Origin of the sequence: Halorubrum sp. Ea1, from assembly GCF_002252965.1 — an archaeon.
GTDB lineage: Archaea > Halobacteriota > Halobacteria > Halobacteriales > Haloferacaceae > Halorubrum.
This window is the reverse complement of sequence record NZ_NHPG01000014.1, coordinates 1-43,092: the sequence shown is the minus strand read 5'-3', so window position 1 is coordinate 43,092 and position 43,092 is coordinate 1. Positions and strand designations below refer to the sequence as shown.

Annotated in this window: 43 protein-coding genes and 2 pseudogenes; 29 read left to right on the top strand and 16 right to left on the bottom strand. The window is 60.8% G+C overall.

Features of this window, described 5'->3' with window-relative positions:
• The first annotated feature begins 451 nt into the window (after positions 1 to 451).
• The gene (locus tag DJ73_RS19590) at positions 452 to 1,978 is read left to right on the top strand and encodes a hypothetical protein (protein ID WP_141212889.1); all 1,527 of its coding nucleotides are present in this window, start codon (positions 452 to 454) and stop codon (positions 1,976 to 1,978) included.
• Positions 1,979 to 2,055: 77 nt separating this feature from the next.
• Here the strand turns inward: DJ73_RS19590 and DJ73_RS19585 are convergent, their stop codons facing one another.
• The gene (locus DJ73_RS19585; RefSeq protein ID WP_141212888.1) at positions 2,056 to 2,682 is read right to left on the bottom strand and encodes a rhomboid family intramembrane serine protease; all 627 of its coding nucleotides are present in this window, start codon (positions 2,680 to 2,682) and stop codon (positions 2,056 to 2,058) included.
• A 192-nt stretch (positions 2,683 to 2,874) separates the two neighbouring features.
• On the opposite strand from DJ73_RS19585, the gene DJ73_RS02225 reads away from it, so the two are divergent.
• Positions 2,875 to 3,441, top strand: a complete 567-nt coding sequence (locus DJ73_RS02225) for a hypothetical protein (protein ID WP_094557189.1) — start codon at positions 2,875 to 2,877, stop codon at positions 3,439 to 3,441.
• Between the two features lie 284 nt (positions 3,442 to 3,725).
• Here DJ73_RS02225 and DJ73_RS02220 read toward each other — a convergent pair whose 3' ends face one another.
• Positions 3,726 to 4,394 carry a site-specific integrase gene (locus DJ73_RS02220; RefSeq protein ID WP_094557188.1) on the bottom strand — a complete coding sequence of 223 codons (669 nt, stop codon included), beginning with the start codon at positions 4,392 to 4,394 and terminating at the stop codon, positions 3,726 to 3,728.
• Positions 4,395 to 4,652: 258 nt separating this feature from the next.
• On the opposite strand from DJ73_RS02220, the gene DJ73_RS21210 reads away from it, so the two are divergent.
• Positions 4,653 to 6,929, top strand: coding sequence for a PGF-CTERM-anchored ABC transporter substrate-binding protein (locus DJ73_RS21210; RefSeq protein ID WP_094557187.1), 2,277 nt, complete (start codon positions 4,653 to 4,655; stop codon positions 6,927 to 6,929).
• 26 nt (positions 6,930 to 6,955) lie between these two features.
• Here the strand turns inward: DJ73_RS21210 and DJ73_RS20070 are convergent, their stop codons facing one another.
• A complete protein-coding gene (locus DJ73_RS20070) occupies positions 6,956 to 7,129 on the bottom strand; it encodes a hypothetical protein (protein ID WP_176451058.1) in 174 nt (57 codons plus the stop codon).
• Between the two features lie 415 nt (positions 7,130 to 7,544).
• On the opposite strand from DJ73_RS20070, the gene DJ73_RS02210 reads away from it, so the two are divergent.
• The 13 genes from DJ73_RS02210 to DJ73_RS20065 all read left to right on the top strand — a co-directional run bounded on the left by DJ73_RS02210 (position 7,545) and on the right by DJ73_RS20065 (position 20,172).
• Complete coding sequence (locus DJ73_RS02210) at positions 7,545 to 8,987, top strand: hypothetical protein (protein ID WP_094557186.1); 1,443 nt, start codon at positions 7,545 to 7,547, stop codon at positions 8,985 to 8,987.
• Position 8,988: 1 nt separating this feature from the next.
• The gene (locus tag DJ73_RS02205; RefSeq protein WP_094557185.1) at positions 8,989 to 9,471 is read left to right on the top strand and encodes a hypothetical protein; all 483 of its coding nucleotides are present in this window, start codon (positions 8,989 to 8,991) and stop codon (positions 9,469 to 9,471) included.
• 54 nt (positions 9,472 to 9,525) lie between these two features.
• Entirely contained in the window at positions 9,526 to 9,993 is a 468-nt protein-coding gene (locus tag DJ73_RS02200) for a hypothetical protein (RefSeq protein WP_094557184.1), read from the top strand.
• Positions 9,990 to 10,466: a hypothetical protein gene (locus DJ73_RS02195; RefSeq protein WP_254921569.1), complete on the top strand. Its 477-nt coding sequence runs from the start codon at positions 9,990 to 9,992 to the stop codon at positions 10,464 to 10,466. The genes DJ73_RS02200 and DJ73_RS02195 overlap by 4 nt, the downstream gene beginning before the upstream one ends.
• Positions 10,463 to 10,744, top strand: coding sequence for a hypothetical protein (locus tag DJ73_RS02190; RefSeq protein ID WP_094557183.1), 282 nt, complete (start codon positions 10,463 to 10,465; stop codon positions 10,742 to 10,744). The genes DJ73_RS02195 and DJ73_RS02190 overlap by 4 nt, the downstream gene beginning before the upstream one ends.
• Positions 10,745 to 10,802: 58 nt before the next feature.
• Positions 10,803 to 11,156: a hypothetical protein gene (locus DJ73_RS02185; RefSeq protein ID WP_094557182.1), complete on the top strand. Its 354-nt coding sequence runs from the start codon at positions 10,803 to 10,805 to the stop codon at positions 11,154 to 11,156.
• Positions 11,156 to 11,374: a hypothetical protein gene (locus DJ73_RS02180; RefSeq protein WP_094557181.1), complete on the top strand. Its 219-nt coding sequence runs from the start codon at positions 11,156 to 11,158 to the stop codon at positions 11,372 to 11,374. Before DJ73_RS02185 ends, DJ73_RS02180 begins: the two co-directional genes overlap by 1 nt.
• Entirely contained in the window at positions 11,371 to 11,805 is a 435-nt protein-coding gene (locus DJ73_RS02175) for a hypothetical protein (protein ID WP_094557180.1), read from the top strand. Before DJ73_RS02180 ends, DJ73_RS02175 begins: the two co-directional genes overlap by 4 nt.
• The gene (locus tag DJ73_RS02170) at positions 11,805 to 12,011 is read left to right on the top strand and encodes a hypothetical protein (protein ID WP_094557179.1); all 207 of its coding nucleotides are present in this window, start codon (positions 11,805 to 11,807) and stop codon (positions 12,009 to 12,011) included. Before DJ73_RS02175 ends, DJ73_RS02170 begins: the two co-directional genes overlap by 1 nt.
• The gene (locus tag DJ73_RS02165) at positions 12,008 to 13,864 is read left to right on the top strand and encodes a hypothetical protein (protein WP_094557178.1); all 1,857 of its coding nucleotides are present in this window, start codon (positions 12,008 to 12,010) and stop codon (positions 13,862 to 13,864) included. Before DJ73_RS02170 ends, DJ73_RS02165 begins: the two co-directional genes overlap by 4 nt.
• Positions 13,857 to 14,645 carry a hypothetical protein gene (locus tag DJ73_RS02160; protein ID WP_094557192.1) on the top strand — a complete coding sequence of 263 codons (789 nt, stop codon included), beginning with the start codon at positions 13,857 to 13,859 and terminating at the stop codon, positions 14,643 to 14,645. The genes DJ73_RS02165 and DJ73_RS02160 overlap by 8 nt, the downstream gene beginning before the upstream one ends.
• A complete protein-coding gene (locus DJ73_RS02155; RefSeq protein ID WP_094557177.1) occupies positions 14,642 to 16,012 on the top strand; it encodes a hypothetical protein in 1,371 nt (456 codons plus the stop codon). The genes DJ73_RS02160 and DJ73_RS02155 overlap by 4 nt, the downstream gene beginning before the upstream one ends.
• Positions 16,013 to 16,182: 170 nt before the next feature.
• Positions 16,183 to 20,172, top strand: coding sequence for a hypothetical protein (locus DJ73_RS20065; protein ID WP_176451057.1), 3,990 nt, complete (start codon positions 16,183 to 16,185; stop codon positions 20,170 to 20,172).
• Here DJ73_RS20065 and DJ73_RS19570 read toward each other — a convergent pair whose 3' ends face one another.
• From DJ73_RS19570 to DJ73_RS02120, 4 genes and pseudogenes are all read right to left on the bottom strand, one after another.
• Positions 20,173 to 21,120: a hypothetical protein gene (locus DJ73_RS19570; protein ID WP_217900415.1), complete on the bottom strand. Its 948-nt coding sequence runs from the start codon at positions 21,118 to 21,120 to the stop codon at positions 20,173 to 20,175.
• A 444-nt stretch (positions 21,121 to 21,564) separates the two neighbouring features.
• Positions 21,565 to 21,720: pseudogene (locus DJ73_RS20570) on the bottom strand (hypothetical protein); the annotation flags it as partial.
• A 245-nt stretch (positions 21,721 to 21,965) separates the two neighbouring features.
• Positions 21,966 to 22,223 carry a hypothetical protein gene (locus DJ73_RS02125; protein ID WP_094557172.1) on the bottom strand — a complete coding sequence of 86 codons (258 nt, stop codon included), beginning with the start codon at positions 22,221 to 22,223 and terminating at the stop codon, positions 21,966 to 21,968.
• Complete coding sequence (locus tag DJ73_RS02120) at positions 22,223 to 22,921, bottom strand: hypothetical protein (RefSeq protein WP_094557171.1); 699 nt, start codon at positions 22,919 to 22,921, stop codon at positions 22,223 to 22,225. The genes DJ73_RS02125 and DJ73_RS02120 overlap by 1 nt, the downstream gene beginning before the upstream one ends.
• Positions 22,922 to 23,181: 260 nt before the next feature.
• On the opposite strand from DJ73_RS02120, the gene DJ73_RS02115 reads away from it, so the two are divergent.
• A complete protein-coding gene (locus DJ73_RS02115; protein WP_094557170.1) occupies positions 23,182 to 23,943 on the top strand; it encodes a DUF429 domain-containing protein in 762 nt (253 codons plus the stop codon).
• 37 nt (positions 23,944 to 23,980) lie between these two features.
• Positions 23,981 to 24,136: pseudogene (locus DJ73_RS20785) on the top strand (site-specific integrase); the annotation flags it as partial.
• A gap of 12 nt (positions 24,137 to 24,148) precedes the next feature.
• Here the strand turns inward: DJ73_RS20785 and DJ73_RS02105 are convergent.
• Positions 24,149 to 24,700: a hypothetical protein gene (locus DJ73_RS02105; protein ID WP_094557169.1), complete on the bottom strand. Its 552-nt coding sequence runs from the start codon at positions 24,698 to 24,700 to the stop codon at positions 24,149 to 24,151.
• Positions 24,701 to 24,964: 264 nt separating this feature from the next.
• On the opposite strand from DJ73_RS02105, the gene DJ73_RS02100 reads away from it, so the two are divergent.
• Positions 24,965 to 29,110 (top strand): Eco57I restriction-modification methylase domain-containing protein, encoded by a 4,146-nt coding sequence (locus DJ73_RS02100; protein ID WP_094557168.1) that lies wholly within the window; start codon positions 24,965 to 24,967, stop codon positions 29,108 to 29,110.
• 42 nt (positions 29,111 to 29,152) lie between these two features.
• Here DJ73_RS02100 and DJ73_RS02095 read toward each other — a convergent pair whose 3' ends face one another.
• The 4 genes from DJ73_RS02095 to DJ73_RS02080 all read right to left on the bottom strand — a co-directional run bounded on the left by DJ73_RS02095 (position 29,153) and on the right by DJ73_RS02080 (position 33,006).
• Positions 29,153 to 30,550 carry a phospholipase D-like domain-containing protein gene (locus DJ73_RS02095; protein WP_094557167.1) on the bottom strand — a complete coding sequence of 466 codons (1,398 nt, stop codon included), beginning with the start codon at positions 30,548 to 30,550 and terminating at the stop codon, positions 29,153 to 29,155.
• A gap of 102 nt (positions 30,551 to 30,652) precedes the next feature.
• On the bottom strand, positions 30,653 to 32,269 hold the full coding sequence (locus DJ73_RS02090) for a pentapeptide repeat-containing protein (RefSeq protein WP_176451056.1): 1,617 nt from the start codon (positions 32,267 to 32,269) through the stop codon (positions 30,653 to 30,655).
• 162 nt (positions 32,270 to 32,431) lie between these two features.
• Positions 32,432 to 32,731, bottom strand: coding sequence for a winged helix-turn-helix domain-containing protein (locus DJ73_RS02085; protein ID WP_094557165.1), 300 nt, complete (start codon positions 32,729 to 32,731; stop codon positions 32,432 to 32,434).
• Positions 32,732 to 32,763: 32 nt separating this feature from the next.
• Positions 32,764 to 33,006: a hypothetical protein gene (locus tag DJ73_RS02080; RefSeq protein WP_254921568.1), complete on the bottom strand. Its 243-nt coding sequence runs from the start codon at positions 33,004 to 33,006 to the stop codon at positions 32,764 to 32,766.
• A gap of 280 nt (positions 33,007 to 33,286) precedes the next feature.
• Here DJ73_RS02080 and DJ73_RS20060 point away from each other — a divergent pair, with 280 nt between their 5' ends.
• From DJ73_RS20060 to DJ73_RS02055, 7 genes are all read left to right on the top strand, one after another.
• On the top strand, positions 33,287 to 33,475 hold the full coding sequence (locus DJ73_RS20060; RefSeq protein ID WP_094557163.1) for a hypothetical protein: 189 nt from the start codon (positions 33,287 to 33,289) through the stop codon (positions 33,473 to 33,475).
• Entirely contained in the window at positions 33,468 to 33,776 is a 309-nt protein-coding gene (locus DJ73_RS02070) for a helix-turn-helix transcriptional regulator (RefSeq protein WP_094557162.1), read from the top strand. Before DJ73_RS20060 ends, DJ73_RS02070 begins: the two co-directional genes overlap by 8 nt.
• A complete protein-coding gene (locus tag DJ73_RS02065) occupies positions 33,773 to 34,039 on the top strand; it encodes a hypothetical protein (RefSeq protein ID WP_094557161.1) in 267 nt (88 codons plus the stop codon). Before DJ73_RS02070 ends, DJ73_RS02065 begins: the two co-directional genes overlap by 4 nt.
• Positions 34,036 to 34,200 (top strand): hypothetical protein, encoded by a 165-nt coding sequence (locus DJ73_RS20055; RefSeq protein ID WP_176451055.1) that lies wholly within the window; start codon positions 34,036 to 34,038, stop codon positions 34,198 to 34,200. The genes DJ73_RS02065 and DJ73_RS20055 overlap by 4 nt, the downstream gene beginning before the upstream one ends.
• The gene (locus DJ73_RS20780) at positions 34,197 to 34,325 is read left to right on the top strand and encodes a hypothetical protein (RefSeq protein ID WP_254921567.1); all 129 of its coding nucleotides are present in this window, start codon (positions 34,197 to 34,199) and stop codon (positions 34,323 to 34,325) included. The genes DJ73_RS20055 and DJ73_RS20780 overlap by 4 nt, the downstream gene beginning before the upstream one ends.
• Positions 34,322 to 35,410 (top strand): site-specific integrase, encoded by a 1,089-nt coding sequence (locus DJ73_RS02060; protein ID WP_094557160.1) that lies wholly within the window; start codon positions 34,322 to 34,324, stop codon positions 35,408 to 35,410. The genes DJ73_RS20780 and DJ73_RS02060 overlap by 4 nt, the downstream gene beginning before the upstream one ends.
• 506 nt (positions 35,411 to 35,916) lie before the next feature.
• A complete protein-coding gene (locus tag DJ73_RS02055) occupies positions 35,917 to 36,618 on the top strand; it encodes a TVP38/TMEM64 family protein (RefSeq protein ID WP_094522631.1) in 702 nt (233 codons plus the stop codon).
• A gap of 23 nt (positions 36,619 to 36,641) precedes the next feature.
• Here DJ73_RS02055 and DJ73_RS02050 read toward each other — a convergent pair whose 3' ends face one another.
• Together DJ73_RS02050 and DJ73_RS02045 are read right to left on the bottom strand one after the other, a co-directional pair.
• Entirely contained in the window at positions 36,642 to 37,064 is a 423-nt protein-coding gene (locus DJ73_RS02050) for a GtrA family protein (protein ID WP_094522633.1), read from the bottom strand.
• Positions 37,064 to 38,512 carry a sulfatase gene (locus DJ73_RS02045; RefSeq protein ID WP_094522635.1) on the bottom strand — a complete coding sequence of 483 codons (1,449 nt, stop codon included), beginning with the start codon at positions 38,510 to 38,512 and terminating at the stop codon, positions 37,064 to 37,066. Before DJ73_RS02045 ends, DJ73_RS02050 begins: the two co-directional genes overlap by 1 nt.
• 252 nt (positions 38,513 to 38,764) lie before the next feature.
• Here DJ73_RS02045 and DJ73_RS02040 point away from each other — a divergent pair, with 252 nt between their 5' ends.
• From DJ73_RS02040 to DJ73_RS02030, 3 genes are read left to right on the top strand one after another with little or no spacing between them, the layout of a single operon-like run.
• On the top strand, positions 38,765 to 39,721 hold the full coding sequence (locus DJ73_RS02040; RefSeq protein ID WP_094557159.1) for an alpha/beta fold hydrolase: 957 nt from the start codon (positions 38,765 to 38,767) through the stop codon (positions 39,719 to 39,721).
• Positions 39,722 to 39,764: 43 nt separating this feature from the next.
• Positions 39,765 to 40,091, top strand: a complete 327-nt coding sequence (locus tag DJ73_RS02035; RefSeq protein ID WP_094522639.1) for a cupin domain-containing protein — start codon at positions 39,765 to 39,767, stop codon at positions 40,089 to 40,091.
• Positions 40,091 to 40,534 (top strand): rhodanese-like domain-containing protein, encoded by a 444-nt coding sequence (locus tag DJ73_RS02030; RefSeq protein ID WP_094522641.1) that lies wholly within the window; start codon positions 40,091 to 40,093, stop codon positions 40,532 to 40,534. The genes DJ73_RS02035 and DJ73_RS02030 overlap by 1 nt, the downstream gene beginning before the upstream one ends.
• Here DJ73_RS02030 and DJ73_RS02025 read toward each other — a convergent pair whose 3' ends face one another.
• On the bottom strand, positions 40,535 to 42,715 hold the full coding sequence (locus DJ73_RS02025) for a PGF-CTERM sorting domain-containing protein (protein ID WP_254921566.1): 2,181 nt from the start codon (positions 42,713 to 42,715) through the stop codon (positions 40,535 to 40,537).
• A 217-nt stretch (positions 42,716 to 42,932) separates the two neighbouring features.
• Positions 42,933 to 43,092 (bottom strand): Vms1/Ankzf1 family peptidyl-tRNA hydrolase (locus tag DJ73_RS20050; RefSeq protein ID WP_275542249.1); only part of this gene is annotated, 160 nt, incomplete at its 5' end.

Sequence of the window (43,092 nt, the reverse complement as noted above, 5' to 3'; positions counted from 1 at the left end):
GGATGGGATGGGGTAGTAGCATGTACTATAGCGTGGTGACATTCACGACATCGCCTCCATATACTCCACCCACGGGATTACCGAGTGTGGTCGCGGGAGTCGAGACATTTGCTGGAACAGCGGCTATCGTGTTCCTCGGTTATATTCTTGGCTCCCGCGAGAGAATCTGACTAAACTAAAAATCGATGTTCGGTTGGATCGGAGTGTTCATTGTAACCGCGCCTCAACTGTTATTAATATCGGAATGACAGATGACCTTCCTGTTTCCTCTCCTCCAGATCATCTTGACCCTTCTGAGGTCCATCGTCTAGATGAGAAACTCCAACGAGGTAATCACAGTCTCGCGAATGCAAACCGTGAGAAAATTATATCCTCACTCCTCCAAGCTATTCGATCCAACGGAACTCGGAGGACACTAACGCAGTTCCATGTCCACAATCTCCTTCGAGCAGTGTTATTGCGTGAAGCAGATCAGAGCAGAAAAAAATCCAATCCGACTGGTCTGGAGATCTCCCCGGAACAGGATCCTGGCCTTCCGCCTCGGCTCATACAGTACGGCGTAGGGCTCGCGTTACAGACTGACACCGAAACAACCGATTGTGAATCATTCGAGTATATTGCGGCACATCTACTTGAGCTTAAAAACTGGTACACCCGTCATAGGAGCACATCCTTCCCAATCGACTCACCAAAGGCCGAACCATACTTCGGATTGGCATTTCGCGAGCTCACTACGCTTCGCCACGCAGATGGCTTTCAGATGCTTGAGAAAGCGTACCGTGCGTACAAACCTTGGGAAACAGAGATGGAGGAACAGCTTGGTTTTTCAATTGAGGATGCAGTATATTTTACACGTGAACTAAATGACTCGATGAGTTCAAGATTAGAAGGAGAGGAATTGGAAGTCGCGAAGTGGTCTCCATCACTATTGGATTTCTCTCAGAAGGCGATTGATCTCACGGAAGACGTGGTTTGGGCGTCTGAAGAAACTCTTGTTGATTGGTGTGTTGACACACCACGCTTCCACAATTTTCTCGATAGATTGATGATCAAACAAGGAAGTGATTCCGGATTTCGGACAGCACTGGATATAAATCCTCTAGAACGAGCACCGTTTATTAAATCTGAAGATGAGTACCTACTTCCGTTACCCCGCACCCTTCTGTATGCACTCGCCAACACCTTCTATTACGATTTGATCGATTCGAAGTTTGAGGGTGAATTTCATTTGCGTTTCGGTGATTGGCTTGAACAGTGGACGGCCGATTGTCTCACAGACATCTTCTCCAAAGACGAAATTATCCAGAACTACACTTATGAGTATGAAGGTGAGAAGGTTGAGGGCGATCTCTTGATCCTTCACGATGCTGAACCTGTTGTCGTAGAGTGTAAGGCTAAGAAACTGCGTGCCGGAACACGGAAGGGACATCTCGGTGGCATGGACGTTATCGAAGAAGATACTAAGCGAGGAATTGGAAAAGCATACGATCAAGCTGATCGACTAGTGTCTGGTGTGCAATCTGGACAGATTAACCAGATCAATAAATCAGACGGATCACCGATCGATCTTAATCCGGCCTCTTTCAAGAATGCTTATCGGTGGATCGTTCTCGGAGAGTCGTATGGGGGGATTGCAACCCGTGACTTCGCAAAAATACTAGACATCAGTCCTGTACCATATGTCTGTGATATTTACGACCTACAAATTCTCACGGAGGTACTCGATACTCCAGAACGATTGGTAAACTACGTCCATCGCCGGAGTCGCCAGACAACAGTTCAAACCCGTCTCTTTGGGACCCAATATATGAACTCAGAAATATTCAGTTCTGATGAAATCGATTATTTGGCCGTTTACAAGCGTAACGGCTGGAATTTTCCACATGGTGCTAAACGAATAACTGGTGCCGGAGATCAACTTAGGGAAGACACAATCGATGCGATCATGGACAGCGAGAAATTTCGCTTCAAGTTCTAATGCCAGCTGACACGGAGCGCCGAGGCGTTCGAGGCGTGAATGAACGCGATTCACAGCCTCAGCCGAGGATTTGTTAGTTACTCTGCGATAATCAGATACTCGTACCCGAAGGATACGTATCCAAGCAACAAGCCGATAATATGTCCACTATGAAATTCCGGCGAAAATACTGCTTCCTTCAGCAGGAATGCTGGTGCCCCGATTATTAGACAAATTACTCCAATTTGTTCTATACTTTCTCGAGATATCTCTACTCCCGAGGTGTATCCACCTACCTTATGTCGCAACTTGAGTCCGGCATATGCCCAGAAAGCCAGAATACCACCGCTGGCCCCGGCAAATATCCAGAACTTGTGAATAAACGCGGTCATATTGGATAAGTAGGTACCCAAATACCCTAGAAAAAATACCGTATATATAATATCCTTTTTGTCGAAATACGGCTCAGCAATCCCACCAGCGACGAATAAAAACAGAATATTACTACTAATGTGGGTGAGAGTAGACATGTCATGTGATATCGGAGCAAAGAGGATCCCTGGAGATACTATATTCGGCGGCTTCTGTAGATAAAACCACCAGCGAGCAGTATTTGCACCTAATAAATGAGAGACGCTCAACTGGAGTCCGTACCATGCCAGAAAGAATACGATAATAGATAGAGTCAATCTTCTACGTTGGACCCATTCTCTTATATCATCCATATATCTGGGTTAGTTATTTGATACTAAGACTGTTATATTTGAGGTCCAATATTGTTTGCCAGTAAGTCATCTTTTTGATATCTATTTTGTGCATTTTTGATATTGCTTACTACTACAGGATCTACGTACAGGAAACCGGAGGTATCAGAACAGTCTGATTAGGACTGCGATACCACCTATACGTAGGCCTGTATGCTAACAGGTCTCGACATCGGAGACTTCATCATTGAGCCTACCTTGTTCTTCGCGGAGAGAATGTCACTCTTTGTTGAGTACACCGCCGTCCCGATATTCGTCGCTTCGGAGGGCTCGAAATCTGTGTTCGGTCTATTATCCGAACCTGTAGTCTTCGTCGCGTCGATCATCGTATTCGGCGTGTACCTCGTGTTTCGCGCTGAGGCAAATGCCAGCCGGAGTTCAATTGCCGATGTTTCTCCCGACCTCGACGACGACATAGAAGTCGTCGAGGCAGAGGGTCACGACCTCAGCCACGAGTCCATCACTATGAAGGCCGCAAACGGGGACGTGGTGACGTTCAACGCTGAGGAGTTCTCACCACGACGAGTCCGCGTCGGCGACGGCTACCGGTGGCTTGCGGACCACGATGGTGAGCCAGTGGAGATCGAGGCGGACGCACTCGGGTTCGACCCGGCGGACCGCGCACGTCAGGCCTACGTCGATGGCGAGATCGACGAGGACGAGCTCGAGCGTCGGCTTTGGCACGACATGGATCTGGAGGTCGACGATGTCGATGAGTGACTGTGATTATACTGGCTGCAATTCTCGGATGGGTTTTCACACGAATACCGCCAATGCTCTAGTCTGAATACTCTGAAAAACCTGAGCGTTTGAGAAGTAGCACCATACCGTCGCTTCTATCAGCCGAGCTTTATAAACAAATGCGGCATATTGGATACCGTGCACCCAGCAGCTCCGTTTGTGATCGCAGTCGTGGTAGTGCTGGTGGCTGTTCTAGTTCTGGGGGCGTTTCTTTGTCCACCGGAGATGCCCTACGGAGTACTCTACTGGTGGATTTGCGAGGTCTAGTAAGGCGAGCGAGCCTGTACCGTCGGCTCGAAAACCGGACCCGATTCCGGGTCGGACTCGACGGTTCCTGAAACGAAAGAGATCTTCTCACGTTCTCTCTCTGCAGCTGCCGGGCTCATCTCACCGAGGTAGTGGTTTCTAAACGTCTCCCAGTCCTCCCAGCCCCCCCAACTCATCACGACGGCAGGAAGCACACCGCAGTCCCACAGTAAGTGACCGCCCCAGGTGCGACGGAGATCGTGGACGTCGAGGAAGGTCCATCCCTCGTCACTTGTCGCAGCGTACCGGCGTTCTCCGGCGCGCTTTACCCAGCGGTAGATCGAGTTCGGCTCGACATCGACGATCGGTTCGTCGGGGTCGCGTTCGTACGAGAGTGTGCGGACGGAGCTGGCGAGTTCCTTCGGGATCGGCGTCTCGCGATACTTCCCGCGCTTCGCGTAGTCGTTCCACACGCGGAGAAACCCGTCCGGAGCGTGAGTGAAGTCGTTGCTGGTGACGCTGGCGATCTCTTCGCGACGGAGTCCGGCCTGCACGCCGAGCCGAAACGCGATCTCCTGCTCAGGGGATTTCGCCTCGTTGATGAGCGCTGCGACCTCGTCGTTCTCGTCGCTCTGGCTGAGCCAGACCCGCTTCCCGCCTCTTTCGGGATAGTCGTCGAGTCGCATAGTAGGCTTAACAAGCTAACGCTACTAAAAACCATGCAAGATGGGTGTTCGAGGGGCCGGTTTGAGCGTGAGATCGGACCTATCGGTAGCCGAATCACGGATTCGCGTACAGGCAGTTGATTATCTTGTTTCAGTAATCGCCAATTTGTCAATTTTTTTACTGCACGACAAGAGTCATACTTTTCCAGAAACTGGATAAAACACAGCAAGTAGAATTGCAATAATAACAGTTATACTGTATAATTCCCACCACCAAGTGTGCAGAACACGCGAGTGATTCTACTGGCGGTGGTTGTGGTGACGGCATTTGTCGGTGCCTCGGGAACCGCCGCTGGAACACAGCCGGTAGGAGCAGAGTTTGAACAATCAGAGGGTGAAAAACTGTCTGCCAATTTAGACGCTCAGGAGCCAACGCAGACATCAAGTGGTAAGACTTGTGACTTTCCGCTCAACGTAACCGATGCGACAGGGACGGAGATCACGCTTGATAAACGACCGGATCGGATCACGACAACGAATCCATCAGCCGCTCAGACACTCTGGGAAATAGGCGCGCAAGACCGGGTTGTCGGCGTGACCCAATTTGCTGGGTATCTGAACGGGACTGACAACAAAACGAATGTCTCAGCGCAGTTCGGCGTGAGTGTCGAAAAAGTTGTTGCGACTGATCCTGATCTCGTGTTGGCACCGAATGCGTCAGCTGGTCAGGTAGCAGATCTCCGCGCACAGAACCTGACAGTCTACCATTTTCCGGCAGCTACCGATATTGATGATATCGCTGTAAAAACGGAACGTACGGGTCGTCTTGTCGGCAACTGCGAGGCAGCAGCCGAGATAAACAACGAAATGAACGAAACCGTAGACAGCGCTGAGAATCAGACCGCTGATCTCGATCGTCCTGATGCACTATATCCACTTGGAGGAGGGTATGTCGCTGCTAACAAGACCTTCATCAACGAGATTATGCAGATTGGTGGGACCACCAACGTCGCTGCTTCAGAAGGAGATGGGTATCCACAGCTTTCCGATGAGGTCATCCTCCAAACAGACCCAGAGGTCGTACTCGTAACCGATCAAGAGGGCTCAATCCTTGATCAGGAACCCTACGCCAGTACGACCGCTGGGCGTGAGGGAAACTATGTAGTTATGAAAACGAACTACCTCAATCAGCCGGCGCCCCGAAGCGTGATTGAGTCGACAAAGACGCTTGCGACTGCTGTCGAAGATCTCCAAACAGAGAACAAAGAAGAGGATACCATCGATGGTAGTGATACGTGTGGATTCCCGCTCAATGTAACAGACGCGACAGGGACGGAGATCACGCTTGATGAACGGCCGGATCGGATCACGACAACCAATCCATCGGCCGCTCAGACACTCTGGGAAATAGGCGCGCAGGAGCGTGTTGTTGGCGTGACCCAATTTGCTGGATATCTAAACGGTACTGACAACAAAACGAGTGTTTCAGCAGAATTCGGTGTGAGCGTCGAAAAAGTTGTTGCGACTGATCCTGATCTCGTGTTGGCACCGAATGCATCAGCTGGGCAGGTCGCTGACCTCCGAGCACAGAACCTGACAGTGTATCACTTCCCAGCGGCAACTGATGTCGAGGACATTGCAGCGAAGACGGAACGCACAGGTCGGCTCGTCGGTAACTGCGGGGAGGCTACTGAGATAAACGAGGAAATGAACCAAACCGTAGACAACGTCGAGAATCAGACTGCTGATCTCGATCGTCCTGATGCATTATATCCGCTTGGCAGCGGTTTCGTTGCTGCTGACAAGACCTTTATTAATGAGATCATGAAGATTGGCGGTACCAACAACGTAGCCGCTACGGAAGGCGACGGATATCCGCAACTCTCGGATGAAGTCATCCTCCAAACTAATCCTGAATTGATGATTGTAACAGACTCAGAAGCGTCGATTCTTGAGCAGCAACCGTATGCCAGCACAAGCGCGGGAATGAACAATAATTACGTAGTATTAAATGTCAATTATCTCAATCAGCCTGCACCTCGTAGCGTCATCGAATCAACGGAAACACTCGCAAGCGGCGTTGAAGATCTTCAATCAGCGGATGAAACAGATGGTGGAAGTGAAACAGATGGATCTGATGGCTCAAGTAGTGACAGTGATGATGGAAATGACGAAGAAGAGGAGAAAGACAAAACGACTGTAGATGGGAATAAAACATCTGTAGCTGAGAATAAGACGGCTGTAGATGGGAATAAAACGGCCATGGACGGGAATGGGACGGACATGGACGAAAATAAAACAGACATGGACAGAAATCAAACGGTCATCGATACAGCTGCTGAAGAAAATACTACGTCAGTTGAATCCGACAACATATCAAACGAAGGGAACGATGAGGCTGTGGGATCCGATGATACTGTTGATGAAGGGGATGAGCAAGACGTTAAATCAGCCAATACAACTGAGGGGGAGACAGAGACAGAGGTTCCAGGATTCGGAATTGTCGTGACTGCATTGGCGATACTTGGATTCGTATGCGTGTCGCTACGGAAGTAGCGATCTAAAACGGGAATCAAGTTAGCCTACTGTACCGGCTCGACTCGAGCGGAACCGTCGTCGGTCTCCTCGAACGCGAGATGGCCTTCGATGATGTTGCCGTCGTCATCGACGAGTCCCATCTCACGGAGCGTCTCTTTCGGGACCGTCACCCGCCCACTACCGCTCCCGGTATCGCTAACCTTCCTGATCTCACACATCGGTTTATATTATTCGCGTAACTCACTTATAGGTTCTGAACAGACTGGTCACATTTTGCAGATCTACCAGAATACTGACGTTTAGACCACCAACGGCACGACTTAGGGTCGCACCATGCACCTGGTGTTTCACACTGGAGGTGACGCCGGCGCGTGAGCGGCGTCTCCGACGGTAACGACGACGCGGAGGATCGGCGGCGGAAGGGCTGGAAAACGGTTTTTCAGAGGGCTGACTCGTGAGCGACGGACCACGCAGTCTCGTCGTCAGCGATCGGTTCGCTGAGTATCTCCAGAGCTTCCGAGAGCGCTACCCGCGGGATGCAGATCTGGCGGAGAAGTACGGTCTATCCACCGGTAACGGATGCTTTCGCAGATCAATGACACAGACTCTCAGCGGCGGCTACGGAGGGACGGTATGAACATCAAGAAGACGGCATTTTCGACGCTGATCGCGGTCCTCGTGATCTCGTCGATGGTGGCGACACCGGCGATGGCGGCGGGCGGAATCGGCTGGTCCGGTGACTCGGCAGCGCCAAATCCTCAGATCTCCGCGGACGTGACGGTCGACGAGTGGAACGGCTCGGACTTTTCCGAGGCGCTGCAGTACTACGACGACTCGGGTGAGGCCGCACAGCTTCCGGCGTCGGTCAACGCCTCGAACGACAACCCGATCACGCTGACCGCGACGGACATCGCGTTCGAACAACGTGACGAGTTCCCGCGTAAAGACGACGAGACGGGCGAGAACTCGGCGTCGGCGCTCGACGCTAGTGAGTGGACGACGAGCGGCGCGACGGTCTCCTCGACGACCACGGCACCGAGCGTCAGTGCGCTCAACTACGCCGGCTCGGCGTCGAGCGATTCGGCGACGTACTCGAACTTCTCGGTGACGGACGGCGAGAAGGGGTACCTGACGATCGCGGCCGACATCAACAGCGCGTCGGGGACGCCGACGCTGCAGGTAACTGACGGTGACGGCGACTACGTCGAGGTCACGCTCTACGACAGCGGCGCGAGCGCGGTCGACGACACCGTTCTCGCGAACTCGACCGGCGAGGGCATGGTCCTCCAGGAGCAGGTCGGTGACCTCACCGTGCAGGGCGGCGGCGACGGCACCTTCGACAGCGCCGAGGAGATCACTATCTCCGGCGACGTCGACGCGGACATCTCTGTGCTCGACGCGGAGCGGACGCGAGAGCTGACCTTCGGTGAGCGGCTCGTCGAGAACGACGACGGCGAGCTCGAGACGGAGATGATCACCGAGCCGCATGGCGCGTACTCGGTCGCGAACATGGACGGGTTCGACGAGGTGATGTCGGACGCGACGATCTACGGGCTGACCGTCGACGCGATGTTCCAGGCGTCGGATCTGCAGGACGCCGAGAACGTGAATGCGGAGTTCTCGCAGGACAACGACTACCCGCAGTGGGACTCGGTCGGGAGCTTCGAGTACCGGATGAAGCTGCCGACGGCGTTCGACCTCTCGTACAGTAACACCGAGTTCGTCGACGAGCCGGATCTCCCCGGTGAGCGGTACAAGAGCGTCGAGATCGCCGAGGACGTTGGCGACACGGAATTCGCCGACATCGAGTCGTGGAGTGATGTGACCAGCTCGTTCGGTTCGAGCGAGGTCACGCTCGACTCGACGGTGAGCTCGGGAACCGTCTACGCGGTCTCGTACGATGTTGTTCTGACGAGTGGTGAGGTCTCGGCGATCCAGAGCGCGGCCGGCGGCGGTGCCGGTCCGATGGACACCGCTAACGGCGGTCTCTGGGACAAGATCATCTCGATCCCCGGTGGGATCATCGCTGCAGTGCTCGGCATCTTTGGGATCAACAAGTTCGGCGGGGGGTCGTAGGATGTCGTCTGCCTCCGACGAGCTCCCGAGCGGATCGAGCCCAGCTCCGTCGTCAGTACTGACGGGAACGATCGGGTTCCTCAGCGCTGGCGGCCAGCTCGGCACGTTGCTGCAGGGAGCGATCTTCGGGGTACTCGTGTCGGGCGTAACCGGGGGGATCAACATCATCCAGAGTGGCGTCGCACTCGTTGCTGCGCCGCTCGACGCGCTATCGAGCGTCGTCGATCAGGCGGTGGCGTCGCTGATCCTCGCACCGCTGGGGGTCATCGAGACGACCGCAGAAACGTCAGGGGAAGCGGCGTCTCAGGAGTTCGGCGTCTTCGCACTTTTGATCGGCGTCGGCCTCGTGCTCGGCTCGTACTGGGCCATCACGAAGTACCTAGAGCAGTCTGAGACGGGTGATACCATCCCGATCCCTGGTCTCGGAGACGCTCCCGAGTTCCTCCCCCTCGGAGTCACCGAGGAAAACGAAGATGAGAACTAGATAGCATGACCAGCACTTGCCGCTCCAACCGCACGCTAGCGCGGGTGATGAGCGGTGGCTGACGGCGATGACGACGGAGTGCTCTCCGAGGAGCAGACGGAATCGCTCCTCACCGGTTCTGAGAGCGTTCCGGGACTCAGCTTCCCGATCGCGTCGGGCATCGAAGTCGGGAGCGTCGGCAAGGCGATCGTCGGTTCGATCGCGTTCGCTTTTGCGCTCGCGTTGAACACGCTAGTCGACGCGGTTTCCACCGCCTACGCCGGCCTGATCGACGGCTTCCGCGGGTTTATCGCCGGTGGAAGACGGTATGTCAGCTTCCCGTTCGGTGGCGGCTACACGACTGAGACCGACGGACTGATCGATGTCACGATCGGCGCCGGGGTCGCAGCGATCGAAGGCGCGTGGTCGTTCTCTGTCGACCAGTTCGGCGTCTTCGCGATCTTCGTTGGCATCGGAACCGTCCTCGTGACGGCCTACGTCGCGACGAAGGGCGTCGACGTGGCCTCGGAGGTGCTCCAATGAGCACCAGCGACGACGGCGGGGGGATCAGCGGATGGGCCGATCTCTCGCTTCCGGCGACGCTCCAGGCGTTCATCAACAACCCGCAGAAGGTCATTCTCGGAGCGGTGCTGTCGGGGATGCTGGAGTGGGTGTTCGGTGTCGTTTCGATCGGGATCGATGTGATCCTGCTCGTGATCGCCGGCTCGGAGCCGGCGACGTTCGACGCGCCGGGCGAGCAGCTCGGAATCGCGGACATCCCGGTGAGCATCGCGAACAACCTCGGTGGCGTCGGTGGAACCGTCGGAACGGCGATCATCAGCGGCGTCGAGGCGTTCAACGCTCCACTGTTCGAGGCTGCGGCGTTTGCTGGGCCAGCGTCGCCGATTATCCTGGTCGTGATCATCATCGGCGAGACGGCGGCCGTGCTGTGGCTCCTCCAGCGAGCCGTGTACGTCGCGGCCGACCTGCTGCAGCTTGGAGGACTCACAGAATGAACATCAAGGAGACGGCAAAGAGTCCGTTCGCGAAGGTGAGCGGCGGGATCGCTGCGATCCTCACCGTGCTGAACCCGGAGATGTGGTTCGTCACGTTCGAGGCGCTGCTCGCCTCGGCCCCGCAGCTGTTCAGCGTCGCCTCGGTTGGCGCGCTGACGCTGCCACAGGTACTCCCGCCGCAGTCGACGACCGACTGGGTCGTCGTCGGCGCGGGTGTGCTGTTCCTCGCCTACTCGGTACGGACTGTAAGCCAGAAATTCGACGAGAGAGGACTATGAAACACGCAACTACAGACGGTACGGTGCTGTATCGAGCGGGAAACGGAGGTGATGACTGATGCCGGTCGCGACGATCGCGCTGGCGGTCGTGGCGATCGGGGCGATCGTCTATGTGGCCGGTGTCGAGCGGACGCAGGCTGCGGCGGCGAAGGCCGGCTCTGGCGCCAAGCGGGCGACGCAGTCGACGGCCGCGGCGGGCATCGCCGGCGCCGGGCTCGGGCTGCAATTCGGCGATCAGCTGCTCAACGCGATCCTCGCCGAGCCGGGGTTCGCGTTCGCCGCAGTAGCGGGGATCTTCGGCGGTCTCGGGACCGGTGGCTTCCTCGGTGGGATCAGCGCGCTGCAGTTCCTGCTGGTCGGTGTGATCGCGTTCCTCGTGATCTATGGCGTGTTCGGAGGGGGTGACGACTGATGATCGGTGAGCTGCCGATCTCGCCGAAGGGCTGGGGCGCCGCGATCGCTGGAGGACTCATGGGGGTAACCGTGTTCGGTCTCCAGCATATCGCCGGCTCTCCGGTGGACGGAGTCGTCGGAATCGCAGCGCTCGTCATGGCGAGCTTCGCGTTCATGGATGCCTACCTGATCGCGAGCGGAATGGATGACGAGCGAGGCAACGGGGTGATCGCATGAAACTCGACACCCGACGGAGGATCCGCAGTTGGCTCCTCGACATGCCGAACGCGACTCTGGCAGTCGCCGGCGTCGCCGCGGGAGGGGTCGTCGTCCTCGGTTTCGCGACCGAGACGTTCACTGTAGGCGCCGCCGGAGCGCTCGTGCTGCTCGGCGTCTTCTACGTTAACGGAGTGGCGCCCTACGACGTCTGCCCGGCGTGTCGATCCGACGTTTGTGCGCTCTGCGACCGCTACTGCGCGACCTGCGGGGCTCGACTCGACGAGCTCGAAGCGGCGCGACCGATGGATGAGCGCGTCGACGAGCGGAACCGACCGGTCGGGCTCGAAGAGATCGAACGAGAGGCATGGTCCGGTCGATCGCCCGCACTGGAGAAGATCGCTGACGGTGGCGAGTTCAACGAACCCGAAAACGAGGAGGTGAGTGCTTGATGGTGCTCGTGAAGAGCGGCGCCAAACTCGTTGGATTCCTGTTCGTCGCGACGATCCTCGGAGGGGTGCTCGCTGGCGTCGGTGACATCACGATGCCGTCGGTGATCAACGGAACGCCGCTCGGACCACAGAGTCAGAGCGCGCCGATCGCGTGGACCGTGGTCGCGGGAGTGGTGATCTACGGCTTCAGCGAGGTGGCTGGATGAGCCGCGGTGCCGCGGTCGCCGCGGTCTGCCTCGCCGTCCTTCTCGTCTCAACGATGGCGACGCCCGCTCTGGCGGCCGTGGCGCCAACCGAGCCCGGTCCGTCGACGCAGGTCAACGAGAGCGACGTATCGAGCGGACCGTTCACCATGGACGAGCTCCGACGCGGCGGCACGCAGCCGTCGGCGGCGCCGCCGAGCGTGCGCTACGTCGGCGAGCCGGAGGTTGACGGCGCGATAGCGGTGCGGTACCGGCCGGCCGACCCGCTGTCGAACGATCCGGTGTACCTCAAGGGCGGGCAGACGCTGAACACGGACCAGATCGAGCTGTACTCGACGGTGTTCGGCGAGAGCACTGGAGACTACGAGCTGGTCATCGTCTACTGGCAGTCTGAGACGCGGCAGACGGAGAATGGCTCCGTGACCGTCGCTGCGAATCAGGAGGTACAGCGGGCGACGGTCACCGTCGAGGACGGCTACGCGAACGCGCCAGTGGAGCTGAAAAGCCACTACGACACGAGCGTCGAGGCGACGGCATGGCTTGAGCGCGACGGCGACCCGGTCGACGGCGCCCGCTGGCGGTTCTCTCACGCGTCGGCACCGGCGTCTCAGCAGGTGCAGATCGAGACGCAAGCCGACGCGTGGTGGTACGCGCTCAGGACGGCGGTCCTGCCAGGACTCGCGTCGATCGTGGTCGGTCTCTCGGCCGCACGGGCGACGCTGAAGCGTGCCGGGAGAGGTCCGGGATACTCGCTGACGACGTGGGGCGTCTTCTCTGTGTTCGGCGGCGTCGGCGTGCTCGCGGGGCTCTATTACGAGGTGGCGACGGTGGTCTCGAACCTCGAAGTACTGATGGGGCTCTCGCTGCTGCCGATAGCATACGGCGGCGGACTGCGGATGTCGCCGCCAACCGAGAAGATCGCGTTCGAGCGGAAGGAGCTCACCGAGGCTCTGAGCCTTCGGCGCGGTGAGACGGAGAAAGAGAACGCGGACGTGGTTCCGGATGGTGGGAGTGAGACGCGGGAACCGACCGAGCCGATCGAGCTTGGAAACGACGGCTACTTCGACGAGCTCTACGAGCAGCTGGCGATCAAGACGACGGTCCGAGCGCCAGACGGTGGGCGGCTCCTCCCGAAAACGGGGATCCGTCCGTTCTTCGCGAGGCTGTTCGCGAAGGCCGCGCGTCTCGACCTCACGCAGCTTCGGACGCGAGTGAAGGTCGAAGGTGACGCCTCGCAGAAGGTGTACGTCGACCCGGACGAGGACGATGCCGTGACACACCGGCCGGCGCACCTACGTCGGCGGATGCCGGTTTGGCACCGGCTTCCGGAGCCCGACGAGGGCGAGAACCTGTCGCCGATCACGCGCGGGCTCTACGGACTGCTGACGGTCGCGACGCTGGCAGCGCCGCTGATCGGGTGGCAGGTAGGAGCGGCGACGCTGAACACGCCCGTGGTCGGCGCCGGTATCGGCTTCGTGATCCTCGCGGTGGAGGGGTACGAAGCGGTCGACGGCTCAATCGACTTCGAGCCAGCGCCGCGCCACGACGTGACGGCGGACGCCTCGCTGACGGTCATGCAGAGCGAGCACGCCGACGCGAAGATGCTCGAAGACTACGAGGAGGTCGCGTGGTCCGAGCGGATCCGGACGGCGATGGAAGCCCGCGAGATAGACTCGCGGCGGGACCGGTCGATGATCGTCGACTTCCTCGAATCCGAGATCGGCGTCGACCTCGACGCGCTCGGACTCGAGGACAACGCCGCGACGGACATCGAGAACGACGAGACCGGGGACAGCGAGTTCGCGTTCGACGAGACCGACCCGGCGACGCGCCGGGCGGAGGGTGACGATGACTGACGCCAGCGCGGGTGTCGAGGAGATCGGCGCCGAGGAGACGCGAACGACGCGGCCGGCGCTCGACGTGCTCGACCGCGACCAGGATCGACTGCTATATGAAGGCGACCCGCGTCGGGAGCCGCCGATCCAGCCGCTGAGCGACGGGTTCGACGACGTGTTTCTAGCGCTCTCGTGGTTCCAGGCGGCGGGTGTCCGGACGCTCGGTCACGTTGAGCGCGTGATCGAGCCGCCGGACATGATGCCGATGTCGGGGATGCTGGAGCACCTACTCACCGTCGACGACGGGCGGCAGTCGGTGTACGTTCGGCGGCGGCTCGTCGAGGAGCTCGACGACGCGTGCGATCTCGCGTACCGGCAGTTCCGCGAGCGCGCCGGCGAGCGAGTGGAGGACGCTGAAGGCGAGACGTGGAGCGACGTCGACCCCGAGGAAGAGTCGAACCCGCTGATGCGGCCGGCGTTCCGGCAGCTCGACCAGGCGCAGGCGGCGGCGCTGAAAGGCCTCTGGCGCGGCTTCGAGGACCGAGAGGCGCTCGGCCGGTGGGTGCGGAGCCTGTCGGCGCCGACGAACGGCGAGAAGCCGGAGGGGATGCTCGCAGACATCGTCGGCTCGCCGCCGCTCTTGGAGGCGCTGCTCGACCAGCGCGAGACGGAGGCGAAGGTGACGCGGTATCGGTTCGCCGTGGCGGTCGTGATGCCGTCGTTCCTGACGGCTGCGCGGACGCTAAACGGCGGAGAGCGAACGGACAGCAGCGGAGCGACACACGGAGCGTTCAACTCATGAGCAAGTCATTATCGAGTCGGGAGAAGAGTCGCCGGAAGGAGGAGGAGGTGCTGCAGCGCCTCCACGAGGACTTCGATCCGTGGGAGAAGTCACGGCAGGCGCGGTATCACGCGGGAGAGAAGTCGTGGAGCCGTCTTTCGAACATCCACAACGACGGCGAGAAGATTTACCAGTTCTTCGAGGATAACGACGGGAACAGCCTCAAACCGTTCTGGAAGAAGCTCGAAAGCCTCACCCGGACGGCTCGGGTGTCCGGCTCAGAGAATGCGCATCCGGTGTATCGGTATCCGAGCGCGTACCTCGACGCGATTATCCACCTCGACGACGCGGAGAAGTGGGCGCTCGAAGAGCAACGCCTCGACGACGACATCATCGCGGAGCAGCCGCGACCGCGTCGGAAGGTGCTGGAGTGGCTGGCTCGCCCGGAGAACGAGGAGATCCTCATGGCGATGGGCGACGGCGGAACGGACCTGTGGGCGCACTCCGAGCCGGGCGAGGGGAAAACTTCGTTCGCGAACGTGATCGGCGGGGTCCGGATGCCCGAGATCAACAACGAGACGCTGCTGTGGATGCTCACGCTCGACGAGCTCGAGTGTCTTCCGCTGGCGCCGTTCATGACGGTCGCGGTGCCGGAGGGTGTCGAGTACGAGGTCCACGCAAAGCCGCGGAATCCGACGCTGCCGACGGTGGAGATAGAGCTGACCGACGTGTTCCGCGACACGATCGAGTACACCGACCCGCGGGATCTGATGACGAAGATCGTCCCCGGCGGGCTCTACGCTGTGCTTCCGGACCCGATGTTCCGTGGCTGCGAGCAGCTGACGCGAGCGACGTACACACCGGCACATCTCGCCGGCGAGCCGGCGGAGGTGACGCCGCTTCGGGACGTGAACTTCGCGTTCCTCGAAACGCGGGCGAAGGACGACGAGTTTCTGCACCCGACGACGCTGGTCAACGACGAGTTCAGCGACTTGGTCCCCCTAAATCCGGAGGCAGACGAGAACGACACGAATCGGAAGGTGAAGGGCTGGCCGGTGGCGCAGGGGAAGGCTCGGAAGAAGAACCTCTCGATGATCAACCTCTCGCACTCGATCGCCCGGTGCGACGAGGGGCCACGGGAGAAGAACCGGTGGTTCGTGACGATGCCGAACACGCCGCCGCCGGCGAATTCGCTGTCCGGGATCGGGAACGTCCCGATCAACATGTCGTACATCAATAAGTTCGCTGACCGGAAGGGACGGGCGGTGATCTGGCGGAACGACAACTTTGCGCCGGTTCAGTGGCCGAATCCGTACCGTCGCTACCGGTTCCGCGGCGAGATCTCGGTGAGCTACCCGCGCCGAGAGGAGGCGCTCGATGCCCTATAGCGCCACCCGATGCCGCGAAGATCGCCGCCGACAGCGGCTCAAGCGGCTATTTCCCAAATCGACGAATATGGTACTCCGCGAGATCGGTCGCGTTCAGTTCTCTCGCTCCCGGCGGGAGAGGAGCCCATACGCGCGCGTATATACCGAACCGAACGGGGGAGGCCCTAATCATGACTGACGAGAACACGAATACTCACAGCGACGACGACGATCGAGAGGAATCGGACGCCGACCTCACACAGCGTCTCAAGGAGTACGCGATCGCGATGTGCGCGTGGCTCCGGGCGCAGGTATCGCAGTCGGCCGAGGAGATCGCGCCGCAGCTGCGAGGCGCCGTCGCTGGCGTGTCGATCCCGCGGCGAGCGCTCAAGCCGCTGGCGGTCGCTGGCGTGCTGCTCGTCGGTGCGATCGCGCTCGGACCGGCGGCGCCGTTCGACGACGGTGACACGAACATCGAGACCGAAGAACCGGTCGAAGGCGAGACGTACGAACCGGTCGTAGAAGAGACGGAAGAGTCGGCAGTAAACACGCCGGACCTTAGCGGAACGACGCTCAACGCGCTACCGAGTAGCTACCTCGGCACCGCTGAGGGTAATGCGCCAGATCCACCGCAGGAGATACGGGCGTCAGCGGGCTCGCAGACGATGAACGTCGAGACCACGGTCGTCGACGGCGAGCCAGCGATCGTACTCGAGGACGACCGAACGCACGACGGCCGATGGGTCTCGATCGAGACGGCGTGGTTCGAAGAGCACATCGGCGAGACGCCCGACGCGGCGTACGTCAAACACGAGGACGGTACTGAGTACGCTGCACCGCTGCAGGTGCGTGATGGGAGTGCTGCGTTCTACGTCAACGGGTTCTCGACGAATACGGTGACGTTCGGCAGCGATGTCGTGCTCTCTGGTGATCAGGCCGGCGACGGCAGCCAGTTCCAGTACGAGCTCGCGAACACTTCCGGAGTCTCCGATTACTCGATCAATGTGACGGGCGTGGAGAACACCGCACCGGCGTCGACGAGCGTCTCCGCGACGAATGGCGACACGCTCCCGATCGACATCGGCGGAACGACAGCTCCGCGAGACGAGACGGTCACACTCACGGGGGTCCGTGAGACGTCATCGAAATCGCTCTCCCGGTCAGCAACATCCGGTTTTTCGACTGAGATCGACGTCGGCGGCACGCAGGACGCGGATAATGCGGAAGTGACGATCACTGGAGAGGAGACGACGACGCCCGACTCCGTGACAGAAACGGGCGCGTCGCCGTCGGCATCGATCCCTATCGACGTCGGTGGATCGACGGACACGAGAGACGGCACAATCTCCATCAGCAACCCGACACGGACGACTAACGAATGGTATGACTCCTTGGAGTCCGGAATCCGGCTTAATGAAGGTGAGACTAAATCATACGATCTCGACGTCTCGGATTTTAATAGGATATCGACCGTCAGAACAGAGGGGCAGACAAACGAGAATGACAATTTAAACTCGGTCGGGGTGGAGATTCGTGTCGACGGCACCAGTTTCGGTGAACGGTATTACGACGGCGATTATACGACAAACACGCATGACGGTGCTGTGATAGACGTCTCAGACAAATCCACCGTCACAGTCACCGCCGAGGTAACCGACGGCGGCGGGGATAATACCGATTTCATTTGGCGATCTCCCCCTGATTATAACACATTGATTGAGCTCGAATCGCCCGACCCCGGAACCGTGAGTTACACGGCGGGCTCCGACTCGGGATCGATCACTCCGGGATCGTCGGACACGCTAACCCTGTCACCCGGAACGGACTCGATCGACATATCTCACAACGGAGGATCGGTCGACGTCGATGCCTCGTGGACCGAGGTAACCGCGACAGAGGATCCGAGTTTGACGGTCGACGGCCAAACCGTCTCGCACTCGGGGATTCTCGACGGAACAAAGACCGAGACGATCAGTCTCTCCCCCGGAACACAATCGGTTGATACATCGGTTGGATCCCACGAGGCTGATGTCTCAATTGAGTGGACAGAGGTGACACAAACCGAGGATCCAAGCGTGACCGTCGCAGGTCAAACTGTCTCTCACTCGGGGACACTCGGCGACGGCGAGACGGTCACGGAGTCGGTCGATCTCTCGACCGGCTCACAGTCGGGCGATATATCAGTTAATGGCCCTGTCGATGTTGCCGCGTCGTGGACGGAAGTCACCGAGACGCGCGATCCCGTCGTGGAAGTCAACGGTGAGACGGCTGGACACGCTGGCACGCTGTCAGCCGGTGAGACGGTGTCGCTCCAAGCGAGCCCGTTGTGGCTCAAAGAAGGAACCAACCGAGTCAACATCTCGACGAACTCGCCAACGAATGGACCGGCGTCGCTGGTTGGGTTCGAGTACTCGCACGCCGCTGAGACGACGACCTCGGCGAGGATCGAGGAGACCACGTGGAGCCAGACCACGACCGTCTCGAAGACGTGGGCTGGAGACAGAGCGAACGCGACGGCGACGATTCCGATGAACGATCGCGTCGTCGACGTTCGGAACATCGAGGTCCGGTACAACGGTACCACGTGGGAACCGGTCGCAGAGAGCGACTACGTCCTCAACGGGACGGACCTGACCGTGCAGCTCGGCGACGTGGCCGAAGGTTCGACCACCGAAGTGCGAGCGACCGGTTCGAAGATTCGCGTCGAGGACGGGTCGATCAACGTGCTCGATCCGACGACGTCTTCGGACACGCTGAACACGCGGCTCCAGGTCGCCGATGCCGGACCAAACTTCGCGCTCTCGGTCGACGAGACGGTGTTCTCGAACCGCGTCCACTACGCAGAGAACGCGACGTGGGGCGAAACCACGGGAAGCACGACGATCACCGCTGAGGGCGAACAGACACTCACGCTGCCGAACGCGACCGTGGGCGCGGAAGCGACCGTGAGGACGTGGCCGATCGAAGTCGCGGTCGCGCAAGACCAGATGACCGTCAGCCAGCTGGCAGGCAACCGCGACGAACCGGGACTCGCCGTGGAGGGCAACGGGCTCGCCGAGGTCGAGTACACGTTCGTCGACGCAAAGAGCGCGACGCCGTACATCCTCTGGTCGGAGACGAACGAGATCGTCCGCGACGAGGGACTCGCGTCGTCGCCAATCACGCTCGTCGACGACAACTCCGAGGAGACGCTGATCTTCCAAGTCGACGACGGGAGCGCGTCCGGCTCCGGTTCGGGGGCGGACGCTGGCGCCGGCGGCGGCGGAATCATGGATCCGGCCAGTGGCGGCAGCGTGCTCGGCCAGCTACAGGGATTCGTCCCGGACGGCCGGACGCTTCTGCTCGGCATCGTGCTGATCGGTGCCGTTGCTGTCGTGGGCCGTCGCACGGGCGTCATCACCGAGGAGCGCACCGAGGCGGCGACGAGTGTTGCGAGTTCAACTGCAGGGACGGTCGGCGGGATCGTTGAGCGCATCCTCGCGAACGAGATCGTCTTCGGCCTGCTGATCCTCGCCGGTACGGGCTGGGTGCTCACGTCGGGCGTCCTTCCGGAGCAGACGACGCTGATAGTCGCGCTCGGAGCCGTGCCGGTGGCGCTGTTCCTTGTGCTCCAGCAGTTCGACGCGTTCGACTTCCGGATTTGGGTCGGGTCGACAGCGCTCGTGGGCGTGCTCGGGATTCAGGCGCTCGCGCCGCAGCTCGGCGAGACGATCGCCGAAGAGGCGGGCTTGATCATCGTGGTCGGCGTGATCGCGCTCGGCTGGCGAGCGGTGTCGGCGTGGCGAGCTGAAGCGAATACGCCGGACGAAGTGAACCGCATCGAGATCTCCGGCGACGACGGGGCGACTGATGTTCGGGTTCCTCGGGAGTCACCTCGGTCAGTCAGCGTTCGTCGGGGTTGCCGCGCTCGTCGTGCTGCTCCGATTCCGCCGCTACAAGGCCGTCGGGGCAGCTGCGGTCGGCGTCTTCTCGTCAGCTGCGACGATCGGCGTCGCCGTCGTCGTCGTGCTGTTCGGCCTCGTCGCCCTCGGCTACTGGGAGCCGCCCATTGGCCAGATCGTTGGCGACGCTCTCGGCGCCGGGCGCGCGCTCTACGACACGTTCGGCGAGTGGCTGTTCGAAAAGCTCGTAGGATGGCTCGACAGCGTGGCCGCATAGCTCCGCTCTTAGAACTCAGATAGTTAGCTATCGCGGCTGGTTTCATCTATATTCTCGGCTATACAATTCAATAAATATAGCCAGTACAACAGGCCAACTCCGGGGGGATACGCACTCTCGTTGATAAGGCGCCTAACCCGTCTTGTCACAGTATCAGCGTGAGCAAGAACCGTCTCAATACCATCCACAGTAACATCTTCTGGAATGACCTGTTCGACGACTATGCCCGTTTCTTCGCTAGACGAAACCTTCCAGTCAGGGACACCGTCTACAACCCCAATCAAGAAACAATCAGGTTTACCCAGTAATTCGAGGCGTCTTAGAGTGCCGATATAATGGATGTCGATTGGATGATCGGCAACTAACTTCCGCTCTTCAGAGAGTTCGGACTCAATTTGACCATCGATACCATCTGCGCTAACTTTATCCAAGTCCCACGACCCGCCGAAGGAGAGTCCAAGGTTTAGACCTTCAATTATGACATCACGGCTTCGAATCGGGAAGACCGCCTTCCCGTCTCGGCCGATAATCATGCCTGCCGATGCGGCGATGTACGGCAGTTTCGTTGACTCGGAGCCGGTGAGTGGTCGAAGTGAGTCATCGGGACGGAACACTTCTGAATGGAAGAGCTCGCGAGCGCTACGACTGTTAAATAAGTCATAGTCCGGGGTGAGGTTTGTCGCATAATTATTGAAGAACGTAGTCGTGCCATAAGCAAAATCGGTGCCGTCGAGGGAATGCGGACGTAATTTCATTTGATTAAAATTACCTTCGTCGACAAAATCCTCGTGGAGAGTGTCTATGACCGGTTCATATAGACGCTGTACGCGCTCGGGCAGTGGGTAGAACTGCTCCGTGTCGACAGTCGCTTCCAGCTCAGAGACCGGCACTGGTTTCTCTGGGATCGATTCGACAATTCCGGGAACCGTATCTAGGGGAGTGGCCTCGTCCCACCCACCAATATCAGTCATAGCTATGAAATCATCAGTACAGCCTCGTTCCTCGTAGAAAGAGACGACAGACTCTGGACGATCGATACGGTCTTTCGCCGGTGGTCGGAGTTCAGACAGAAGCAGTCCGAACGAGATGTAGACACCAAAGGCGATCTCCAGAACTGAAAGGACTGTCTGTAAAATTGCGGTCCGAGTCGGACCTAGCTGAAATTGGCCGATGAATATCAACAGAAGAGCTATTCCGATGAGTAGAACGAGAGGTATCAGGTATCCATCTCTCGAAATTAGGAGGGATAGGATCTTACGAATCTGGATATGTAATCGCTGAAGACGGAACGAGAGCCACCGTCGGCTTCGACTCATTGGGTGCTAGTGTAGATAGCATCTACTAGTAACAAAGGGATCGAACTCACGCGATAGTCGCTTAGAGAGGTTCTCTCTGCATGAGCTGGGTCAGTTTTGTCACGTTTCGAAAAAGGCGCTACTATTCAGTTCGACAGGTACTCTCGCTGCTCGGCGTTCTCGATCAGTTCCTCGTTGTACGCTTCTCCGTCCTCGATCTCGTGATTCGCGATGGCAGTTCGTACAGAGCGCGATCACGTTCTCGGGGTCGTCAGCGCCACCGTCAGCACGCCGATAGAGTTGGTGGACTTCGAGGTACGGGTCGCCACTCTCGGTGACGAACGGTGCGTTTTCCTCGCAGCCGTGTCAGAGGCCGTCAGCGTGCGCCAGTGCGTAGTCTCCAACGGCTTGTAACCCTGAGTACCTATCCCGTGTCGATGTCGACAAGCGACGTCGTCTGGGGTGGGCGTCTATCTGACGAGGCGACTGTCGCCGAGATAATCCAGCGTGAGCGTCACGGGCTACGCGTCGGCGAACGATTCGACCCGTGACTCCAGCTCGGCGATCCGCCGTTCCTGTTCGAGCGCGATCGCCATCCACACCGGCGCCAGGGGGTCGGAATGGTTGAGATTCCCGGCGGCGTCGGCGTGATCGCGGGCATACACGAACAGCTGGTCGAATCGGGACTTGTTCCGTCGGCGAAGCGTTCGTCGGTACGGGCTCCAATCCTCTTCGATCGTTGCCAGCTGGTCCCGATAGGTCGGATTCGTGCGGCCCATTACTGGATCCCCGGCGTGGCCGACGTGCCTTCGACGGTCGCTCCCTCGTGCATCCGTGCGCGATGTTCGAGGACCTCGCGCCAGTACGCGAGCGTTGTCTGCATCCAGCCGTCCTCGATGTGGTAGACGAGCGTCTCCGTGTCGCCCGCAGCGTCCTCGAAACGCGGTCCGAAAGCTGTCTCCCGGCACTGGAGGTGCGTCGTCGCGGACCGGCACAGCGGCCGCGACAAGTCGTCCTCGCGACAGCGTGTTACGATGACCGGCACGTCGTGGACGCGAGCGACGCGCGCGACCGACGCGATCGCACGGACGAACATCCGCTCCGCGAGTTCGCCGTCGACGTCGGCGGCGCGATACATCCCGTCGAGTCCGGTCGCGACGACGACCGATGGCGACTCTCGGTCGGCCAGCCGGCCGGCCAGCCGGTCGAGGAGAGCGGTGTGCTGATGGGCCGTGAACCCGCGTGCCACCTCGATGCGGTCGAGCACGCGATCGGCCGGTGCGAGCTCGCGGAGGCGCGTCGTGTTCGCGCTGTTCGCGCCGTCGACCCAGAACGCGGGTCCGTCGCGACTGAGCACTCGGTCGAGAAGGAGCGCCTGGACGGGTGTGACACCGAGGTCGTCGTCGACGTCGACGAGTGTGACGCCCGGAGCGAGGTCCGGGAGATCGGCGGTCGGTCGCCGGGAACGAGTGTGCATGGTAGCGTAGAGTGGCAGATACGCAAAAGGGGTGAGCCATGGACGGACGGTGAAAGTGGAAGTGGTATTCACCAGGACTACGGTCGCTATCAGATTGGTTGGTCTTTCAATCAGCTTCGTCAGGCTCGGGACACGGAACTGGTGTTCAGCAACGCGATCGGTAGCGGTGACGCGAAGAGCAATGACGACGCTCAACTGTTGATCTCGCTCCAACCGGCCCCGTGCTTCATTACCTGTCACTCGAAACTCGCAATCGTTCAATGTCGGGAGAGACAGTTGCAGGTGTAGATTGGGCGGGCGGAAAGTGGCTCGCGATCGTATTAGAGGACGGCGTTCAGGTGGCGTGTCAACGCAAGAAGCATCTCTCGTCGGTCTGGAAGTCAGACTGGAATTTTGATCGAATCCTGATCGATGTACCGATCGGATTACCTCACGACGAGGAGACGCTCAAAAAGCGCGAAACGCTCGACTCAGCTGCGCGTTCTGTGACGAGACGACCCGGGTCTGTCTTCCCCGCGCCTTCGAGGGTCGCGTGTGAAGCGGCGAAAGAGGGTGACGACTACGAGCCGGTCGCGAAACAGAATCAGGACGATATCGGCAAGGGACTCAGTAAACAGTCCTACCACATCGCCGCCGCGATCGGGGAAGTCGACGCGTTCCTCGGAGACAACGTGGCAGCAAGAGAGGTCGTGATCGAGTCGCACCCAGAGGTCTGTTTCCGCGGGTTGCTCGGGGAGCAGCTAACGCACTCGAAAAAGACAGCTCAGGGGATCGGTGAGCGGCTCAGAGCGCTCGACGGTCATCTCGAAGATCCGAGTGGGGCGTTCGGAGATATCTGTCGTGAGCTCGATGAGGAGTCTGGTGATATCGACGTCGACGACGTGGTTGACGCCCTCGGTCTTGCTGTCGTCGCGTCTTATCCAGAGGAGGAAATCAAATTTTTGCCACACGACGAGGAGTACCGAGACGGAGCAGAAATTCCGATGCGAATGGCCTACTGGAGCGAAGACTCGCCGGTGTGAACATTACGGGCCGACCTCGACGAGCGGAGGGAGGCGCCCGAAAGCCGTAACACTACACACGCTCCAGCACAGCGTCGCCTATCGGATGCTCAACATCGAGGAGGGCCACACCTTCTACGACGTACGGAACCGACTCCGACACGCGTGTATCCAGATGACTGAACGGGTCTACGTCCACATCGATCGGGTGTAACATTCGGTATCGTCAGTCATCTCCCTCAGTTTGGTCAAGCGGTAAGTCATCTCGATGAACGATAACGAGCTTTGAATCCACCTCTTGAACCGTTTCTATCCGTTCAAGTATCGTACGTGCGGTGTCGAGCTCTGGTGGTTCCTCAAAGCTATCATCGTCAGTTTCCGCCCGGTGTTCGCATTGAGCAATATAGAGTTTAAATCGAGTGTCGGTTCCAACAGTGATCCAGACGGCGTCCCGTGAGTGAGTGAGTTGCTCTTCCCACAGTCCAACGATGTCTTGGATCTCGTTTCGATATTTTTCAGGGCTTCTAGGAGTCTGTCCGGTGACTTCCTCAACGATTTCATCGAACTCTTCTCGACTGGTTAGCGGTAAATTCTCCCAACCGTCGGCGGCGCTTCGCTCGATTTCAATTAGTCGGTTGAGGTCGTTAAGTTCGTCGCGATCAACGACGATAGGGTATCCTGGTCCGTACGTATCCCTTGGAAACCTCTCTTCGGTCGTGGCCTCGTTTTCATTGGTGGAGGAACTATTTGAGATAAAGATATCGCGAATCCAACTCATTAGCCAAGCCGACGCACAGCCGATACATCAATCTTCTGTTAAACGGAGTAATAGCAACCCATCGGGTCCATAATCCGCGATAGAATGTCTCGGAGTGGAGGCCGCTATCGCTTGGCAGCGGGCTTGACCGAGACGCTGATACGCGCGTGCGTTTCAGAACAGCGCACAGGGATTCTCCCCGGGGGCGCTCGCGTCGGCGTGATCCATCGCTGGTAATCGCTCCGTCACCTATATACTCGCGGTCATGTGTGGATTGAACATCACATGAGCCAAGCGACGCTTGGAAGCGGTCCCTATCGGAACTCCAATCTCTTCTCCGGGTACTATCTCGACGAGCGCGTCGCCGATCTTGACGCGTGGGACTGCGATGTCGAGGCGCAGGAGGCGTTCGATGAGATCAACGACCTCTGGCAGAAAGAGGCAGCGCTTCTCGACACGTACAATGAAGATGATCTGATCGACACGTGGATCGCTGAGATTCTCGACATCCTCGGTTTCGACACGATCTCCGAGGCGACGCTCCCCGACGGCGGCGGGCACGTCGACCGGCTGCTGTACGAAGACGACAACGCCCGACGGGAGGCGGCGCAACGACGTGCCGACGGCGACGTTGACGCCATGTTCTCCGAGGCATCAGCGATCCTCGAAGCCAAACAGTGGGACGCCAACTTCGAGCAGCGCTTCGCCGAACAGCGGTCGTACCGCGACGCCTCGCATCAGATCAAGTACTACCTCGAACGGACGCCGAGCGATCTGAAGTGGGGCGTGCTCACCGACGGGAAGAAGTGGCGGCTCTACGGGACGAAGGACTACGAGACGCAGACCTACTACGAGGTCGACCTGCCGGAGATTCTGGAGAGCGGTGACCTAGAGGCGTTCAAATACTTCTTCGCGTTCTTCCGGCCGGAGGCGTTCGTCGAGCACGCGGGGAGCTCGTTCCTCGACGACGTGTGGACCGAGTCGGAGACGGCCGCACAGGAGCTCGGCGAGGACCTCCAGGACAACGTCTTCCGAGCGCTGCGAGTACTCGGGAAGGGGTTCGTCGAGTCGAACGACCTCGATGTCGGTCCGGAGGGCGACGTGGACCGCGACGAGCTGAAAGAGCAGTCGCTGGTCCTGCTGTACCGGCTGATGTTCGTCCTCTACGCCGAGTCGCGCGGGCTGATCGACCCCGACGACCCGGACGCGAGCGAGGAGTACCACGAGTACTTCAGCCTCGAAGCGAAGCGCGAGGAGATCCTCGACGACGTGGAGGGCATGGACGTCGAGTCCGGCGAGGCGTTCACCGAGGAGTACAGCCGGTTCTCGACCTCCATCTGGGGCCGGCTCTCGGAGCTGTTCGAGCTGATCGACGAGGGCGAGGAGGACCTCGACATCCCGCCGTACAACGGGGGGCTGTTCAGCCGAGAGGACCACGCGTTCCTCACCGAGTACGAGGTGAAGGACCCGTACATCGCGGAGGTGGTCTACTGGCTGTCGACGACCGAGAACGACGAGGGCGAGGACGTGCCGGCGGACTACGCCGACCTGGACACGCGGCACCTCGGGTCGATCTACGAGGGGCTGCTCGAACACGAGTTCCGGATCGCGGACGCGGAGGGCGTCGCGGCGGTCTCGGAGGACGGCGGCCAGGTGTGGAAGCCGGCCTCGGAGGTCACGGCGGCGGAGGCGGTCGAGATCGTCGACGAGGGCGGGCTGTACGTCGTCAACGACGAGGGCGAGCGCAAGGCGACGGGGGCGTATTACACGCCGGACTACGTGGTCACGTACATCGTCGAGGAGACGGTGGACCCGCTGATCGCGGAGATCGACGAGGACCTCCGCGAGCAGGGGCTCGAACCGAGCGACCGGGAGTACTTCGCGGACTTCTGGCAGGAGGTGAAGGACCTCACGATCCTCGACCCGGCGATGGGGTCGGGCCACTTCCTCACGAAGGCGACCGGCTACCTCACCGAGCAGGTGATGGAGGTCGTTCGCGAGCAAGAGATTCAATCGTACGACGAGCAGTACATCCGGCGGGAGATCTCGAAGGAGTGCATCTACGGCGTCGACCTGAACGGGATGGCGGTCGAGCTGTCGAAGCTCTCGATGTGGCTGGAGACGCTCGCGGCGGACCAGCCGCTCGCGTTCCTCGACCACCACCTGAAGGCCGGAAACTCGCTGGTCGGGAGCGACATTACCGAAGTATTGGACGACGACGGTCCGGAAGAGGGTCAGATAACGCTCTCACAGGTAGTTGCCCGTGTTCGGCAGGACACCCTCGGGCACGTGATGGATCTGATGGCGGACCTGCTGGCGTACGACAACGACTCGCTGGAGAGCGTGAAATCGATGGAGGAGCTGTACGGCGAGATCCGCGACGATCCCCTGTACACGCGCCTCTTTGAGTTGGCGAACGTCCACACCGCCGAGGAGTTCGGCTGTGACGTGCCCGAGGACGCCTACGAGCAGATGGCGGGCGCGATCGAAGAGGAGGCCGATTGGGCGGAGATCCGCGAGGAGGACTGGTTTACGGCGGCACAGGCGACGGCCGACGAGCAGGACTTCTTCCACTGGGAACTGGAGTTCCCCGAGGTGTTCTTCGATTCGGCGGGCGAGAAGATAGGCGAGGCGGGCTTCGATGCCGTTGTTGGGAATCCACCATATGTGCGTCAGGAACAGTTGAAGTCGCAAAAAGAGTGGTTCTCCAGCACTTATGAGGTATACTCATCTTCCGCAGATCTGTATACCTACTTCATAGAGCAGGGACGTACGATACTCGCTCCACATAGATACCTAGGCTATATTGTCTCAAACAAGTTTACAAAATCAGAATACGGGACAGCTTTGCGAGACTTCTTGAGTACTCAAGTGACCCTCTCTGTTCTCTGTGACTTTCACGATCTCCCTGTATTTGGACCAGACGTTTCGGCCTATCCGCTTGTCATGGGTATACAGAATAGTGAGCCGGGGACGGATCACGAGGTAACAACGTTACAAGTTGAATCTCTGGATTTCGCTGATTTGGGTGACGTTATTAGTTCAAAAGCGATACCAGTGCCGCAAGAGCGTTTTAATTCATCTTCGTGGTCGCTATCGGATCCTCAATCCCTTGAGGTTCTGAATAAGGTGGAGAGTAATAGTACCGAATTATCGAACTATTTGGATGAAGATATTCTGTGGGGGATAAAAACAGGACTGAATGATGCCTTCATAATCAACAGAGAAAAGTACGAAACTATCTGTAATCGTGATTCTAGCTCATCTGACCTGATTTTTCCGCTAATGAAAGGTAGTGATGCTGAGCGATATCTTACTGACTTTTCTGAGAACTATCTAATTCGGGTCCCATCAGGGTGGACCCGTCAACAATCCGGATTAGAAGACGAAGAAGATGCTTGGCAGTGGTTCAAACAGGAATATCCCGCTATTGCTGGGCATCTATTGGAGTATCGCTCTGCTGCAAGATCCCGATACGATCAGGGAGAATACTGGTGGGAGTTGAGGCCATGTGACTATTACAATAAATTTGACGATGAAAAAATTATATATCCTGAAATATCCGATGGGCCGAGATTCAGCATTGATTTGGACGGATACTATGCTAATAATAAGTGCTACATCATCCCCTCAAAGGATTTTGAACTGGTAGGCATACTCAATTCCACAATCGGTGAGCTTTGGTCGCGAAGTAATCTATCAAGCGTTCGAGGAGGGTACCTAGAGTATAGAACAGTTCATTTGTCCGAATTTCCTATTCCGGATTTTGAGGATTCTGGTCTTGCTACCGAAGTTGAAAAAATAATCGACCTGATTGATACTCGGAGAGATTACAACACGGATCTGTTAGACCATCTTGGAACTTACTCAGTCAGTCGCGGTATCTCAGAACAAGGGCTTATTCAGCCCCCCAAGCAAGCTTCACGGTCAAGACTCAGTAATACGGCTGTAGAAAACTCAAGTCTCCGAGTCGGCACCGCCCGCGTCGTTCGCGAGTCCCCGAACACGGTTCTCATAGAGGCCACCGCTCGCTACAAGCCCGACGACGAGGACGCACACGAGACGGACCAGTGGGGCTACACGGAGACGGAGTACCTGCCGGCGTTCCGGACCACGGACCTCACGGAGACGGAGGCAGACCTGATCGAGCACTTCGTGCCGGTCGCCGTCGACGAGGCGGGCGGCTTCGCGAACTTCCGGGAGACGGCGACGAAGACGAACTCGCTCGTCGATCGGCTGAAGGCGATCGAGTTGCCGGCTGTCGACGACGTGGCCGACGACTTGGAGAACTACCTGGAGACGAAGGAGCGCGCCGAGGAGCTCGACGCCAAGATCGAGCAGACGGACCAGCTCATCGACGAGATCGTCTACGAACTGTACGGGCTGACTGAGGAGGAGATCGAGATTGTCGAGGAGGCGGTCAGAATGTGAGTCAAATAACTCCTATCTGAGATATTCTTCAGCAACTTGTGACTAATTACCACTTGGATCCAATTTATCACCGCTATTCCAGATTTCATCGAAGGCGTCGGTAGCTTGCTGCACCGCATCAGGATCTCTGGTGTAAATACCGCCGTTAAACTCATCTGCAAGCTGATCCCTCGTAAGATCGGCAGATGAAACCAGTAATTCTCGATCGTCTGCGATAACCATTCGGGCATGAACTAGCTGGTGTTCATGGACGTTGCCTCCAGTTCGACGAGCCAGTTCGTTCATCACCGCATTCGCCATTTTCCGTCGCTCGCCACGGGATGAACCCGTATTAGTGAGTATTTTTATTTCAATCTCTTCATCAGATTCAGCGATATCGATCAAGTCCTCATGAAGCATGTCGATCCGTAGTGATGCGATGCGAAGTTCCTCCTCCGTAGAAGAGATCATTAATTCAGCTTTCCGTTGTATTCCACGTTTACGCTCCCACATCTCCATGGCAGGCAACGTTGAGACAAACTCGGATCTAGTTCGCTCCTGCTCTTTTTGTTTAAGATAGTTCTCCCATTCTCGTTCGAAACCCGAGACATTATATCCATGACCGATTGCAGTTAGCGAATTCACGGCAAAAGCTGGCAGCATAACCGCTCCATGGAAGCGCTTCTCTTCAGTATAGAAATCGTTGCTACCTAACTCGTCGAAACTGGAATCTTCAATATGTTGGTTGAAATTTTCACAGTAATTAACAAGATCTTCTTCAATCGTAGCGGCTACTCCTTGTGGAAGAGAATAACTGCGATGTTTGGTCGAAGCCTCCAATAGTTGACCTGCTGAAATAGTTGCGCCATCGATTGTTTTGCTTCCACCTTCCTCACCAATCTCCGATACAATCTCTTGCAACCACTTTTGAGTCATGTCCTCATATTTATTATAATCTAATTCCATGAGTCCAAGAATCCCTGGGACCCCACTAATGGGTCTTCTTATTGGGTTTTGTTCTGGGTGATAATTTTTGATAAAGTAATCCCGAGCCCTTTGGGTCGCCTCTGAATGAGGTGCGATATGTACGAGAGAACGGAATAGATTTGCATGGTCATTTCCAATACGACCCGAAAACTCTTGCTTCTGTTTCTGTATTTGGAGGACCAGTTCAATATGATCACTACAGTTCTCCGGCTTCTGATTTTCAATAAATAGCCTGTATAGTGGTGTGAAAATCTTACCGTACTCTACCAGTAAGTAATCAACAAGATCAGTACTTAGTTCCTCTCCAAATCTTTCCAAAAATGTTGTCGGCTTTTCACTATCAAAGCGACCTAGAACCCAAATAGCTGGCGCGTGGCGTATCTTATACTCTCCGACTTCTGAATAAAAGTCTTCCAAATTCTCTAATGTCTTCGTGATAGTCGGCGAGCAATCCCGTAGCTTGTCCTCATTCATCTTAACATACTATTGAGGGGTTGGTTGAATTATTCTTTTCCTTCCCTATTCATCGACATCAATCGCTAACTCGATGACAAGTACCAACCTATCCACTTGTCCCTACCGAAGCGCCCGACGCCCAAACACGGCGACGAGCAGCGCGATCAGGATCCCACCGATCAACGACTGAACGCTCGCGAGCAGCTGCGTAGTCGTAGTAACCGGTTCGATGCCGCCGTAGCCGAGCGTCGAGAAGGTGACGGCGCTGAAGTAGATGTTGCCGATAAGGCCGGGCGTCTCGCCGCCGATCACGATCCCACCGACGATCGAGTAGATCGCCGCGAAGACGGCGACGACCGCGATCGAGGTGCCGATGACGCGGGCGGGGCTCTCGCCGTAGAGCATGACCCACCGATACGTTGCGTGCTTGAACCACTCCCAGTACGAGCGCGTGGCGAAGGCGCGCTTTCGGCGGGAGTGCTGCTCTCTCACGTAGGGTTGCGCAACGTCGCGTGGCCGGCTGTTCTCGCGCTGGAGGCGCTGTCGGATGCGGTACACGCTGGTCGCTTTCTTCAGTCGATTGCCGACTTCTCGCCGGTCCTCCGTATCGAGGCTGCGATGGCGCCGGAATCGTTTGATGGCCTGTCGGACCTTCGCGATGGATCCAGAGGGCGGACTCGCGTCGGCGCTGCGAAAGCGCGACTGAAGTACCTGACCGCTCCGTACTGCGAGAGCGATCTTGTCCTTGAGCGATATTGGTGTAGTCATCTTTCCGTTGAGGGGACGCCACGTATCGCAGGGGTCAGCCTCCCGTTCGTACACGGTCTGCTCGCTGAAGACTGTCTGATCGTTGATCGACATCCCCTGAGGCTTCGTATCGTACAGCCGTGCGCCTGTGAGATTGGCGCCATCGAATTGGCTATCTTTCAGAGATGCACCCTCTAAGTTCGCTCCAAGAAGGTCAGCGTCGGCGAAGTTCGTGCGGATGGCAGTTACGTCTGTAAGCGAGGCCCAACGCAGGAGGGTATCTTTAAAATCGGCGTCGTGGAGGTCAGCACCGGTAAGATAGGCATCGGTGAGGTCGGCATGTTGAAGGTTGGCGTCAGAAAGGTCGGCATGTCGGAGGTCGGTGTTAATAAGGATAGTATCCATGAGATGGGAGTTAGTAAGGTTGACCTCGTAGAGGTTGGCGCCAGTAAAGTCAGCACCCGCGAGGTTTGGGTTGGTGAAGTTGACACCGAAGAGATCAGCGCCAGTAAAGTCAGTACCCACGAGGTTGGCACCACTCAGGTCTGCACCCCGAAGATCGGTGTTGGTAAGATCGGCCTGAGGAAGATCTGCCTGCGAAAAGTTGGTCTTGAAGAGGTTGGCGTTGGGGAGTTCGGCCGTAAAGAGATTAGCATTAGTGAGGTCTGCCTTGTAGAGGTTAGTACCGGTGAGGTCAGCTTGTAGGAGGTCGGCATTAGTGAGGTCGGCATACTTGAGATCGGCATTGGTGAAGTCGCTACATCCGAGGACTGCATTAGTGAGGTCGGCTTGTATGAGATTGACGTTGGTGAGATCGGCGTCAAAGAGTACAGTTTTAGAAAGATCAGAATCTCGGAGATAATATCCATCTAATGAAGAATTGAGATTAAATTCGATTCCGGCCAGCACTGATCCATCGAGTAATTCACCACACGGTTGTGTTTGGTCTCTAACCTCAGCGTCGACCAAAGATTGCTGCAACGCTTCCACGGACTTTTCACCTACTTCGTCGGGATCAGAGTGCCAAACACACCGACTTGAGTCCCGATAGGTGGCGCGCCAGCAACAACTCTGATGATCCGGCCGGTCGCCCACTTTGTGATCTCCTGGCCACGTATACCCGCACTTCCCTTCTGGAACCCCGTTCATCCGTTACCCAAACCCGGCCCACCAGCCGGGACGCGTCGCATGGGGCGGACGGAGCGCGGGAAGCGGACGGATCAGCTTGGCGTCGACGTAGCCAGCGAGATATCCCGCGCCCCGCGTTGTGATCGACCAGTGGTCGTCGAGGTCGCCGCGATCGTCGTTGGCGACCCACCCGGCATTCGCTAGGATGCGGAGGCGGGTGCGGACAAATCTACGGCGGAGGTGGAGATCGTGGGATATCTCCCACGCTGATGCCGGGTCTTCGCGACTGAGATACTCAAGGATATTCTCGTCTTCCTGCACCATCCAGTTTGCCGATTTTTTGTACATAATTCGAGTTAGACATGAGCATTTTCGTCGCCGTTCTCGGCCTCGGATCCCTCGTCGATGGACTTCGCGTCGAGCTCACCTTCAAGATAAGATTCCCCAGCTGGTGTGATCGAGTACACCCCGTTTCCGAGTTCTTGGACTAGTCCGTGATCCTTCATCCGGTTCAGACGCTTGGAAACGCCCGACTTTCCGATATCAATGTACTCGTGCTTAGACAGCGGAGTCGGTGAGGTAGGGCCTTCGGCGCTCATGATCTCCAAAATCCGATCGTCCCAGATAGTCATCCAATCTGCGCTCTTCCTCATAGACACGAAGTTTCCGCGAAGAAACTTTGTTCCCCCTATATGTGCTTGTGAGACACAATAGGTCCCATAGGACTCTTCGTTAACTATAAGATACTTCGTTTCTTTGCGTGGACCACGGAGCCCGAGTGAGAGACTCTCGGCAGTGTGAGAAAATGTAGGATCCCGGTCGCGGCGTTACAGCGCCCGACCGGGTCGGGTTCTGTGCTGAAACCACAGAACCATGCCAATGAAGGCAACTGCGGGGCTTAAGCCCTGCGCGACGGCTGACGAACTGAGCGGACGTAACCACGGCTGCGGTCTCTGCGAAGCGCCGGCTGACGGCTACGACGCGGCGTACGGCGGCGCGCTCTGCGAGGAGTGCGCGGACGCGTTCGGCGACCTCCGCAGCGACGTGCGGGAGGTGCGCGATGAGTAGCGCGACTCAGGGGGACGTCCGCGAGAGCTACGTCGACCTGACGGGCTTCCAGCGCGACATCCTCTGGCAACTGACGCGCCTCGACGGCGACGTCCACGGCCTCCGGATCAAGGAGTCGCTGGGGGAGATGGGCTACGGCGAGGTCAACCACGGCCGCCTCTACCCGAACCTCGACACGCTCGTCCGGAGCGGCTTCGTCGAGAAGGGCGAGCTCGACCGCCGGACGAACGAGTACGAGCTCACCGACGAGGCGCTGGAGCTGCTCGCCGACCGCCAGTCGTGGGAGCGAGGTGACGAATGAGGTTCACCCGCATCGCCGACGGCGAGGCGACCGCGTACACGGTCGGCGTCGAGCGCCTCGACCCCGACGCGGACCCGGAGCTGGAGCCCGCGGGCTACCACTCCCCGCAGCTGCTCTACGCGGTGATGACCCCCGGTGCGGTCGTCACGGACTACGACATCCACCGGCTCGCCCGGAATCTGCCGGGTGACGCGAGCTGGGTGACCGCGGAGCTCCGCGATCTCGACTACGACGAGCTCGACGCGCCGGAGGCCGACCCGTGAGCCGGGAGGTCGACGTCGAACTGCGCTCGTCGCACGGCCGGCACGTCGAGACGGTTGACGTCGGCGTGCTCGCGACGGACTCGGCCGCGGTCGACATGGCGCGCCGGCAGGCGGGCATCCCCGCGAGCGAGTTCGACACCGGCGAGGTGGTGGCTCCGTGACCGGGAAGCTGTGGGAGTGCCCGCAGTGCGAGCGGCTCGTCAACCGGTTCGTGAACGGCGGCACGTGCCCGAACTGCGGCCACTACTCGGGCCGGTCGTTGGTCTGTCTGAACCGGGGACCATGACGAGCAGGCAGGCACCGGAGGAGATGTCGGTGCGGAAGGCCGCACAGCGGTACCTCCGACGTCGGCGAGCCGATGCCACGGAGGCGACCGTGAAGTCGTGGAAGTACCGCCTCAAGCTCTTCGTGGAGTGGTGCGAGGGCATCGGCCTCGACCACGTCGGCCAGCTCCGCGGCTACGACATCGACGAGTACTACGAGATCCGCAGCGCGAAGGTCGCGCCGTCGACTCTCGAAGGCGAGATGTGGACGATGCGGATGTTCGCGGAGTACCTCGAGCAGATCGACGCCGTCGAGGAGGGCCTCAGCGACTCGGTCCGCATCCCGGACATCAACCCGGAGGACCGCGCCGACGAGACGAGCCTCTCGACGCCGGCGGCGATGCGGCTGATCGAGCACTACCGCGCGTCGGAGCAGGACCGCGCCAGCAGGGCGCACGCGTTCCTGGAGCTCGCGTGGTACACCGGCGCCCGCCAGAGCGGGCTGCGGACGCTCGACGTCCGCGACCTGAACGCGCGCTACGAAGACGGCGAACAGAGCTGGGTGGAGTTCCGGCACCGACCGGACACGGACACGCCGCTCAAGAACAACCGGCGGGGTGAGCGACCGGTCGGGGTTCCCGACGAGGTGGCTCGCGTCGTCAGCGAGTACATCGAGGGGAAGCGGTTCGACGTCCGCGACGAGCACGGCCGCAAGCCCCTCTTAGCCAGCGCGCAGGGCCGGCCGACGGAGAACACCGTCCGAGTGTGGAGCTACGGCGCCACGCAGCCGTGCGTCGCCGGAGGCTGTCCGCACGACAAGGATCCGAGCACCTGCGAGTGGACGCAGTACGCGCACCTGAGCAAGTGCCCGTCCTCGAGATCTCCGCATCCGATACGGACGGGGTCGATCACCTGGCAGCTGAACCAGGGGATCCCGCCGGAGGTCGTCGCGGAGCGGGTCGACGCGACGGTGAAGACGATCGAGAATCACTACGATTGGGCCTCGAAGGAGGACCGGTGGCGGCGGTACCGAGACCGGATGGAACAGCGACAGGACTACGTCGATCAGCTGACGGAAAACCAGAATTTCGACAATGAACTCAACTGAGCGGAACGACGCGGGAGAACAGTGTGAGCCGGTTACGCAGACGGCTAAATGTACATCGTGCCGGCCCATTTTCACCCCACTTCGCAACGACGAGCGCTAGCGAGGAGTCCGTAGTGGGGTGAAGCTGCCGCCGGGCGAATTTGAATCAGGGAGCAACTCTCCGATTTGCGACCGTGATTCAATATTCGTGCCGGCCCACTTCTCCCGCATTTCACCCAGCTAGCGACCGCGTTCGGGTGGCCGTAACCACGCCCTCGCGAGCGAAGCGAGCGAGGGACGACGAGTCGCACGCCCGGGAAGCGACCGACGGGAGCGACCCGGACCGTCTCGTCCGTATTCGAATTCGCGCCGGCCCACGTCTCCCGCATCCGTCTGTCGACCCCGCAGCGACGCCTCGCCGACCCTGGGCGGCTCGGTCCGCCCGTTTCGAACGCGGTCTCACGCTCCGCTGTCCGAACTCCGGTTTTAACAACCTTCAAGTCCACCGCTAGCCGGATACAACACGAATGAGACTCTTCGCCTCGGCGTCGGACAGACGGCGGGGGATCCTCGCGGTCGTCGCCGTCCTGCTCGCGTTCGTGGGCCTCTACCTCCTCGTCCGGGAGTACTTGGGGTTCATCACGAACGCCGAGGCCCTGCGGGTGTGGCTCCGGCAGTTCGGCGTGCTCGCTCCGCTCGTGTTCATCGCCATCCAAGCCCTCCAAGTGATCGTCGCGCCCATCCCGGGGCAGGTCGTCGCACTCGTCGCCGGCTACCTCTTCGGCCCCTTCTGGGGCACGGTCTACAGCGTCACCGGCGTCCTCATCGGGAGCGCCATCGCCTTCTCGCTCGCGAAGCGGTACGGCCGGTCGTTCGTCGAGGACGTGCTTCACCCGGACGTGGTCGCCCGCTTCGACGAGTTCGTCGACACGGTCGGCGTCCCGGGGCTGTTCGCGTTCGTCATCATCCCCGGCCTCCCCGACGACGCGATCTGCTTTTTAAGCGGTCTCACGAAGTGGAAGCTCCCCACGTTCATCGCCGTGATCAGCGTGGGTCGCCTTCCAGCGTACGTGTTCACCGTCTACGCCGGCGGCCAGCTCGCGAGCGGGCGGTTCCTCTCCGGGTTCGGGCTCATCCTCACGGTCGTCCTCGCTTCCGTGGTCGGTTACTACAAGCAGGAGGCGATCCGCGACGTCCTCGCCCGGGTCGAACCGCGGCTTCCTTTTTAAGAGGTCCCCTGACTGGTCCCGGGTCAACCCCAAGTCCACCGCCGGTCGAGGACGAACCGGTAGACCCCGCTGAGCAAGATGGCGACCGCGTTCGCGATGAGATACAGGATTCCGCCCCACTCCACGAGCGCGTAGAGGACGCCGAGCTGGATCGGGATGGCGGTCCCGCGGACGAGGTTCGTCTTCGCCAGCCCGGAGAGGTACTCGATCGTGCCCGTGTTCTGGCTCGCTTCGAACGTCCACGCGTTGTTGAACACGTACGAGAGAATGATCGTGATCTCGATGGCGACCGCCGCGCCGATCAGGTAGTTGATCCCGGCGGCGTCGACGAACAGCCAGAGCAGCCCCATCTGAATCCCCGCTGTGAACGCGCCGACGGTGACGAACCGGCGCATTTGGACGGCGATCGGTCCGCTGACGAGGTTGCGGAGGATCGCCCGGACCATCACCGATAGCCGAGCGCCTCGAGCCGGGCCTCGAGGTCCTCGTCGACCTCGTCGTCCCCGGCGGCGTCCCCCTCCCGGTCGCGGAGCTCGGCGACGTGGTCCGCGGCGATCGGCGCGAAGCGCTCGACGACGGCCAGCTCCTCGTCGGTCGGGTCCGCGGACAGGTCCTCCTGCTGGGTCGGGTCCGAGGGACGGTGGTACAGCTCCGTCTCGCCCGTGTCCGCGTTCTCGACGTACGTCCACTCGGCGTCACGGACGCTCACGAGGAGGTCGCCGTCGGCCATCGACCGCGGGATCGGCTGCTCGGTCACCTCCTCGCCGCGAACGGTCACGGAGACGACGGGCTCCTGATCGGGGTCGGCGTCCCCTCGGACCGCGGGCGTCACCGACTCCCCGCGCCACTCCGGCGGCGACTCGATGCCGAGCAGGTCGGCCACGGTCGGCGGGATCGCGTCGAGGCCGACGTGTTCGGAGACGCGCCCGCCGTCCTCGCCGGGGACGTTGACGATGAACGGGACGCGGATCAGCTCGTCGTACAGCTTCGGGTAATGCGCGAGGTGGCCGTGTTCCTGGAACTCCTCGCCGTGGTCGCCCGCGACGACGATCGCGGTCTCGTCGGCGACGCCGGCCGCCTCCAGGGCGTCGAGCAGCCGGCCCACGCTGGCGTCCACCTGTCGCACGGTCGCCTGGTACAGCGTCCGGAGGTCGCGGAGGGTCCGCTCGCCAACCTCGAGTCCGAGGCTCGTGCGGGTGTGCGCGTGGAGCATCCGGTGGGTCCCGACGAGCCCGTCGGACACCTCGCGGATGTACCGCGGCGCCGGGACGTACGGCGTGTGCGTGTCCATGTAGTGGGTCCACAGGAAAAACGGTCCGTCGGCGTCGTCGATGAACTCCGTCGCGGCGTCCTCGACGTCGAACATGCGCGAGGCATCGAGGAAGGGGCGGTCGTCGCTCTGGCCGCTGACCTTGGACTTGAGTCGGCGGAACGGCGAGGCGAGCAGCTGGATCCACGCTTCGACCGTCGGGTGGGCCGCGAGATACCGGCTGTACCGGCTCGACCCGACGCTGGTGACGAACGGCTCGAACTCGTCGAACCCCTCGGGGTACCCCCAGTGAGACGTGAGGAAGCCGTTGGCGGCGTTGAAGCCGCCGGTTTCGATCCGCGCCTCCGAGAGCACCGAAGCCAGCGTCCGCGCGCCGGTCACGCCGATGTCGTCGTTCCGGGCGAAAACGGGTTCGGACGCGAGGATCGACGGGAACGAAAAGGGCGTCCAGTTTCCGGTCGCGAACGCCCGGTCGAACGTCGTTCCGTCGTCGGCGAGGTCGTCGAGTACCGGCGAGATCCGATCGGTGTCGTACGGTGCTATCGCGTCGGCTCGCAGCGAATCTATCGTGACGAGAACGACGTTCGATACGGTCTCGTCCGCGTGTGAGGTGTCCGGTGCCATGTTATGCGGTGGGTGTCTCCGTCGTCGCGACGCCGCGGGACGGCCCGACCGGTCGGACCGCGAATTTTCGGCGGCCCGACTGGGGCGCGGATCTCCGTTGACGCGGTGAGCCGGCGGCCGGCCCGCGTCTCGTCGAGCCGCGCGTCAGCAACACGAGTATACCCCAGAGAGCGCTTGCCAACGGCTTGAGGATTTCGATCTCGGAGACGGCGGGAGCGTAGCTATTTGCCGCGGGCCCGCGAAGGGGCAGATATGAGCGATGCGACGACCGAGGCGGTCCGCGGCGTCGACGCCCTCGACGCCGACGTCCCGGGCGACGAGATTCCCGAGTCGGTGCCGGCCGAGTCGCGGGCCGTGGAGACGAACGGCGTCCGGCTCCACGTCGTCGAGGCGGGGCCGGAAGACGGGAAGCTGCTCGTCCTACTCCACGGATTCCCGGAGTTCTGGTACGGCTGGCACGAGGCGATCGCGACGCTCGCCAGCGCCGGGTACCGCGTCGTGGTCCCGGACCAGCGCGGGTACAACCTCTCGGAGAAACCGCCGGCCGTGAGCGACTACCGGATCGACGAGCTCGCCCGCGACGTCGTCGGCATCGTCGACGCGTACGGGCGGGACACCGCCGCCGTCGCCGGCCACGACTGGGGGGCGGCGGTGGGGTGGTGGCTCGCGCTCCACCACGCCGACCGCGTCTCCGAATTCGTCGCCGCGAACGTCCCGCATCCGACCGTCTTCGAGGAGACGCTCCGGAGCTCGTGGGACCAGCGGCTCAAGAGCTGGTACGTGCTCGCGTTCCAGCTCCCGAAGCTCCCCGAGGCGGTCGCCAGCGCGGGCGACTGGCGGCTGGCCGTCCGCGGGCTCCGCGACTCCAGCAACCCCGGCACGTTCGGCGACGAGGACGTTCGTCGCTACCGCCGCGCGTGGAACCGCGAGGGCGCCTTCGAGGCGATGGTGAACTGGTACCGGGCGATCGTTCGAGACCGGCCAACTCCGGAGCACACCCGCGTCGAGGTCCCGACGCTGGTGATCTGGGGCGCGAAGGACCGCTTCCTCACCAAGCGAATGGCCGGCCGGAGCGTGGAGCACTGCACCGACGGTCGGCTGTTGACCCTTGACGCCGCGACGCACTGGGTCGTCCACGAGGAGCCGCACCGGGTCGCGGAGGCGATCGCCGAGCACGCGGACCCGCTCCTGCCCGGCGCGCGCGAGTGACCTCGCCACGGACCTTTTATACCGACGGCCACCACCGTGAGGCATGACGCTCGACAGATACGCGGACGCCGTCGCCGACCTCGACCCCGCGCCGGGCGAGGTGGAGACCGCCGAGCTCGTCGTCACCGACGACGTGCTCGTCAAGGCGTTCGTCCTCGGCCCGGACGCCGCCGTCGACCCGCACGAACACGCCGACTCGACCAACGTCTTCCACGTTATCGAGGGGGAGCCGACGGTCGTCAGAGACGACGCCGAGGAGGCGCTCTCGGCGCCCGCGGTGGTCCCGAACGAGCGCGGCGAGGTCCACGGCGCGCGCAACGAGACCGACGAGCGAGCCGTGCTCACGGCGAGCCTCTGCCCGCTCCCCTGATGGACGGTGAGGTCGACCCCGAGGAGCTCGCGGCGCTTCTCGACGAAGAGGACGGAGCCGACGGCGACGCGGACGGGAGCGAGGACGACGAGGGCGGTCTCCGGATCGTCGACATCCGCGACCGGCGGGCGTTCGACCGCGGCCACCTCCCCGGCAGCGAGTGCGTTCCGTTCCCCGAGCTGACGACCCGCGTCGAGGGCCTGACCGGCGCCTCGCGGATCGTCACCGTCTGCCCGCACGGGATCGCCAGCCGGCAGGCCGCACAGCTGATCGGGAGCTACGCCGGGATCGGGGACGCGCGCGTCGAGAGCCTCCGCGGGGGCGTCGAAGCGTGGCAGCGCGACGTCGGCGAGTTAGAGACGACGGACGGGGAGAGCGGCGAGGCCGGCGAGGCCGACGAGCGCGACGGCGGGACCGACGAAGGGCCCGACGCCCCCTTCTGATCAGGGGCGGCGCCGGCCGAACGTCACGGCGGCGACGATCAGCGCGAGCACGGCGGCGACGGGACCGAACCCGGGGACGCCGTCGTCGGTCGCGCCGGCGACGGGGCCGTTCCGCTCGACGGTGACGGTCGTCGACGCCCCGTCGACCGGGCCGACGACGCTCACGTTCGCTTCCCGATCGCCGCCGATCACGCGGGTGCCTCCCGACTCCCCGAGCGTGACGTTCCGAGCGACGGTCGTTTGGTCGCCGGAATCGAGTCTGACGGGCGCGGTGGCGACCGTCTCCCCGTCGACGCGGAACTCGACGTCGGCGCCCGCGGGGAGCCTCGCGTCGTTTCCGACGGTCGCGGTGACGCGGACCGGGTCGCCGGCGGTCACGCGCTCTGCGGCGGTCGAGACGCCGCGAACCGACGGCGGCGCGGGCTCCGAGACGACGACCGTCAGCCGCTCGCCGGCGACCCGGACCGCGTGTTCGCCGGGCTCCGCGAAGGCGCGCTCGAAGCGCACCGTGGTCTCCGCGCCCGCGTCGACCGTGCCGGTCCGCGTCGCGACCGCGTCGCCGTCGACGGTCAGCGCGAGGTCGTACTCGCCCGCGACGCCGCCGGTGTTGGCGACGTCGACCGCCGCCGCGAGCGTCTCGCCCGCGACGAGTTCCACGGGGCCGCGGGCGACGGGACGGTCGCGGTACTCACCGGTCGCCCGGACGCCGTCGTCGGCGAGGGCGTAGCCGACCTGCGCCGGCGTCTCGCCGAACGCCTCGGCGTGGGCCCCGCGGTCCCACGTCTCCGCCGTCGCCCGCGTGGTCGTCAGGCGCTCGGCCTCGGCGCGGACCGCCGCCGCGGTCTCAGCGTCGGCCCCCTCGGCCGCGGCCGCCTCGATCGCGTCGAGGATATCCTCGTTGGTGACCGGTCCGTCAGCGGCGTTCAGCTCGCGGAGGACCGTCGCCAGCGAGGCGCTCCCGTCCGTCGCGACGCGGAGCCGACGGTCGATCTCGCCCGCGACGAGCGCCCCCTTCGTGTAGTCCGGGTTCCGCTCCCACGTTCCGGGGTCGGCGAGCACCGCGGAGGCGTCGGGGTCGCGCTCGCCGCGCGCCAGCGTCCGCTCGAACTCCTCGAAGTCGGCGGCGCCGCGGTCGAGCGCGAACAGCGCGGCGTAGTAGGTCGCGCTCGCCTCGGTGATCCACCGGCCGCTCGCGTCGGTCCGGTACGCTTGCCGGGTGTGGACGTACTCGTGGGTCCAGACGTCGGTCGCGGTACCCGCCGGCTCCGCGTCCCGGACCCACAAGTCGGCGTCGCCGACCTGGAGCCCGCGGACGCCCCACCCGACGTCGCCGGTGGGCGCCGCCACCGCGAACACCGTCTCGTCGCGCGCGCCGACCTGCAGCGCGGTCGACGCCGACTCGAAGACGCCGAACACCTCCTCGGGAGGCGCTTCGAGGTCGGCCGCCGCGGGGACGATCAGCCGGTAGCGCTGGCCGCCGGCCTCGCGGACGTGCTCCTCGTAGGGGCCGAGGAACGCCATCGCCTGCGATGCGACTCCCTCGCCGTCGACGGCGTTCTCGCGCGTCAGCCGGACCTGTCCGTCGTACCGGCCGGTGTACGACCAGCTCGCTCTCGTCCGCGGCGTCCGGACCAGCGCCCACTCGCCCGCGTCGACGAACCGGTAGGAGCCGCGGGCGCCGAGCGGGCCCGCCTCCTCGACGGTGTCGTTCGCGTCCATCGCGTAGGTGAGCGAGGGGGTCGCCGTCTCCCCGTCCCACGCCCACGTCGATCCGTCGGCGCCGGCGTCGTCGGCCGGCTCGAAGCCGTCGGCCTCGACCGCGGCGTCGTTCGCGCTGAGGAGTGTCACTCGAAGCTCCGTGACGCGGTCGGGGATCTCCGCCCGCGTCGTGACCCCGACCGTTCCGCGTTCGTCGGTCGCGAACAGCTCGTTTCGCAGGCGGATCGCGTCGGAGTCGTCGGCCTGAGCCGTCCGAGCGGCTCGGTCGGCGGCGGACGAGACGCTCTCGCCCCCGTCGAGCGACGCGGGACCGACCGATCCGTGGGAGACGTGCTCGGCAGCGCCCGCACGCTCCCCGACCGCCGCGCTCCCGGCGGCCGGCAGCGCGGCCGCGAGCAGCATCGCGACGAGGAGGACGGCGAGAACAGACCGAACCGCGGGATCCGACCCCGACCGTGTCATGGATCCACCACCGTGCGACGCCGACAAATGCCTGTTCCTCTCGGCGGGAACACGCGTCGCTCCCGAGCCCGGACGCGAGACATAAAAAAGCCGATCGACGAGGGGGGGAGAGGGAGCGTGTGTCGTCCCTCCACGCCATAATTCGCCTTCGAGAGACATAGTTATAATCCGCATACCACCGGTCGCGGCGGACTCGCGTCCGCGTCCACGGACCGCGTCAGATCCCGTGGATCCGGGCGGTCCAGAAGTCGCGGAAGGCGTCTTCGAGGGCGGCCTTCGGCTTCCCGGTCGCGTCCGAGACGTCGGTGACGTCGGCGTGGTCGCGCACCTCGCCGAGCACGCTCCGCTCGCCGACGAGGATCACGCGGTCGACGTCG

Bases quoted from the DNA above. Each gene is read 5' to 3' on its own strand.
- DJ73_RS19570 (WP_217900415.1), bottom strand. From the start codon at position 21,120: ATGACTGATATTGGTGGGTGGGACGAGGCCACTCCCCTAGATACGGTT.
- DJ73_RS20070 (WP_176451058.1), bottom strand. From the start codon at position 7,129: ATGTGTGAGATCAGGAAGGTTAGCGATACCGGGAGCGGTAGTGGGCGG.
- DJ73_RS02115 (WP_094557170.1), top strand. From the start codon at position 23,182: ATGTCGGGAGAGACAGTTGCAGGTGTAGATTGGGCGGGCGGAAAGTGG.
- DJ73_RS20060 (WP_094557163.1), top strand. From the start codon at position 33,287: ATGAAGGCAACTGCGGGGCTTAAGCCCTGCGCGACGGCTGACGAACTG.
- DJ73_RS02025 (WP_254921566.1), bottom strand. From the start codon at position 42,715: ATGACACGGTCGGGGTCGGATCCCGCGGTTCGGTCTGTTCTCGCCGTC.
- DJ73_RS02070 (WP_094557162.1), top strand. From the start codon at position 33,468: ATGAGTAGCGCGACTCAGGGGGACGTCCGCGAGAGCTACGTCGACCTG.
- DJ73_RS02210 (WP_094557186.1), top strand. From the start codon at position 7,545: ATGAACATCAAGAAGACGGCATTTTCGACGCTGATCGCGGTCCTCGTG.
- DJ73_RS02170 (WP_094557179.1), top strand. From the start codon at position 11,805: ATGGTGCTCGTGAAGAGCGGCGCCAAACTCGTTGGATTCCTGTTCGTC.
- DJ73_RS02060 (WP_094557160.1), top strand. From the start codon at position 34,322: ATGACGAGCAGGCAGGCACCGGAGGAGATGTCGGTGCGGAAGGCCGCA.
- DJ73_RS02155 (WP_094557177.1), top strand. From the start codon at position 14,642: ATGAGCAAGTCATTATCGAGTCGGGAGAAGAGTCGCCGGAAGGAGGAG.
- DJ73_RS02220 (WP_094557188.1), bottom strand. From the start codon at position 4,394: ATGCGACTCGACGACTATCCCGAAAGAGGCGGGAAGCGGGTCTGGCTC.
- DJ73_RS20065 (WP_176451057.1), top strand. From the start codon at position 16,183: ATGACTGACGAGAACACGAATACTCACAGCGACGACGACGATCGAGAG.
- DJ73_RS02035 (WP_094522639.1), top strand. From the start codon at position 39,765: ATGACGCTCGACAGATACGCGGACGCCGTCGCCGACCTCGACCCCGCG.
- DJ73_RS02225 (WP_094557189.1), top strand. From the start codon at position 2,875: ATGCTAACAGGTCTCGACATCGGAGACTTCATCATTGAGCCTACCTTG.
- DJ73_RS02055 (WP_094522631.1), top strand. From the start codon at position 35,917: ATGAGACTCTTCGCCTCGGCGTCGGACAGACGGCGGGGGATCCTCGCG.
- DJ73_RS02195 (WP_254921569.1), top strand. From the start codon at position 9,990: ATGAGCACCAGCGACGACGGCGGGGGGATCAGCGGATGGGCCGATCTC.
- DJ73_RS02080 (WP_254921568.1), bottom strand. From the start codon at position 33,006: ATGAGCGCCGAAGGCCCTACCTCACCGACTCCGCTGTCTAAGCACGAG.
- DJ73_RS02105 (WP_094557169.1), bottom strand. From the start codon at position 24,700: ATGAGTTGGATTCGCGATATCTTTATCTCAAATAGTTCCTCCACCAAT.
- DJ73_RS02190 (WP_094557183.1), top strand. From the start codon at position 10,463: ATGAACATCAAGGAGACGGCAAAGAGTCCGTTCGCGAAGGTGAGCGGC.
- DJ73_RS02085 (WP_094557165.1), bottom strand. From the start codon at position 32,731: ATGGTGCAGGAAGACGAGAATATCCTTGAGTATCTCAGTCGCGAAGAC.
- DJ73_RS02095 (WP_094557167.1), bottom strand. From the start codon at position 30,550: ATGAATGAGGACAAGCTACGGGATTGCTCGCCGACTATCACGAAGACA.
- DJ73_RS02100 (WP_094557168.1), top strand. From the start codon at position 24,965: ATGAGCCAAGCGACGCTTGGAAGCGGTCCCTATCGGAACTCCAATCTC.
- DJ73_RS02205 (WP_094557185.1), top strand. From the start codon at position 8,989: ATGTCGTCTGCCTCCGACGAGCTCCCGAGCGGATCGAGCCCAGCTCCG.
- DJ73_RS02050 (WP_094522633.1), bottom strand. From the start codon at position 37,064: ATGGTCCGGGCGATCCTCCGCAACCTCGTCAGCGGACCGATCGCCGTC.
- DJ73_RS02040 (WP_094557159.1), top strand. From the start codon at position 38,765: ATGAGCGATGCGACGACCGAGGCGGTCCGCGGCGTCGACGCCCTCGAC.
- DJ73_RS02120 (WP_094557171.1), bottom strand. From the start codon at position 22,921: ATGCACACTCGTTCCCGGCGACCGACCGCCGATCTCCCGGACCTCGCT.
- DJ73_RS02180 (WP_094557181.1), top strand. From the start codon at position 11,156: ATGATCGGTGAGCTGCCGATCTCGCCGAAGGGCTGGGGCGCCGCGATC.
- DJ73_RS02165 (WP_094557178.1), top strand. From the start codon at position 12,008: ATGAGCCGCGGTGCCGCGGTCGCCGCGGTCTGCCTCGCCGTCCTTCTC.
- DJ73_RS02125 (WP_094557172.1), bottom strand. From the start codon at position 22,223: ATGGGCCGCACGAATCCGACCTATCGGGACCAGCTGGCAACGATCGAA.
- DJ73_RS02030 (WP_094522641.1), top strand. From the start codon at position 40,091: ATGGACGGTGAGGTCGACCCCGAGGAGCTCGCGGCGCTTCTCGACGAA.
- DJ73_RS02175 (WP_094557180.1), top strand. From the start codon at position 11,371: ATGAAACTCGACACCCGACGGAGGATCCGCAGTTGGCTCCTCGACATG.
- DJ73_RS02045 (WP_094522635.1), bottom strand. From the start codon at position 38,512: ATGGCACCGGACACCTCACACGCGGACGAGACCGTATCGAACGTCGTT.
- DJ73_RS02065 (WP_094557161.1), top strand. From the start codon at position 33,773: ATGAGGTTCACCCGCATCGCCGACGGCGAGGCGACCGCGTACACGGTC.
- DJ73_RS02185 (WP_094557182.1), top strand. From the start codon at position 10,803: ATGCCGGTCGCGACGATCGCGCTGGCGGTCGTGGCGATCGGGGCGATC.
- DJ73_RS02160 (WP_094557192.1), top strand. From the start codon at position 13,857: ATGACTGACGCCAGCGCGGGTGTCGAGGAGATCGGCGCCGAGGAGACG.
- DJ73_RS19585 (WP_141212888.1), bottom strand. From the start codon at position 2,682: ATGGATGATATAAGAGAATGGGTCCAACGTAGAAGATTGACTCTATCT.